Source organism: Dokdonella sp., assembly GCF_017744955.1.
Taxonomy (GTDB): Bacteria; Pseudomonadota; Gammaproteobacteria; order Xanthomonadales; family Rhodanobacteraceae; genus Dokdonella_A.
Window position 1 is genome coordinate 1 of the sequence record NZ_JAGIAG010000007.1, and the last position, 57671, is coordinate 57671.

General features: G+C 69.3%; 24 protein-coding genes and 1 pseudogene (1 of these 25 running past the window's edge). 16 read left to right on the forward strand and 9 right to left on the reverse strand.

Annotated elements, in window-relative coordinates:
* Positions 1-1511 precede the first annotated feature (1511 nt).
* A pseudogene (locus tag J7520_RS14735) lies at positions 1512-1670 on the forward strand (transposase); the annotation flags it as partial.
* 52 nt (positions 1671-1722) lie between these two features.
* Positions 1723-2313: a hypothetical protein gene (locus J7520_RS14740; RefSeq protein WP_291189590.1), complete on the forward strand. Its 591-nt coding sequence runs from the start codon at positions 1723-1725 to the stop codon at positions 2311-2313.
* 1354 nt (positions 2314-3667) lie between these two features.
* Here J7520_RS14740 and J7520_RS14745 read toward each other — a convergent pair.
* Positions 3668-5845 (reverse strand): right-handed parallel beta-helix repeat-containing protein, encoded by a 2178-nt coding sequence (locus tag J7520_RS14745; RefSeq protein WP_291189592.1) that lies wholly within the window; start codon positions 5843-5845, stop codon positions 3668-3670.
* Positions 5846-5957: 112 nt separating this feature from the next.
* On the opposite strand from J7520_RS14745, the gene J7520_RS14750 reads away from it, so the two are divergent.
* Both J7520_RS14750 and J7520_RS14755 read left to right on the forward strand, forming a co-directional pair.
* Complete coding sequence (locus tag J7520_RS14750; protein ID WP_291189594.1) at positions 5958-7220, forward strand: flavohemoglobin expression-modulating QEGLA motif protein; 1263 nt, start codon at positions 5958-5960, stop codon at positions 7218-7220.
* A 259-nt stretch (positions 7221-7479) separates the two neighbouring features.
* The gene (locus tag J7520_RS14755) at positions 7480-8787 is read left to right on the forward strand and encodes an amidohydrolase (RefSeq protein ID WP_291189596.1); all 1308 of its coding nucleotides are present in this window, start codon (positions 7480-7482) and stop codon (positions 8785-8787) included.
* 153 nt (positions 8788-8940) lie between these two features.
* On the opposite strand, the gene J7520_RS14760 is transcribed toward J7520_RS14755, so the two are convergent.
* Entirely contained in the window at positions 8941-10725 is a 1785-nt protein-coding gene (locus J7520_RS14760; RefSeq protein WP_291189598.1) for a patatin-like phospholipase family protein, read from the reverse strand.
* Between the two features lie 228 nt (positions 10726-10953).
* Between J7520_RS14760 and J7520_RS14765 the strand changes: the two genes are divergently transcribed.
* Complete coding sequence (locus J7520_RS14765; RefSeq protein ID WP_291189600.1) at positions 10954-15075, forward strand: choice-of-anchor Q domain-containing protein; 4122 nt, start codon at positions 10954-10956, stop codon at positions 15073-15075.
* Positions 15076-15273: 198 nt separating this feature from the next.
* On the opposite strand, the gene J7520_RS14770 is transcribed toward J7520_RS14765, so the two are convergent.
* Entirely contained in the window at positions 15274-18087 is a 2814-nt protein-coding gene (locus J7520_RS14770; RefSeq protein ID WP_291189603.1) for a serine/threonine-protein kinase, read from the reverse strand.
* A complete protein-coding gene (locus tag J7520_RS14775) occupies positions 18084-18644 on the reverse strand; it encodes an ECF-type sigma factor (protein WP_291189605.1) in 561 nt (186 codons plus the stop codon). Before J7520_RS14775 ends, J7520_RS14770 begins: the two co-directional genes overlap by 4 nt.
* An 87-nt stretch (positions 18645-18731) precedes the next feature.
* Here J7520_RS14775 and J7520_RS14780 point away from each other — a divergent pair, with 87 nt between their 5' ends.
* The 7 genes from J7520_RS14780 to J7520_RS14810 all read left to right on the forward strand — a co-directional run bounded on the left by J7520_RS14780 (position 18732) and on the right by J7520_RS14810 (position 30848).
* On the forward strand, positions 18732-19280 hold the full coding sequence (locus J7520_RS14780) for an ECF-type sigma factor (RefSeq protein ID WP_291189607.1): 549 nt from the start codon (positions 18732-18734) through the stop codon (positions 19278-19280).
* Between the two features lie 61 nt (positions 19281-19341).
* Positions 19342-22119: a serine/threonine-protein kinase gene (locus tag J7520_RS14785; protein WP_291189609.1), complete on the forward strand. Its 2778-nt coding sequence runs from the start codon at positions 19342-19344 to the stop codon at positions 22117-22119.
* Positions 22120-22307: 188 nt separating this feature from the next.
* Entirely contained in the window at positions 22308-22934 is a 627-nt protein-coding gene (locus J7520_RS14790; protein WP_291189611.1) for a hypothetical protein, read from the forward strand.
* 180 nt (positions 22935-23114) lie between these two features.
* A complete protein-coding gene (locus J7520_RS14795; RefSeq protein ID WP_291189613.1) occupies positions 23115-25385 on the forward strand; it encodes a hypothetical protein in 2271 nt (756 codons plus the stop codon).
* Positions 25386-25628: 243 nt separating this feature from the next.
* Positions 25629-27929: an NADP-dependent malic enzyme gene (locus tag J7520_RS14800; RefSeq protein ID WP_291189615.1), complete on the forward strand. Its 2301-nt coding sequence runs from the start codon at positions 25629-25631 to the stop codon at positions 27927-27929.
* Entirely contained in the window at positions 27926-29119 is a 1194-nt protein-coding gene (locus tag J7520_RS14805) for a hypothetical protein (RefSeq protein WP_291189617.1), read from the forward strand. The genes J7520_RS14800 and J7520_RS14805 overlap by 4 nt, the downstream gene beginning before the upstream one ends.
* Positions 29120-29423: 304 nt before the next feature.
* A complete protein-coding gene (locus tag J7520_RS14810; protein WP_291189619.1) occupies positions 29424-30848 on the forward strand; it encodes an ATP-binding protein in 1425 nt (474 codons plus the stop codon).
* Between the two features lie 49 nt (positions 30849-30897).
* Here the strand turns inward: J7520_RS14810 and J7520_RS14815 are convergent, their stop codons facing one another.
* A complete protein-coding gene (locus tag J7520_RS14815; RefSeq protein ID WP_291189621.1) occupies positions 30898-32946 on the reverse strand; it encodes a hypothetical protein in 2049 nt (682 codons plus the stop codon).
* Between the two features lie 234 nt (positions 32947-33180).
* A complete protein-coding gene (locus tag J7520_RS14820; protein WP_291189623.1) occupies positions 33181-34314 on the reverse strand; it encodes a glycoside hydrolase family 18 protein in 1134 nt (377 codons plus the stop codon).
* 483 nt (positions 34315-34797) lie between these two features.
* On the opposite strand from J7520_RS14820, the gene aceE reads away from it, so the two are divergent.
* On the forward strand, positions 34798-37497 hold the full coding sequence (gene aceE / locus J7520_RS14825) for a pyruvate dehydrogenase (acetyl-transferring), homodimeric type (protein WP_291189625.1): 2700 nt from the start codon (positions 34798-34800) through the stop codon (positions 37495-37497).
* A gap of 260 nt (positions 37498-37757) precedes the next feature.
* A complete protein-coding gene (locus J7520_RS14830; protein WP_291189627.1) occupies positions 37758-40094 on the forward strand; it encodes a DUF3772 domain-containing protein in 2337 nt (778 codons plus the stop codon).
* A gap of 428 nt (positions 40095-40522) precedes the next feature.
* Here the strand turns inward: J7520_RS14830 and J7520_RS14835 are convergent, their stop codons facing one another.
* Genes J7520_RS14835 through cysD form a run of 3 tightly spaced genes read right to left on the reverse strand, consistent with a single transcriptional unit; the run spans position 40523 to position 44065 of the window.
* On the reverse strand, positions 40523-41224 hold the full coding sequence (locus tag J7520_RS14835) for an SDR family NAD(P)-dependent oxidoreductase (RefSeq protein ID WP_291189630.1): 702 nt from the start codon (positions 41222-41224) through the stop codon (positions 40523-40525).
* Positions 41225-41238: 14 nt separating this feature from the next.
* Positions 41239-43149 carry a sulfate adenylyltransferase subunit CysN gene (cysN, locus tag J7520_RS14840; RefSeq protein WP_291189633.1) on the reverse strand — a complete coding sequence of 637 codons (1911 nt, stop codon included), beginning with the start codon at positions 43147-43149 and terminating at the stop codon, positions 41239-41241.
* Between the two features lie 13 nt (positions 43150-43162).
* Positions 43163-44065 (reverse strand): sulfate adenylyltransferase subunit CysD, encoded by a 903-nt coding sequence (gene cysD / locus J7520_RS14845; RefSeq protein ID WP_291189636.1) that lies wholly within the window; start codon positions 44063-44065, stop codon positions 43163-43165.
* 369 nt (positions 44066-44434) lie between these two features.
* Between cysD and J7520_RS14850 the strand changes: the two genes are divergently transcribed.
* Both J7520_RS14850 and J7520_RS14855 read left to right on the forward strand, forming a co-directional pair.
* Positions 44435-44746: a hypothetical protein gene (locus J7520_RS14850; RefSeq protein WP_291189639.1), complete on the forward strand. Its 312-nt coding sequence runs from the start codon at positions 44435-44437 to the stop codon at positions 44744-44746.
* Between the two features lie 39 nt (positions 44747-44785).
* Positions 44786-57671, forward strand: partial view of a CARDB domain-containing protein gene (locus J7520_RS14855; protein ID WP_291189643.1) — the 5' portion only. It continues 4814 nt past the right edge of the window; the window shows 12886 of its 17700 coding nt (coding positions 1-12886); its start codon is at positions 44786-44788; its stop codon lies beyond the right edge, outside the window.

Below are 57671 nucleotides of genomic sequence, written 5' to 3' on the forward strand. Positions count from 1 at the left end.
CGGCAGGTGTTCGATCCGGCGACCAACACGGCGAAGTGGGCGTGGCGCTTCTCAGGCAATGCGTTCGGGGTGGATGGGCCCAACGAAAGCCCGGCAGGAGGGGCGGCGTATGCGCTGAACCTGCGGTTTCCGGGACAGCACTTCGACAGTGAAACAGGACTCAACTACAACTACTTTCGCGACTATGAGTCCACTGCTGGCCGCTATGTCCAAAGCGATCCAATTGGACTCCGAAGTGATCTAAATACATATAGATATGCATATTCCAATCCACTGATTGTATTTGACAGGAATGGATTGGAGTCTTGGTTCTGCAGGAGGCCTATGCGAGGGCTCTCGATCGTTCCGCATCACTACATTTGCGTTACTCGGCCGGATGGAACAAGCGAGTGCGGAGGGCAAGCACCAAAGCCTTCATGTGGGCTTATTGGTGGAATGGCTGGCTGTGAGGGGAGTGATAGCAATGAGAAATTCACCCCTTCTCAATGCACTTCGGTTGGAGATAACAGATGTCAAGATAGTTGCTTTGTTGAAGCGATGTCTCAGCCGAGGCCAAAATACGGAATAGGCCCTCAAGGCACTGATTGTCAAGAATGGGTCGATGAGATAAGAAGAGATTGTGCATTTAGATGCAATATGCCAGTTCCTCTTAATTAATCATGAAGATTGTATTTTGCAATAAGAAATATTTATTTCTATTGATTTATATCGTCGTCTGTATGTCAGTTTTCTCCATTGGGGAATTTTTCCCGAGCTTGCTAAGTGGTAGTGAGGCCCGTGATGGGATTAGAATTATTCTTGCCGTGGTGACATTTCCCTCTGGATGGCTAGGGGTGGTTTTGTGGGATACATTTGCGGCTCTGCTTGGTGTAAGAGGAGCTCCCTACGAGGTGATGGGGGCTTTTATAATTTCACTATTTGGTGGGATTCAATGGATTTTTATCCTACCGCATATATTAAATAAGTTTATAAGATTTTGGACGTCGAATGCTAGAATTTAATTGAGGAGAGCGTGATAGTCTTCAGGTTTGTAGTAACTAGGCATGCGTCGTGCAGTGTTTTTTGAGCTTCAGTGAAAATAAAGGATGTGTTTCTGCCCCGGGGGAATTGCGAGGCGAGAAATTGCATGGCCAATTTTTACGACGAGGACTGCAAGAAATGAATGGGGCGGCGAAGGTTGGTCTTTCTTTGCTCGTTGGATCTATTTTGGCTATTGCCGATAGAGCCCTAAGGGAAAAAATTCTATTTAATGCAGAGTGGCCAAATTTCGTCTTTGCAACAAACTTGACCGTGTTTATATATATAGCATCCGGTGTTGTTGGACTTGCCATGGTTGTGTACGGTCTCTTAGGGAATGATAGAGACTAGGCATGGCCATAGATAAGGCTTAAGAGTGTCTTCGAGTTCGATGATGATGCGCCGAGCGCGCAGCTGAGGAGCCGTAGCCTTCCCCAAGGAAGTCGTCGTTTAGGGGGAGAGCTTTTGGCAGGACTCTCTGCAGGAGGTTCTCCGTGCGCAAGAGTCGCTTCACCGAGTCACAGATCGTGTCGATCCTGAAGGAGGACGACGGCGGCATTCCGGTCAAGGATGTGACACGCAATCACGGCATCAGCGTGCCGGCGTATTACACGTGGAAGAGCCGTTACGGCGGCATGGACGTGGCGGAGCTCCCGTGTGCGCGAGCTGGAGACGGAGATAGGTAATAATATTCGAGATTGTTCCATGAAGATCGCTTCCGCCATGATTTGCAAGGAGCCTAGGCTTGTATCTGGACACATAGCCTTGTCCGCATATGATGGAATCTGGGAGCCGGTCGATTGTCTTCCTAAAGAGCTCAGGGCGTTCGTAACGGACGACCTGGGAAATGACGACGTCGAGTACGGTGGTTTTCTCCAAATTCTGCATTGGAAAGTATTTGAGATGCTTGCTGATCTTGGTCTGTATTGTTGCTTTCGAGCGGTTGAGGAGGAGGTGCTCTCTAGTCTGAACGTCAGTCCCCCTGTGGAGTTCTACCAGTCCATCACTGGATTTCTCGAACTCGCGGGATTCGATATTTTCACCGGAAACGGATGGAGATCCGCGGCGACAGACGGAATATTTCCGATTCGGCCTCTTGATGGCGAGGTGGGAAGTATTGACGGGATTATTACAAATAAATTCGGTCTAATTGAAATTGAAAATGATTGTTCGAGATTAATCTCGCTAAATGATGAGAAAATTCCAGCGTGGAGACCATGGCATCCAGTTGGTGTTCTTCTAGACAAATACTCTTTGGAGAGGATTTCAAGGCTCTATGGTGATCGAGGTGCATAGGGTTTCAGGGAGGCGGTATCTGCAGTTACGTGAGAGCTAAACTTCTCAATTGATCTAATCCAGTCGGATCAGTATTAGGCGTTTCCGGGCCGGCACTACGATTCCGAGGCTGGGCTCAATTGCAACCTGGTATGAGACTACGAGCCGAGAGCGGGATAATGCGCTTTAGTGTATACATGATGGTTGAAGGGCGAGCTTTCGACCCTGAGGCGTTCAATCACAATCTTCCTCAAAATCTTCGAGGCGAAGTCAGAGAGCGCAGCAGAATGCGCGTTCGCCCAGGAGGGGCCGAGCGGTTTTATTGGCAGTCAAAGCAAGTAGATACAGAACGGAATCCTGAAGACGCGCTTGCTGCGCTTCTCTCTGATCTCATCGTTCCGCTGAGAGGGATTGCTAGTGTCGATTCTGTGAAGATTTCAGCTCAGATCGTTACTCGGATAACCGAGCGCGACGACACGCGTGGATATTATGTTTCCCCCGACCTCATGAACATACTTGCTGGACTTCGCGCGGACTTGGACATCGACGTCGTTCACCACCTATAGCAACATCACTTTTCTCAGAGCTGCTTTCTTTCCGAAATTAGGGCGCGTGAGGCGGAAAGTCGTGTTGATTTTGAGCGTTTGGCAATGTATTTGTGTCGAGATTTCTGCTTTGATTAATTCGGAAAATATGCTAGGGTCTTGATCATTCAAGAGAATTTATGTACGTTATCTTATCGATGCTATCACTGGCGTCCAGCGCGATGGAGCCAGTGCAGTTGTCGGATATAGTTTCAAGGCTTGCGGGAGTCGGCGCTCGTGCGTGTGGGCTTACTCCTCTCGGAAGCGATGCCGTTGTGTCGATAGATTGTGCAAGGAAATCCCTTTCATCTGGGCATTCATTCTGGGTCGCAGTGCAGTTGCAGGGCGAGGATTCTTACGTCTGGCGTGCTGCCGCGCAGTCCAATGACGGAAAGCGATGGGTTGTGCAGTTTGACTCGGATATTGGCGGCGGGGCATCTCCTGCACCGAAGCCATTATTTGAAGTAATTCCGTGTGATTACATAAGAATTTCTTCACGAGATCGGACAGGTATTACATGTGTAACTGACTGGCGGGCCCGGTCTTCTCGCTAATTTGAAGGGCAAGAGTCTATCTCGCTGCTCCGCGACGAGCCTTCACCGGAAATAGGGTCAGAGTGCGTTCTCCAGCGTCGGCGACCGTTGCTTATCGCCACAATGAACTGCTTGGGTTCGTCGAGAAAGTAATGCGCACGGCACCGGTCTCGTTTGTATGCGCGATCGGTTTTTCCGCGCCCTTCCGCACGAGAAACCACCGACGACCCGCCTTGCACGGGCCGTCGGTGCGAAGTTCTACGGCGCCGATGTCCCCGTCGCACGCACCATGAACGCCCCCGGCAACACCACGTACTGCGGATTGTCGTTGCGCGTACCGAACGGGGCGGCGGCGAGGTCGTCGATCGTCGCGGCGATGTCGGGCGCATAGAAGAACCACGACTTGTCGCCGCTGGCGTCGCGGTCGACGCGGGCGGGCTTGTCCGCGCCGCCGTCGAGCTTGGCGCTGGCGCCGACGAAGAAGCCGCCGTGCACCCAGGTCGGCGGAATGTCGACGCTGAAGAACTCGTCGTTGAACACCTTCGGCGTGCCCTGCACGCTGGCGATCGCGTAGGCGTTGCGCGGATCGAAATCCTCGTCCGGGTCCTGCAGCAGCCAGAACGTGACCGGACCGTTCGCCAGCGAGGGGAAGGTCGGGCCGAACGCGATCGAGATCCTGGTGATGACCTCGCCGCCGGGCTGCGCCAGGTAGTAGTTGCCCCACAGCATGTCCGGATCGAAGCTGCTCGGCGGTCCCTGGTTGGTGTCGCCGTCTCCGTCGTCGTAGGCGTAGTCGAACGTGGCCGGTGCGGCGCCGTCGAAACCGTCCTTGAAGATCACGTCGTCATTCGGCGGTGGCTGCTGCCGTTCGAAGGCGCCGATGTCGGCCGCGGTGCCGGAGACGCGCGCGAAGTGTTCGCCGCGCTGGTCGAACTCCAGTCCGGCCGCGTTGTTGCCGGCGTCGACCGCCGGGCTGCCGGTGCCGAGCGCGTGCGTGCGGGTCGGGCCGCCGTTCCAGGCCAGCGGCAACAGCAGCGGATCGGCGTCGAGCGTGCCGTCGGGCAGCGTGATCGTCGCGCCGGCCTGCTGCACCAGCGAGTTCGCGCCGGTCACTTCCAGCGTCGCGTCGGTGTCGATGCCAGCGGCGAACGTGGCGCCGTCGCCGGCGCGGTTGCCGGCCACGATGGTGCTGCCGAGAGCCAGCGGTCCGGAGGCGTCATCGACGCCGTCGAGCAGGAACTGCACGCCGCCGCCGCCGAGCGCGGCCTCGTTGTCGGTGATGGTGGTGTTGTCCAGGGTCAGCGGCCGCGAACTGGCGATGCCGCCGCCTCGCCCGCCCGAGGCGTTGCCGGACAGCGTGCTGTTGGTGACGGTCAGCGAGGTCGTCGGATTGCTGCCGCCGGGTTCGCCGTAGATGCTGTAGATCGCCTTGAACACGCCGCCGCCGTCGCCGTCGGCGCGGTTGCCGTCGATCGTCGAGCCGCTGATCGTGGCGATGCCGCGCACGTAGACGCCGCCGCCGCGCGCCTGCTGGTCCGTGCCGGTCGCTTCGATCGAGTTGCCGGAGATCGTGCTGTTGGTCAGCGTCAAGTCGCCTTGCGCGTACAGCCCGCCGCCGACGCTGAAGTAGCCGTCGCGCACCGCGATCGGCGCGGTGGTCGTGCTGCCGCTGATCTTGCTGTTCACCAGGATGGTGTCGCCGGCGTAGGCGCCGCCGCCGGCGGCGGTGCTGTTGGCGCCGGTGCCGGTGGCGCTGGAGGAGGTGATCGTGCTGTCGTCCATGCGCAGGATGTTGACGTCGACCGCGCCGCCGAAGATCAGCTGGTAGGTACCGCTGGAATGGCAGTTGGTGACGTCGACGCGATTCAGGTGCAGCGCGCCGCCGAAACCCTGCACGCAGGCAGCGAGGCTGCCGGAATAGGTGCCGTTGGCGATGGTCAGGTCGTTCACGGTGAACGTGCCCTGGTCGCTCGAGAAGCCGCCGATCACGAACACCTGCGACTGGCCGCCGGCCTCGATCGTCAGCGCGCCGCGGCCCGGTCCCTGCAACGTCACGTCGTAGAGATGGTGATCGCCGAGCACGCTGGTGTCGATCGGGCCCTGCGTCAGGGTGATCGTGCTGCAGGTCAGCTGGCTGAGGTCGACCGTGTCGCCCTCGACCGCGTTGGCGAGCACGTTGCGCAAGGTGCCCGGATCGGCGTCGTCGGCGCAGCTGGTGACCGCCAGCGTGCCCGCGGGCCGCAACGGCGTGACCTGGCGCGGGGCGACGGCGAGCGGGAAGCCGGTCTTCGCGGTCTGGTGCTGCTGCAGCCGCAGCGCGTAGCGATCGGACGCGGCGTGCACGTCGTGCGCCGCCGTCGCGGCCAGCAGGACCGCGAGCGAAGCGGCCAGCGGCTTCAGTCGCGGAACGGAACGGAGCGTTCGAGTTTTCCTCATCATGGGTCCTCTTTGCTGGAAGTGCGCCTTCCCGAAGGCGGCGGTCGATCCTAGCAACTGGTCTGTTATCTTCCTGTCCGATAAGTCATGCGCAGCGCGAGGGGAATCCCGCTTGGCCACTCTGCCCACCCATGCGGAGTTCTACGGCGAACTCGACCAGCGTCTCGTCGCGGCGACGCGCGGCATCCGCCTGCTCGCCTCGGTGAGCTGGCCGGCCTCGGCCGAGAGGGAATTCATCACGGCGTGGAAGCGCGGACAGGCCCGGCTGCCGCAGATCGCCTATCCGGCCGGCGATTTCGTCGAGACGCGCGCGGCGCTGGCCGGGATCGCGCAAGCGGCCGATCCGGCGCATCCGCTCGGCGACTACATCCGCCGCACCGCCGACTCCTGGCGCGTCGCGACCGAACTGCTCGACGCGATGGGCACCCCGCGCATCACCGAGCACTCCGCCGCGCTGTACGGGCGGCCGGACGACCGCGTGCCGGGCGCGACGCTGACCAACGTCGACGCCGCGCGGCACTTCATCGAGATCGCCGACGAGTATTCGAGCGATGCGCCGCTGGAAGAGGTCTCCAGCGAGGTTCCGGCCGAGGTGCTGCAAGTCGATCTGCAACAGCGGCTCGACGCGTTCTTCGGCGCCGGCGTGGTCAAGGTCGAGACCGATCCCGAGCTGATCGCCAAGGCGGCGGCCGGCGCGACACGCATCCGCCTGCGCTCGGCCACCAGCTTCAGCGACTACGACCGCGATCAGCTGCTCAACCACGAGGCCTTCGTGCATTCGCTGACCGCGCTGAACGGGCGCGCGCAGCCGTACCTGAAATCGCTGGCGCGCTCCTCCCCGCGCATCACCGCGACGCAGGAAGGCCTGGCCGTGTTCGCCGAACTGATGTCCGGCTCGATCGACATCGCGCGCATGAAGCGCATCTCCCTGCGCATCCTCGGCATCGACATGGCGCTGCGCGGCGCCGACTTCATCGAGGTGTTCCGCTTCTTTCTCGGTGCGGGGCAGAACGAGGTCGACAGCTTCACCTCGGCGCAGCGCGTGTTCCGCGGCGCGCCGCTGACCGGCGGCGCCGCGTTCACCAAGGACGCGGTCTATCTGCACGGGCTGCTCTCGGTGCATACCTTCTTCCGCTGGGCGCTCAAGCACCAGCGCATGGCGCTGTGCCGCAACCTGTTCGCCGGCAAGCTCGCGCTGCGCGACGTGCTCGCGCTGGAGCCGTACTTCGACGACGGCACCATCGCGCCGCCGCACTGGCTGCCGCCGTGGGTGCAGCACGCGCACGGCCTCGCCGGCATGCTCGCGTTCTCGCTGTTCGCCAATCGCATCCGCGTCGATCGGGTGGAGGCGGAGGATCTGGTGTTGGGGTTGTGAGTCGAGTCCGCAGATGTGTGAATGGCGCGCTTGCGAACACCATCCCCTCCTAAATCCTCCCCTTGAAGGGGAGGACTTCAGAGCGAGCGCCTTGGGCGCTTCCCTCAAAGCGAGCGCCTCGGCCCTCCCCTCAAAGCGAGCGCTTCAGCCCTTCCCTTCAAGGGGAGGGTTGGGTGGGGATGGTGTTGATCGCCACCACCGCTTGCATCCCCCCGCCCGATGTTTTCCCATGCGCCTTTCCCCCGAACGGACGATCGCCATGCATCGACCCCTGATCGCCGCGGCTCTCGCGCTCGCCGGCACGGCCGCCGGCGCCGCCGACACCGCTGCGCAGCGCATCCAGCCGCTGCTGCCCGAGATCACCGCCTGGCGGCGCGACCTGCACGAGCATCCGGAGCTGTCCAACCGCGAGACGCGCACGTCGACATTCGTCGCCGCGGAATTGAAGAAGCTCGGCTACGACGTGCGCACCGGCATCGCCAAGACCGGCGTCGTCGGCGTGCTGAAGGGCGGCAAGCCGGGCCCTAAGCTGGCGATCCGCGCCGACATGGACGGCCTGCCGGTGACCGAGGAAGTCGACCTGCCGTTCGCCTCGAAGGCGAAAGGCGAATACCTCGGCAAGCAGGTCGGCGTGATGCACGCCTGCGGCCACGACGCGCACGTCGCGATGACGCTCGGTGTCGCCGCGGCGCTGGCGAAGCTGCGCAAGGATCTGCCGGGCGAGGTCATGCTGGTGTTCCAGCCGGCCGAGGAAGGCGCGCCGCCGGGCGAGGAAGGCGGCGCGACGCTGATGGTCAAGGACGGCGTGTTCAAGGACTTCAAGCCGGACGCCGTATTCGGCATGCACGTGGTCAGCGCGCTGCCGGTCGGCACGGTCGCGCTGCGCCCGGGCGGCGCGATGGCCAGTTCCGACACCTTCCGCATCACCGTGCGCGGGCGCCAGAGCCACGGCGCGACGCCGTGGAAGGGCATCGATCCGATCGTCACCGCGGCCGAGATCGTTACCGCCGCGCAGACCATCGTCAGCCGTCAGCTCGACATCAACAAGGAGCCGGCGGTGGTCACCTTCGGCATCTTCGACGGCGGCCAGCGCTTCAACATCGTGCCCGACAAGGCCGAGCTTCAAGGCACCGTGCGCGCCTTCGACGACGGCATGCGCCAGCAGGCGCTGGCGAGCCTGAAGAACATCGCCGAGCACGTCGCCGCCGCGCACGGCGCGACGGTGGAGACGCAGATCCCGCTGTCGGCCGACAGCAGCAATCCGGTCAACTACAACGATCCGGCGCTGACCGCGCGCGTGCGCGCCAGTCTCGAGACCGCGCTCGGCAAGGACCATGTGCAGGAGGCCCAGCGCTGGACCGCGTCGGAGGATTTCCCGCACCTCGGCCGCTCGATCGAGGTGCCGAGCGTGTATTTCTTTGTCGGGGCGACGCCGGCCGGGCAGGATCCCGCCACGGCGCCGTCGAACCATTCGCCGAAGTTCTTCCTCGACGAAGGCGCGCTGCCGGTCGGCAGCGCGGCGATGCTGCAGGCGGCGCTGGACTATCTCGGCTACGCGCCGGGTTGAGACGAGCCTGCCGGACGGGGATCCCGAACACTTTCGCGTGGCGTCATTTCGCCGAAAGCGGGAATCCACGGGCGGTCGATCGCGCTGGAGAAGAATCCGAACGGATCCCCGCTTCCGCGGGGATGACGGCCTGCGGGATTTCCGAGGTTCCCATCAAGCCGCCGACAAGCCGCGCGCGAACGCCTCCAGCCGCGGCAGCGCGTACTCGCAGCAGCGATCGACGATCGTATCGAGCTGCTTCCAGTCGAACAGGCCGACGCCGCTGACCGGCATGCGCAGATAGAGGTCTGCGCGCGCGGCGCGGGCGCGCACGCCGCTCTCGCTGGTCAGCACGGCGCTGGCGAACAGGATGTCGATCAGCGTGACCGGCGGGCGTACCGCCTGGTTCAGCAGCGCCTCCTGGTCCGGGCCTTCGATGCCGGGCGCGAGCAGGCTGCCGTCGGTGCTGACGTCGGAGGCGACGATCGGGCCGCGGCCGAGCTGCAGCATCACGTCGGTCGGCAGGCTGTTGGTGACGGCGCCGTCGACCAGCAGCTCACCGCGATAGGCGACCGGCGGCGAGAAGCCGGGCACCGACATGCTGGTGCCGACCCAGACCGCGAGCGGGCCGCTGTCGTGCACCATCGTGGTCGCGCGCGAGAGGTTCGTGCTGACCGCGAAGTACGGCAGGCGCAGTTCCTCGATGCGGCGCTCACCGAAGATCGCGCGCAGGTGCGCGAGGAACTTGCGTCCGCGGATCAGCGACACGCGCGGCAGCACGTAGTCGTTGAGATAGTTGTGCTCGATGAAGGTCTCGCGCGCGACGCGCTGCATCTCGTAGCTGTCCGCGCCGCAGGCACGCAGCGCGGCGAAGAACGCGCCCATGCTGGTGCCGCCGGCGAGGTCGACCGGAATGCGCAGTTGTTCCAGCGCGCGCATCAGGCCGATGTGCGCGAACGCACGCGCGCCGCCGCCGCCGAGCACCAGGCCGAGCCCGCGTCCGCTGAGCTGGCGCGCGACGCTGGCGTAGTCGGCGGTGCTGGTCGGTTCCGGCTGCGGGCGCACGAAGTAGTGCGCCCGCGCGCCGCCGAGCCGGCGCCAGCCCTGCACGTCGCCCGCGGCGGCGTCGTCGGCACGCAGGATCAGCAGCTCCACCGGCGTGCGCAGCGCGAGTTCGCGCAAGCGGGCGAGCAGCGCCGTGTCGCGCGCCGGTTCGGTGCTGTCGACCGCGATCAGGATGCGGTCGGCCTGGCGCAGGCAGCGTTCGGCCCAGACCGGATCGTCCTCGCGCGCGTACAGCAGCAAGGTATGGCCGGAATTCTCGATGCGGCCGATCCAGGCCATGCGCTGCGCGTCGAACTCGATCTCGCGCAGCGGCGCGTGCGCGGCGCCGGCGCCGAACACCGCGTCGATGGTGTTGGCGCCGATCAGCTCGATCGGCGCGCCCGATTCGCTCAGCGCGCTTTGCAGGCGCTGCGCCAGGGCGGCGACGTCGAGGCTGCCGCCGCCGATCAGCGCCAAGGTCTGCCCGCCGCGCGCGGTGTCCTTGACCGCCTCGCGCTGGTTGCGGCGCATGCGCTGCACGATCGTGCGCGTCAGCGCCAGCAGCGCCGCCGGATAGGTTTGCAGGAATTCGATCAGCGGCACCCGCGGCAGGCGCAGCAGCAGGCTGTCGCGCAGCGCCTGCACCTCGGCGGAGTGCGGTTCGCCGGAGAGCAGGCTGATCTCGCCGGCCGGCTCCAGCCGGCCGATGTCGCCGGCGATGCTGCCGTCCGGCAGGCGCGCGCGCAGCCGGCCGAGCGCGACCAGGTACAGGTGCTCGGCTGGCTGGCCGACGCCGAACAGAGTATCGCCGCCGCGCAGCTCCAGCGGTTCGCACAGCGCCGCCAGCTGTTGCAGCGCCTGCGGCGGCAGGCCCGCGAACAGACGGCATTGGGCAAGGATGGCACCGGCGTCCATTCGCGCTCCGCGTCGTGTCGCGGCGACGGCGCCGGAGTCCGGCGCTTGCCGCGTTGCGTTGCAGATTCGGTCTCGCGGCGGCGGGTTTCAAGGGGTGGCGTGCGCCGGCCGCTCGCGATGGCGCGAACGCGATGATCCTCGGCGCCGCCGTCCTGCGCGTTACGGGATGACCGAGGGCTCCGGTCCGGAGCCTTCGGCGCAACACCCGTATCGATCGCAGGGGAAGACATGAATACCGTCGCAACCATCCTTTGGCGCTGTGGCGCCGCCGCAGCGGCACTCGCGTGGAGCGCTTCCGCGCAGGCGGCCTGTCACGTCAAGGCCGACGCGGCCGGCGCGAACAGCGGCGCCAACTGGGCCGACGCCTACGTCGACCTGCAATCGGCGCTGCGCAATGCAGCGTGCGCCGAGGTCTGGGTCGCCGCCGGCATCTACGTGCCGGGCACCGCGCGCGGCGACAGTTTCGCGGTGCGTCCCGGCAGCGCCGTCTACGGCGGCTTCGTCGGCAGCGAGACCGCGCGCACGCAGGCCGATCCGCGCGCGCAAGCGACCGTGCTGTCCGGCGACATCGGCACGCCCGGCGACGCCGCCGACAACAGCTACCACGTGGTGAAGCTGGACGGCACGACCAGCGCCGGACCGATCACCGCGACCACCGTGCTCGACGGCTTCACCATCCAGGGCGGCAACGCCAATGCGGGGTTTCCCGACAGCATGGGCGCGGGCCTGTACTGCACGGGCGCGGCGAGCGGCCGCCGCTGCGATCCGACGCTCGCGCGCCTGCGCTTTCTCGCCAACGCGGCGACCTACGGCGGCGCGCTCGCGCTGCGCGCCGACGGGGCAGGCAGCGCCAGTCCGGCGCTCTTCGACGTCGTGTTCGACGGCAACCGCGCGGCCCGGCTCGGCGGCGCCGTCTACGTCTGGGCGGAACTGAACGGCGTCGCCAGTCCGCGCATCGAGCGCGCGACGTTCAGCGGCAACCAGGCCGACCAGGGCGGCGCGATCTACAACACCAGCGGCAACCAGGGCGGCACCGCCAACGCGACGATCCTCAACGCGACGTTCCAGGGCAACGACGCCAGCATCGGCACCAGCATCGGCAACGGCGGCGCGATCTACAACGCCGGCGTCGGCGGCACCTCCGTGATGACGCTGACCAACGTGACCTTCAGCGGCAACACCGCCAGCGGCACCAACCATTTCGGCGGCGCGATGGTCAACCAGGGGACGGGCGCCAAGCCGGTCGTCACCAATGCGATCTTCCACGGCGACGTGGCGCCCAGCTTCCCGGAGATCATGAACATCAACGGCGCGCAGCCGCGGTTCTCGCACAGCGTGGTCGCCGGTTCCGGCGGCAGCGCGGCATGGAACGCCGCCTTCGGCACCGACGACGGCGGCAATCTCGACGTCGACCCGCAGCTCGGCGCGCTCGCCGACCACGGCGGCTTCGGCCGCACGATGCTGCCGGCGGACGACAGCCCGGCGATCGACGCCGGCGACACCGCGGCTTGCCCCGCCGTCGACCAGCGCGGCGTGCCGCGCCCGCAAGGCGCGGGCTGCGACATTGGCGCGGTCGAGATCGTGCCGCCGCACGTGTGCTACGTGAACCGGTTCGCCGGCGGCGCGGGCAGCGGCCTCGATTGGGCGAACGCCTACGTCGACCTGCAATCGGCCCTCGGCGAACCGGCCTGCAGCGAAGTGTGGGTCGCGCGCGGCGTGTATCGACCGACGACCGGCACGGACCGCTCGATCAGCTTCCGGATTCGTCCCGGCCTGGCCGTGTACGGCGGCTTCGCCGGCGGCGAGACCGCGCGCGAGCAGGCCGCTCCCGGTGCGAACCGCACGGTGCTGTCGGGCGACATCGACGGCAACGACACGGTCGACGCGAACGGCGTGGTGCGCGATGCCGACCAGATCGTCGGCGGCAACACCTACAACGTCGTGATCATGGACGGCACCACGGCCGCAGGTCCGATCGGGGCCGACACCGTGCTCGACGGCTTCGCGATCACCGCCGGCACCGGCTGGCAGTTCCCGATCTACAACGGCTCGGTTGCCGGCGGCCTGTACTGCAACGGTATCGGGCACGACGACGGACACGCCTGCAGTCCGACCCTGACGCGGCTGTGGTTCAGCGGCAACCGCGCGGATTGGGGCGCCGCCTTGCTCGCGGACGGCAGCAACGGCACCGGTGGCACCGGCGGCGCCGCAGCACTGGTCCTGAGCCGCAGCACGTTCAGCGGCAACCGCAGCCAGTACGGCGGCGGCGCGGCTTATCTCGCGCGCGGCGCCGTGCGCATGGCGCAGGTGACCTTCGCCGGGAATCGCACCACCAGCGGCGCTGCCGGAGCGATCCGGCTGGACGGCGGCAGCATCGAGCTGGATCAGGTGACCTTCAACGGCAATACGACGTCCAGCTTCGGCGGCGCGATGTACGCCAGCTCAGCCGCGATGAGCCTGCGCCACGTGATTGCGTGGGGCGACAGCGGCGGCATCCAGCCGGAGATCTTCTACAGCGCAGGCAGCCTTTCGCTGTCCGACAGCCTCGTGCAAGGCGGTTGCCCGGTCGGCGCCACGTGCAGCGGTGTCGTCGCCAGCGATCCGCAGCTCGGCCCGCTGCAAGACAACGGCGGCGCCGCGCCGACTCTGCTGCCCGGCGTGGGCGGCGCGGCGCTCGACCGCGGCGACCCGGCTGCCTGCGGCATCGCGCCGTACGACGCCGACCAGCGCGGTGTCGCGCGCCCGCAAGGCCCGGCCTGCGACCTCGGCGCGGTCGAGCTGCGCCAGACGCAGCTCGCGGTCGGCGTGGCCGGCCCCGGTTCGGTCACGGCCGATGCCGCGGCCGGCGCGGCGCCGGCCAGCGGCGGCATCGCCGACTGCGCCGAGAACGGCGGCGACTGCGTCGCGGGCTACGCGGCCGAGTCCGCCGCCGCGACCGTCGTGCTGAACCTGGAACCCGCGCCGCGCGCGCATCTCGCTCTCGTCACCGACACCTGCGGCGCGAACGGTGCGCCGGCCGGCGTGCTGGACGGCAACGACTACACCATCGCTCCGCTCGATGCGGACTGCGTCGTCGTGGCGGAATTCGCGCTCGACGTCCATCACGTCGGCGGCACGCTCGGCGGTCTCGCCGGCAGCGGCTTGTCGCTGCAGATCAACGGCGGCGAAACGGTCGCCCCGGGGAACGCGGATACGACGTTCCAGTTCCCGACCGCGCTGCCGTGGGGCACGCACTACGACGTCGTCGTGCTGACCCAGCCGACGCAGCCGTGGCAGACCTGCGCGGTCACCGGCGGCAGCGGCGAGGTCGGCGATGCGGATGTCACCGACGTCGCCGTCACCTGCACGACGAACGCGTACTCGGTCGGCGGCGTCGTCGACGGACTCGCCGGCGACGGCCTGGTGCTGCGGCTCAACGGCGAGGAAACGCTGCCGATCGCCGCCGACGGCGCGTTCGCGTTCGCCGGCTTGCTGGCGAGCGGCAGCGCCTACGCGGTCACCGTCGAGCAATCGCCGTCAGGACAGTCCTGCACGCTCGAGCACGCAAGCGGCACGGTCGACGGCGCGGACGTCGCCGACGTCGCCGTGCATTGCGCCATGCTGCCGGCGCGGCTCGTGCTGACGATCGACGACGGCCGCGCGTTCGCGCGCTACGGGCAGGTCGTCGACTACACGGTCACGCTGCGCAACGACGGCTTCAGCACCGCCGCCGCGGTATCGCTCGACGCCGCGCTGTCGCCGGCGTTCGATGCTCCGTATGCGTCGTGGCAATGCTTCGGCGGCGAAGCCGGCGCGGCGTGCACGGCGAGCGGCGCAGGGCCGCTGCACGATCGGGCGACGCTGCCGCCGGGGCGCAGCCTGACCTGGCGCGTCAGCGTGCCGGTGCGCTTCGACAGCGGCGAATCCACGGCCACGTTCGCGCTCGCGCTCGGCGGCGCCGAAGCGCAGGAGGTGTCGGACACGAACATGCTGGTGCTGCTGCGCGACGGCTTCGACGTGCCTTACGGCGCGGGCACGCATCTGGTCGGCGAGGCGGCCGAGGCGGTGCTCGACGGCGAGTCGATCCGCAGCTTCGCGCTGCCGCCGCCGAGCGGGGAACGGCTCGACGACGTCGTGATCGTGCGCGGCAAGTCCGGCGAGCTGCGCGTGCAGCGCACGCCGCTCGACGCGACGACCTCGCTGCTGCGCCTGCTGCATCGCGATGCGCGGGGTCGCGAGCGCGTCACCTCGTGGATCGTCTCTGCCGACGGCGCCGCCTGCGCGCTCGCACACATGCGCACGCAGGGCGTGGACGCCTGGCTGCTCGAAACCGCGCAGGCGAGCGCGACCCTGCAGCGCGACGATGGGTAGGGGGGTGCCGCCCCGCAGCGGCGCGACCGCTGCGGGGCGGATTTTTCTCCACGCGAGAGCGCGGCGACGGTGGCGGCGTCTGCAAGAATGGTTTCTCGCAGAGACGCAGAGAACGCAGAGAAAGACGAAAAAGAAGAACGGATTTTTCTCTGCGTACTCTGCGTCTCCGCGAGCAATTCTTCTTCGCCTTGTTTTCCTTCAGCGCCGCACAGGCAGCAGGCGCCGGAACGCCGAGTCCGCCGGATAGGCGCGTTCGAGCCGTTCGCCGAACTCGCGCTGCAGCGCCTCGGCGCGATCGTGCTCGCCGGCGGCGCGCAGCGCGTTCGCATACGCCAGCGCGTAGCGCGCGGTGCGCGGATGCTGGGCACCGACGTCGTGCAAGGTCAGTTCGTAGGCGGTCTGTTCGAAGCGCAGCGCGTCGGCCGCGTTTCCGCGCGCGCGCTGGATCGCCGCGCGCGTGGCGGCGGCGCGCGCATGCATTTCCGATTCGATGCGGCCTCCGACCGCCTCGACCTGGTCGAGCAGGGATTCCGCCTCCGGATACTGCTGATGCGCCACGTGCCAGCGCGCGAGCGGCAGGCGCGCATAGGCCAGTCCGACGGCGTCCTCGTGCGGCGTGCTGCGCGCAGCGACGACCGCTTCCAGCAGCGTGCGCGCCTCGGCATCGGCCCGGCCCGACTCGATCAAGGCCATCGCCAGGTCCACGCGCAGCACGGGCAGGCGATCGTTGTCTTTCCCGCCCACGGCCGCCTCGTAGAGGGTCAGCGCCTTGCGCAGCGACAGCACGGCGGCGTCGAACTCGCCGAGCAGGTACTTCAACCAGCCGGCATTGAACATCGCCAGCGCGTACTGCGTGCTCTGCGCGCCGTTGCGGCGCAGGATCACCGGCGTTCCCTCGTCCAGCGCGGCGGCGGCTTCGTCGAACAGGCCGCGCTCGGCCAGCGTCTCGGCGGAGGTGACGAGGTCCATCGCGAACGCGGCGCTGTCCGGACCGAACAGTTCGCGCGTGAGCGCGACGCGCTCGCGATTGGTCGCCATGCCCATGATGTAGTCGCCGCGGTAGAACAGCACGTTCTCGTACTGCCTGAGCGCGAGGCGGTAGTCGTTCGTGCGCGTCGCGCCCGCGCCGGCGTACAACGACAGGGCGCGCTCGCAGAACGGCAGCGCCTCGGCCTGCTTGCCGCTGCTGGACGTGACGCCGCAAATGTCGAGCAGGCTCTGCGCGATCGCCAATGGGGAGTCGTGCGTGGCTTCGCGCATGGCCAGCGCCTGCCGCGCCGCGGTCATCGCCTGCGGCCCTTTGCCGGCGGCGTCGAGCGCCTGCGCGAGCGTGCCGTAGGCGTCGGCCAGCAGCGGCGTAGCGCCGTCGGCGTGCGCCAGGACCAGGTCGAGCGCGCGCTGCGCGGCATGTTCGGCTTCGTCGGACGAACCTCTCACCGCCAGGATGCCGCGGGCCTTCGCCCGCAGGCTGCGCGCGGCCGCCAGCGGGTCGGCGACGGCCGGGTCGAGCGCGAGCTGCGCCGCTTCCTCGAGCAGCGGGGCGCCGGCGTTGCCTTCGTTGATGCCGCGATAGGCATTGCCGAGCGCGTCGAGCAGGCGCGCGCGCACGCGTGGCTGGCCGGCGAGTTCCTCGTTGACGCGCGCGCGGCCCTGATCGAGCACCTCCCTCGCGCTGAAATCGTGCCGGCCGGACCGGGTCGGATCGGACAGGGCGAAGGTCGAGATCAGGAATTCGGTCACCCGATCGGAGACCGCGGCCTGCATGCGCGCCTCGCGTTCGGCAAGCCAGGTGCGCCAGGTGAAGCCGCTGGCCAGCGCGACGAACAAGGCCGCCGCGGCGAGCGGCCAGCGGTTGCGCTGCACGAAGCGTTGCGCGCGATACATCCACTCGCCGCGGCGCGCGAGCACCGGGCGCGCGTCGAGGAAGCGCTGCAGGTCCTCGGCGAACTCGCGCACCGAGGCGTAGCGCTGAACGGGCTCGCGGCGCAGCGCCTTCAGCACGATCGCGTCGACGTCGGCCGGGATGCGCCGCGCGCCGGCGCGCGGCGCGGGCGCGTGCGGCGCCGCTTCGGCGACGCGCTGGAGCTGCTGGCTCGGCGGCGCGATCTCGCCGGAGACGATCGCGTTCGAGCGCGCGTGGTCGGAAGCGAGATGCTCGAACGGCCGCACGCCGGCGACCAGCTCGTACAGCACCACGCCGAGCGAGTAGACGTCGGTGGCGGTGCCGAGCGCTGCGCCTTCGACCTGTTCCGGGCTGGCGTAGGCCAAGGTCATCGCGCGTGTCGCCAGCGTCGCGGTGGCGTCGGCGTCGATCAGCCGCGCGATGCCGAAGTCGAGCAGCTTCGGCTCGCCGTCGGCGCCGACCAGGATGTTGGCCGGCTTGAGGTCGCGATGGATGACCAGGCGCTCGTGCGCATGGGACACCGCGGCGCAGACCTTCAGGAACAAGCCGATGCGCGCGCGCAGGTCGAGTCCGCGCGTGCCGCACCAGCGGTCGATGCGCTCGCCGTCGACGTACTCCATCGCCAGGAACGGTTCGCCGTCGGCGTCGTCGCCGGCGTCGACGAGGTGCGCGATGTTGGGATGGTTGAGCGAGGCGAGGATGCGCTGCTCCTCGAGGAAGCGTGCCTGCTGCGAGGTCGCGCCGGCGCGCAGGCGCTTCAGCGCGACGCGCTGCACGGCGCTGCCGAGGCGGCGCTCGGCCAGCCACACCGCGCCCATGCCGCCTTCGCCGATGCGTTCGAGCAGACGATAGCTGCCCGGCGTGCCGGACTGGATGCGCAGGTCGGCGGCGAAGCGGCCGGCGACTTCGGCGACGCGCTGGTCGAGGCCGTCGTCGGGCGCGATGTCCTCGGCGGTGCGGATCAGCCATTCGGTTTCGCGGCGCAGCGCCGTGTCGCCGCCGCAGAGCACATCCAGCCGTGCCGCACGTTCCGCGTCCGGCAGTTCCAGCACCCCATGCGCGATCGTCAGGGCCTGCGCGTAGCGTCGGTCCTCGGCGGACGCGCTCAAGCGAGCTCCCGCTGCAGCCAGGCGCGCGCCATGCGCCAGTCGCGCACGACGGTGGGGCGGGCGACGTCGAGCAGATCGGCGATCTGTTCCAGTTCGAGACCGGCGAAGAACTTCATGTCGACCACCTTCGCCTGTCGCGGACTGACCGTGGCGAGGCGGTCGAGCAGCAGGTCGAGGCCGATCAGGTCGACGCCGGCGGCGCCTTCGAGGTCGATCTCCTCGATCGACACGCGCTCTTCCGAGGTCGGGCGCTTCTTCGCCAGATGCCGGCGCGCGTGGTCGACCAGCACGCGCCGCATCGCGCGCGCGGCGATCGCGGCGAAGTGCGCACGATTCTCGAACCGCGTGTCGCCGTGGCCGATCAGGCGTGCGAAGGCCTCGTTGACCAGCGCGGTCGTCTGCAAGGTGTGCCCGGCGCGCTCGCGCGCCAGTTCGCGCGAGGCGATCGACTTCAGTTCCTCGTAGACCAGAGGGGTCAGGCGGTCGAGCGCGGCGTCGTCGCCCTGCGACCAGCGCAGGAGCAGGCGCGTCACGTCGCTGTCGGCGGAGGCGGTCATCGAGGTTCCCTGTTCCGCCGCGAGCATAGCAAGGTTTGCCGCGCGATCCGGCATGGCTACACTGCCGCGTCGAGAGGGAGGATCGACGTGTCCGAATCATCCGTACCCGTCCGTGCCGAGCCGCCGACGTCGTCGTCGGCCGCGAACGAGCTGTTCGAGACCCTGTACGGGCGGTTGAAGCGGCTCGCCAGCCGCCAGCTCGCCGCCGGCGGGCACGCCACGCTCGATCCGACCGTGTTGGTGCACGATCTTTATCTGCGCATCGGCGCGAAATCCGAGCTCGCGTTCGCGCATCCCGCGCAGTTCTTCACCTACGCCGCGCAGGCGATGCGCCACCTGCTGTGCGACCGCGCGCGCGTGCGGATGAGCCAGCGCGCCGGCGGCGACTGGGTGCGCGTCACGCTGACCGCCAGCGACGAGCGTCTCGTGCTCGACAGCGCGGCGCAGGCGCTGGCGCTCGATCGAGGCTTGCGCCGGCTCGCCGAAGAAGACGCGCGCGCGGCGCAGGTGGTCGAACTGATCTACTTCGGCGGCCTGACGCTGGAGCAGGTCGCGCAGATGCTCGGCCTCGCGCGCCGCACGATCGACCGCGACTGGCAGTTCGCGCGCGCGTTCCTGCGCACCGATCTGGAGTAGGCGCCGGCGCGTACGTCGCAACCGGCCGCGCGCGGCCGTTTCCCGGGTCATGGAGCCTGCCGTGCCTTCGATTCGCGACCTCTACGAATCCGCTCTCGTCCTGCCCGTCGCCGAGCGCGATGCCTGGCTCGCTGCGCACTGCGCGGACGAGACGTTGCGCCGGCGCGTGGGCGCGATGCTCGAAGCGTCCGCGTCGACCGATCCGCTGGCGCGGCCGCTCGACCAGTTGGCAGCCGCGCTCGACGCGGACGAGGCGCCGGTCGCGCTGCCGTCCGGCGGGCGCATCGGCCCGTTCGAACTGCTCGACGTGCTCGGCCACGGCGGCTTCTCGACCGTGTACCGCGGCGTGCGAGGCGTCGAGGGCGTGGCGCAGGAGGTTGCGATCAAGCTGCTGCACCGCGGCTTGCAGACGGCCGCCTCGCGGCGCCAGTTCCGTCGCGAACAGCGCGCGCTGGCGCAGCTGCGCCATCCCAACATCGCGCGCCTGATCGAAGGCGGCGTGACCGACGCGGGATTGCCGTACATCGCGCTCGAGCTGGTCGGCGGCGAACGCATCACCGAGCACGTGCGTCGGCTGCGGCTCGACCTGCGCGAGCGGCTGGAATTGTTCCTGGTCGTGTGCGCCGCGGTCGAGGCCGCGCATCGCTCGCTGATCGTGCATCGCGATCTCAAGCCCGCCAACGTGCTGGTCACCGGCGAAGGCCACGTCAAGCTGCTCGACTTCGGCATCGCCAAGCTGCTCGACGAGGTCGACGAAGACGACGCCACGCGCACCGGCCACCAGCCGTTCACGCCGGCGTACGCCGCGCCGGAACAGCGCGCGGGCGCGCCGGTGACCACCGCGACCGACGTCTACGCGCTCGGCGTGCTGCTCGGCGAACTGATCAGCGGCCAGCGGCTCAACGACGGCAAGGGCGCGACGCCGGCTTCGTACATCTCCGGCGACGAACCGGACGGCATGCTGCCCGAGCCGGCGGCGATCCTGCGCCGCCGCCTGCGCGGCGACCTCGGCGCGATCGTGCAGAAGGCGCTCGCCGATTCTCCCGAGCGTCGCTACGCCTCGGCGGCGGGCCTCGCCGACGACGTGCGGCGCCTGCTCGAGGAGCGGCCCGTGTCGGCGCAGAAGCCGACGCGCTGGTACCGCGCGCGGCGTTTCGTGCAGCGGCATCGCGCTGGCGTCGGCATGGCGGCGGCGTTCGTGCTGGCGCTGCTCGGCGCGTTCGCGGCGGTGGTATGGCAGGGGAACGTGGCGCGGCGGGAGGCCGAACGCGCCGGAAGTATGCGCGACTTGCTGCTGGACGTGTTCCGTGCCGCCGAGCCGGCGGGCCCACGCCTGGCGCCGCCGAGCGTGGCCGACGTCGTCGAGGCGGCCGTCGGCCGCCTGCGCAAAGCCGACGGATTGCGGCCCGACGTGCGCATCGAATTGGTAGCTGCCCTCGGTGGCGTGCTCGGCAAGCAGGGGCGGTTGCAGCAGGCGGAGGAATTGCTCGAGGCGAACCAGCGCGAAGCCGCCACGCTCCTGCCGGCCGCGCATCCGATCCGTGCCGAAGCCGGCCTTGCCCATGCTGCGGTGTTGGTCGATGCCGGTCGCCGCGGCGAGGCGCGGGCTACGATGGACGCCTTGCTCGCCGAATGGCCGCGTGCGAACGGCGCCGATCTGCGCGCGCGTGCACTGACCGCCTCGGTCATGCTGCGCACACACGAGCTGGAGCGTGAGCGCGCCCTGGTGGAATCCGCCGAAGCGCTCGATACCTGTGCCGGCGGAGCTTGCCGCGTGCCGACGCACATTGCCGCGCTGATCGCACGCGGCGAGGCGTTCTCCGCGAACTACGACGATGCGTCGGCGATTGCGCCTCTCGAAGCGGCACTGGCCTCGCAGCGCAGCCTGTACGAAGGGCCGCACGTCGAAACGGCGAACATCCAGCGCCTGCTCGGGTTGGCGCTCGGGCGACTCGGGCAGGGCGATCGCGCCGAGGTGGCCGCCCGCGAGGCGCTGGCGATCGTGGAGGCGAGCTTCCCCGATCCGCACTATCGGCGGGTCGAGGCGCTGTCTTCTCTCAATCTGGTCCTGATGGATCGTTACAAGATGGACGAGGTTCTGCAGTTGTCGCAGCGACTGGTCGCGATGCGCTCGGCGACCCTCGGGCCGGACCATCCGAAGGTAGCCTTCGACTACAACAACCTCGGCGCCCTGCGTGCGCGCGTCGGCGACTACGCGGCGGCGGAGCGGGAATTCCGCGCGGCGCTGGACATCGTCGAGGCACGCCATCCCGGCTCGATGCAGGCGACGATCTACCGCGGCAACCTTGCCGGCCTGCTCGCCTTGCGCGGCGATCCCGCGGGCATGCCGATGCTGCGCGACGTGATCGCCGCACTGCGCGCCCAGCCCGAGCCAAGCTCCGACATGATCTGCGCGATGCTGGAGAAGCTCGGTCGCGCCGCCTTCGTGCATGGCGATGCGGCGGGTGCCCTGGCGGCGTATGGTGACGCCGACGCGATCTATCGCGATTCAGCCGTGAACGAGAAGCATCGCGTGTATACCCGCGTCGGGCTCGGGCGTGCGTTGGCCCTGGCCGGCCGCCGCCATGAAGCGGTCGAGCAGCTCGAACTCGCGCTCGCACGCATGAGCTATCCACCCGACGGCCAGGTGCCGGTGCGCGTGGAAGCGCGCGCGGCACTCGCCGATCTGCTGCGGGAAGCGGGGCGCGCCGAAGAAGCTCGGCCGCTGGCTTTGCAGGCGACGGAGGAGGCGCGGCGCATCGGACGCCTCCCGTCCTACGTGCAGGACGCGGTCGATCGCGTCGGAGCGCCGCAGCGACCGGCCGGCCAATCGGAGTAGCGAGTCCTTCCCGGCGCCGTCGCCGGTACCGTCGAAGGGTTCTTCGCCCACGCCGACGATTCGACGCACGATGGCTTCGACGGCGAGCCGCGCCTCCGCACGCCGGGCATTCGCCTGTCGCAAAGCCCATCGTTCCTTCGTTGTTCCTCGATGCCGGCGCCGTGTCCGGCATCACGAGGAAATCCATCATGCGTCCATCGCTGCGCACTCGCGCGCTTCGTCTTTCAGCCCTGCTGGCGGCCTTCGCCGGCGTCGCTCTTGCTGAGCCGCCCAACCTCGTCGCCAACGGCGATTTCGATCGCAGCCTCGAGGACTGGGAACGTCTCGGCGCAGTCGCCGATTCGCTCTGGTCGGGCGAGGACGTCGATCTCGATCCGGCATCCGGCTCGATCTGGGTCAGGAACCGGTTGCTCCAGCCGGAGTTCCTGGTGGTGCGGCGCCAATGCATCGCGCTCGCCGAGCCGTCGCATGCTTATCTCGTCGGCGCGAGCCTGCAGATCGACTTGAAATCGGTGCCCGGAAGCGGCGTGTTCGCCGATTTCCGCTTCTACGAGAACGCCGATTGCAGCGGTTCGAGCAACGGCGATGCCGTCGTCGCGGAGGCGCCGGGCTGGAGCTTGCGGACGATGACGTTTCGGCCGGAAGACTTGTGGTTCGACGCCGGATCGCTGGAAGTGACGCTCGGCGCCTTCAAGAACGAGCGGAGCGAAGGCCAGGCCAGCGGCTACGTCGACGCGGTCTTCGCGTATGCCGACGGCCTGATGCGCGACGGTTTCGACGGCGGCCGGGAACCGGACCGGTCGGATCAGCCGTGACGCGGGCGGGTGCCGTCGCGACACGCGGTCCGTCCGTCACCTCGGCGGCGGATTCGCGTCGGTGCTTCGCGCGACTGCCTTCCCGTTTCGCCGACGACGAGAGCGCGTGTCGCAATCTGCGCCCTGCGTCCGTTATCCGGGCAAGACGGCATTCGGCCGCTTGCATCGAGGAACGAAGACATGAGCGTGAAGGATCGGCTGCCGCGCATCGCCGCGGCAATGGTATTGGCGGCGGGCTTCGTCACGCATCGAACCGATGCGGCGACACTCACCGTCGGCAACGACACCAATTGCCAGTACGGCAACGTGCAGAGCGCGGTCGACGCACTGACGGCCGGCGGCACGCACGAGATCCGCATCAAGAGCAACCTGTACGAAGGTCAGGCAGTGAGAATCGACAACCGCTCGGTGCGGCTGGTCGGCGGCTACGCCAACTGCTCGGCGGCGGCACCGACCGGCGTCAGCACCTTGAGCGGCGTCGGCGGCGGCCACGACAGCGTGGTCACGATCACCGGCAACAGCAACGACGTGATCCTGGAGAACCTGTCGATCATCAAGGGCGATGAAGTCTCCGACGGCGTCGGCGGCGGCGTGGACTTCCGCGGCGGCGGCACGTTGCGCGTGCGCGCGAGCTCCATCAGCAACAACTACGCCGGCTACGGCGGCGGCATCAGCTTCACCGGCACCGCCGCCACGCGCGCGCAACTGCGCCTCGAGGCCGGCACGCTGATCCTCAACAACGTCGCGCAGTATTCCGGCGGCGGCATCCGCGTGGAGGGCAATGCGCGCCTGCAGATCACCGACGACAACGTGCTGATCAGCGGCAACGAGGCGAAGGGTGTCAACCCGGCCACCAACACGCCCACCTACGGCTACGGCGGCGGCATCCTCGTGTTGATGCCGGCGGACGCCGACATCGGCTCGCCCGGCCTCGGCAATGGCGGTCTGATCACCGAGAACACGGCGCGCTACGGCGGCGGCATAGCGATGTCCTCGGAACTCGACGTCTTTTCGGGCGTCGTGCGCCTGTTCACGACCGATGCCTCGCGCCCCTTGCGCATTCGTGGCAATCGCGCCACGAACACGGGGGGCGGCCTATATCTGCGCGGTCCCAATCTGTTGCGCGGATTCGACTTTCGTATCGACGGAAACCGCGCGCAGGAGGGCAGCGCGATCTACGCAGATACGGCAGATACGCCGGGTGTGGCGAATGTCGCTCTGAATGGAGGTCTGGAGCGCAACATCACCAGGCCGACCGATCTCGGCGCCGTGCCTTGCAGCGCTGCCGTCGCGTGCAATCTGATCGACGGCAACATTGCCGAGACGGTGGCGGGGCAGGCGACGACGGGCGCTGCGGTGTTGACGCAGACGCAAGGCATCGTCGAGATCAATCGAACGACTTTCAGCAAGAATCGCGGCGGCCAGGTGGCGCGCAATTTCGGCTTTACCGTGCTGCTCAATGCTTTGATCGCCGACAATGTCGTGACCGGCTACCTGCTGCGTCAGGAATCCAATGGGGCGACGTGGGACCTTCACGTCGAAAACAGCACCATCGCCGGCAATTCGATCGGCGCGGCGCACGTGATCTCCGCCAGCGGCGACATCGTGCTGAGCCGCTCGATCTCGTGGCAGCCGGGCCGGAACACGCTCATCCAGCCCGATGGTTCCAAGCGCGTCGGCAACGTGCTCGCCAACGAGACCATTTCCATCGGCGGACCCACCGGCACGATCGTGAATGGCGATCCGCTGTTCGTGGACGCCGCTCGCGGCGACTACCGGCCGCACGCGGCTTCGCCCGCCGTGGACTTCGCTTCCAGCGGCGGCGGCCCCGATCTCGCCGGCAATACGCGCGGCTTCGATCTGCCGATCAGGCCGAACTGGCAAGGAACCGGCGACCTCGGCGCCTACGAGCGCGTGGACGTGGCGCCGCTGGTGCGCAACGGCCAGTTCGACGGTGACCTGCGGCTCTGGTCCACCGATGCCCACGCGACGTGGGACGCGATCAATCACGTCGGACCGGGCGGCTCCGGCTCGCTGCGCATCGGCGGCACGCTCGCCACCGACGAGCAGGCGGTGGCCACCCAATGCGTGCGCGTGCCGGGGCCGGGGCTCTACCGCCTCGAGGGCTGGGGGCGCTCGGTGCCGTTCAGCGTCTTTGCCGGCGACCGCGTGTCGATCGGCTGGAGTTACGCAGCGAGCGACGGCGCCGGCGATTGCAGTTCCGTGCCGATCGCCTTCGGCGAGCGGCTGGTCACGACGACGGAAAACTGGACCGCCGTGGAACCGATGCTCATCGATGCGACCTCGTGGACGCGCAGCGCGTACGTGCTGATCCGGTTGATCGTCCAGAACCGCACGCTCGCGAGCCGCTCGGCGCGCGGCTACTTCGACGGCATCACGCTCGCACCCGCCGGCGACGACACGATCTTCAGGAACGGCTTCGACGGTTGAGTTTTCCCAGGCGGGCCCGTGGCATCTCCCCCTCGGCATGCCGAGGCCACGGGCTCGTTTTTTCCTTTCCTTACGCGGCGTCGAGCCGGAAGATGCCGGGCGGCGGCTCGCGCGGGCGCGCTGCGCGATCTTGCCGCACGGCACGGATGCTCCCGTGGCAGGGAGCCGCGAGGCGCGGTGCTATAGTCCGGCGCTGATCCCCCAACGCAGCACGCGCCTCTGCCGCGTGCGTCCACGGACGCCATGTCGACGATCGAAGAACTCAAGAAGGCCGCTCTCGACTACCACCGCAAAGAACCCGCCGGAAAGATCAAGGTCACCTCGACCAAGCCGGTCGTGACCCAGCGCGAACTCTCGCTCGCCTACTCGCCCGGCGTCGCCGCCGCGTGCGAGGAGATCGTGCGCGATCCGGGCGAGGTCGCCACGCTGACCGCGCGCAGCAACCTGGTCGCGGTCATCACCAACGGCACCGCCGTGCTCGGCCTGGGCAACATCGGCCCGCTGGCCGCCAAGCCGGTGATGGAAGGCAAGGGCGTCTTGTTCCAGAAGTTCGCCGGCATCGACGTGTTCGACCTGGAGATCGCCGAGAACGATCCGGACAAGCTGGTCGACATCATCGCCAGCCTCGAACCGAGCTTCGGCGGCATCAACCTCGAGGACATCAAGGCGCCGGAGTGCTTCGAGGTCGAGAAGAAGCTGCGCGAGCGCATGAAGATCCCGGTCTTCCACGACGACCAGCACGGCACCGCGATCATCGTCGGCGCCGCGGTCATCAACGCGCTGCGCGTGGCCGGCAAGGACATCGGCGAGATCAAGCTGGTCTCCACCGGCGCCGGAGCGGCCGGCATCGCCTGCCTGGACATGCTGGTGGGGCTCGGCGTCAAGCCCGAGAACATCTGGGTCGCCGACCGTCTCGGCGTGGTCTACAAAGGCCGCGTGGAGGAAATGGACCCGAACAAGTGCCGCTACGCGCGCGACACCGACGCGCGCACGCTCGATCAGATCATCGACGGCGCCGACGTGTTCCTCGGCCTCTCCGCGCCGGGCGTGCTCAAGGCCTCCATGGTCGAGCGCATGGCCGAGCGGCCGATCATCCTCGCGCTGGCCAACCCGACGCCGGAGATCCTGCCCGAGGAAGCGCGCGCGGTGCGCCCCGACGCGATCATCGCCACCGGCCGTTCGGACTATCCGAACCAGGTCAACAACGCGCTGTGCTTCCCGTACATCTTCCGCGGCGCGCTCGACGTCGGCGCGACGGTGATCAACGAGGCGATGAAGATCGCCTGCGTCCACGCGATCGCCGAACTGGCGCGGCGCGAGTCGAGCGACGTCGCCGCGCGCGCCTACGGCGGACGCACGCTGACGTTCGGGCCGGACTACCTGATTCCGCAGCCGTTCGATCCGCGCCTGATCGTGCAGCTGGCGCCGGCGGTGGCGAAGGCGGCGATGGATTCGGGCGTCGCCACGCGACCGATCGAGGACCTGCGCGCGTACTGGGAGAAGCTCAACCAGTTCGTGTTCCGCACCACCTTGCTGATGAAGCCGGTGTTCGCGCGCGCCAAGTCCGACCCCAAGCGCGTCGTCTACGCCGAGGGCGAGGAGGAGACCGTGCTGCGCGCGGTGCAGGCGGTGGTCGACGAGGGCATCGCCAGGCCGATCCTGATCGGCCGGCCGTCGGTGATCGAGTCGCGCATCCAGCGCCTGTCGCTGCGGCTCAAGCCCGGCGTCGACTTCGAGCTGTGCAACATCGAGAGCGATCCGCGCTTCAAGGACTACTGGTCGCTGTATCACGAGCTGATGGAGCGCCGCGGCGTCACGCCGGACAGCGCCAAGGCGATCGTGCGCTCGCGCGCGACGGTGATCGCCGCGCTGATGCTCCGTCGCGGCGAGGCCGACGCGCTGATCTGCGGCATGGTCGGCCGCTACCACAAGAAGCTCGGCTATCTGCGCGGCATCGTTCCTCTCGATCCCGGCGTCGAGAACGTCTCGGCGATGAGCGCGGTGTTCAACGATCGCGGCGTGTTCTTCTTCCTCGACACGCACGTCGCGCTCGATCCGGACGCCGAGCGCATCGCCGCGTCGGCCGCGCAGGCCTCGCTGCGGCTGAAGCTGTTCGGCATCACGCCGAAGGTGGCGATCCTGTCGCATTCCAATTTCGGCAGCCACGACGACGTCAGCGCGCAGAAGATGCGCCGCGTGGTCGAATTGCTGCGCGAGCGCCTGCCCAAGGTCGAGATCGAGGGCGAGATGCACGCCGACACCGCGCTCAATCCGGAGGTGCGCGAGCGCCTGTTCCCGAATTCGCGCCTGTCCGGTTCGGCCAACGTGTTCGTCTGCCCGAACATGGATTCGGCCAACATCGCCTTCAACATGACGCGCGTGATGACCGACGGCGTGGTGCTCGGGCCGATCCTGATGGGCTTCTCCAAGCCGGCCCACGTGCTGACGCCGGCCGCGACCGTGCGCCGCGTGTTCAACATGACCGCGCTGGCGGTGGTGGAGGCGCAGATCCGCGAGCAAGTGGCGGCGAAACCCGGGTCGTGAGGCGGCGCGCGCTGCTGCACGTCGGCGCAGGCCTGGCCGGCGCGGCCTTGCTGGCGCCGCTCCTGCCTGCGCGCCGCGCGCGGGCCGAAGCGTCCGCGTATCGGAAGGTCGACGCCGCGCCGTTGCGCCGCGCGTTCGCGCCGCCGGCGCAGGCGCCGGAACTGCTGCTCGCCTTCGCGCGCTGGTTGAACGCCGAAGCGCCGCCCGGCTTGCCGCTGGCGGACGGCCTCAGCGGCGACGACGGCGAATGGACGGCGCGCTTCAACGACTACTGGATCGAGGAAGGCGCGGACCTGTCCGAGACGTTCGCGATTTTCCTCGCGATCGGCGACGGCGGCGACGTCGCGCTGTGGAATCGCGACGGCGGGCCGAGCGCGCAATGGCCGGTGGTGCTGATCGGCGGCGAAGGCGAGGCGGTGGTGCTGGCTGATTCCTTCGCCGGCTTCCTCGCGCGCCTCGCGACGGCGCAGTTCGACGAGCCCGACGCCGGCGAGGCGGGCTGGTTCTCGTGGAGCGAGTTCCAGACCGGCATCGAGAACGACGCCGAGGACACGAGCGCGGAAGCGCGCGCCGATCTCGCCGCCGCACGCCGCGCGCGCCAGGCGCTCGGCGAATGGCTGCGCCGGCAGACCGGCCAGGACGACCTCGCCGCATTGGCGCGGCGCCGAGTGCCGCGCGACGCGCTGCGCCAGCGCTTCGACACGCATATGAAAGCCGTGCACGAGCGCCAGCGCGCCAGCGCCGACTGGCGCGCCTTGCGCGCGCTGGTGCAGCCGGACCGGCCGAAGGGATACCGCGGCAGCTACGACGATCTGCACGTGGTCTGCGCCGACGACTTCTTCCGCGTCGGCACGATGTCCCGGCGCGGCCGCCGCTTCGTCCCCTACGCGCGCAGCGCCGAGATCGAGCCGCTGATCCGCGCGCTGCGCGAGGATCGCGCGCGCCGCTTTCCCGCGCACGGGCTGTGGTTCCACGCGCGCTTGCGTGTCTACACCGCCGACACCGCATCCGACCCGCAGCAACCCGGCCTCGTCGATCTGATTGCGCAGTATCTCGACGACGCCTCGGACATGTCCTGGCTGCCACGCCCGCCCGCGGCGGCGATCCGCGCCGATTGCGCGCGCCGTCCGCGCAGCGAATGGTGGACGCCGGGCTGGCTGAAGGCGGTGCTGGCGAAGCCGCCCTCCTGACGCGCTTGCGCGCAGCCGGCGCGGAGCGCCTTCGCGGCATCGGCCGCTTCGGTTATCTTGTTCGGCACATTTTCCTGTTCCGAATCCTTTCCACAATTTCCAACGCCGGGGCGATGCCGGAGCCTCGCGAAGCTTCGTCATTCCCGCCGAAACGGGAACCCGTGGCGCTCTCCATCGAGCCGGGAACCAGAATTGGATTCCCGCATTGGCGGGGACGACGGCGAGCGAAGCCTTTCGTCGACGTTTCCGGATCGTGCGCCGCGGCCGGACGAGACGGCGCCACGCCGCCAGAGAGGCCAGCCGCATGTCAGACCTTCCCTCCCCGCCGTCGATCGAAGGCGCGCCGTCCCCGAACGCGGCCACCGCGCCGCCGAGCGGCCCCGCCGGCTGGCTTTGGCGCGCGCCGATCGCCGATCCGGTCGATCGGCGCAACGCGCCGATGCTGCAGGTCGTGCTGCTGATCCTCGGCTCGCTGCCGCCGCTGCTGTGGGCGTATCGGATTCTGCTGTCGGGGATTCCCTGGCGCGCGGAGGAGACAGCGAGCGTGATCATGAGCCTGTCGGTGAGCGCGTTCGCGCTGTTCGGCGTGGCGCTGATCCGGCGCGGCCGCTTCCAGTGGGCGATCCGCCAGACGCTGGCGCTGCTCGCGCTGGTGATGATCCTGAGCTACGCGCTCGAAGGTACCAGCCGGCAAGGCTACGAACAGCCGCTCGCGGTGGTCTGGATGGTGCTGGCCGGACTGATGGTGGGCCGCCGCGCGCTGTGGCTGATGTACGCCTGCGTGCTCGCCGCCTTCGTCGCCGGCGGCTTCGTCGACGCCGGTCGCGGCAATCCGATCGACACGCCGATGAACGTCACCATCAGCATCGTCATCAGCGCGACGATCTTCCTCCTGATCGCGATCGTCATCGACCGCAGCGTGCGCGCGCTGCGCGAGAGCCTGGCCGACGCGAATCGTCGCGGCGACGCCCTGGCGTCGGCAAATCGGCGCCTCGAAGCGGAGATGGCCGAACGCGAGAAGGTGCAGCAGCAACTGGTGCATGCGCAGAAGGTCGAGGCGGTCGGCCGCCTCGCCAGCGGCGTCGCGCACGACTTCAATCACCTGCTCAGCCTGATCCTCGGCTACGCGGCGAAAGGGCGCCGGCTCGAGGATGCGGCCGAGCTGAAGAAGGCGCTCGAAGGCGTCGAAGCCGCCGGCCGCCGCGCCACCGCGGTGACGCAGAAGCTGCTCAGCTTCGGCCGCCGTGAGGCGGCGCGCAGCGAGCGCTTCGATCTCGGCGAGGCCATGCGCGACCTGCAGCCGATGCTGCGCCAGCTGTTCGATCCGGACGTGCGCATCGTCTACGACGTGCCCGCGACGGTGCTGCCGATCCAATTCGATCGCGCGCAGTTCGATCTGGTCGTGATCAGCCTGGCGGCGAACGCGAACGACGCGATGCCCGACGGCGGCCGCTTCGAGGTGACGCTGCGTGCCAGCGCCGACGGCGCGCACGCCGAGCTGAGCTTGCGCGACAGCGGCCACGGTTTCGGCGAGGACGTGCGTGCGCGCCTGTTCGAGCCGTTCTTCACCACCAAGCCGGCCGGTCGCGGCACCGGGCTCGGCCTGTCGGTCGCGCACGATCTGGTGCGCGCCGCCGGCGGCTGCATCGCGGTCGACGCCGCGCCCGGTCAGGGCGCCCTGTTCCGCATCGTGCTGCCGCTGGCGGAACGCGCGCTGGCCGAAGCCTGAGCGCACGACGCCGGCGGGCGTAGTGCGATCCAAGCGGGGCGCGCTCGATTCAGGGCGCGATCTCGATGCGGTTGCCGCCACCGGCGAGATCGCGATTCAACGTGATCCACAATTCGTTCGCGCCGCTGCGGATCGACGGGAAATAGTCGACGTCGCGCGTCAGCGCGGCGCCGTTCCACTTCAGCGACGACGGCAGCGCGCCGGTGTAGCCGCGCACGATCAGCAGCGGGTGGCGCAACGTGCCGGCGCCGACGCCGATGTTCGCGTCGAGGCGGTTGCCGCTGGCCTGGAAGGTCAGCGCGCCGTAGACCGGGTCGTAGCCGGCCGGCTGGTAGGTCACCAGGCTCGCGTCCGCGATGCCGGCCGCGCCTTGCGCGATCACGCTGCCGACGCTGGCGCCGAGGGTGAGGCTCTGGATCGTCTCGATCTGGCGCACTTGCGCGCCGACCGGGTCGGCGCTGTGCGCGCCGAGCACGATGTAGACCGAATAGCTCTTCTTCGGCCAGCCCGGCGCGCGCGGGTCGCCGGGCAGGGCGGTACCGTTGCCGCCGCCGCCATAGGCCGCGTTGCCGCGGACCTGATAGCTCTGCTGGCCGAGGAAGCCGAAGTTGGTGCCCCAGGCGAGGCGCGCGTTGCGCGTCGGTCCGCCGTACAGCTCGTAGTTGATCGACTGGTACGGCCAGTTGTAGTCGCACGGCATCGCGTAGACGGAGCCGGGATCGGTGCAGCCGTTGCCCTGCGCGCTGGTGCGGTTCCACAGGTCCTGGCCCCAGTAGCCGCCGGCGTCCTGCTGGCGGATCGTCTGCGTCTGCACCAGGCCCATCGTCGCGTCGACGCCGCTGGTCCACAGCGTCACGAACGGAATCGTATTCGGCTGGTTCCAGCTCCAGCTGCTGGCGAAACTGACCGGATCGGTGCTGCTGGCGAAGCGGTAGTAGTCGCCCCAGGCGACGCCGCCGATCGTCGCGCGTGCCGCGTCGTTGGCGGCGCCGTCGATGCGCAGCTGGCCGTAGGGTGCGCGCGAATCGTCTTCGAGCCGGTTCACCGGCACGCCGGACAGATCCCAGGTCACCGCCCACAGCGGATCGTCGCGGCCGGTCGAGAATACCCAGTCGATCGTCACCGGCACGTCGTACTGCTGCGCCGGCGCCGCGGTGGTGCAGTAGCGCGGGTAGGCCAGGGTGAAGCGGAAGATCGCGTGATGGCGTCCTTCGAATACGCGCTGGAACTGGCCAGGCGTGAAGTGGCCCAGGCTGGAAGAGTCGCCGCCGCCGGTGCAGGTGTCCTCGTGCGCCGTGTGCGAGACGACGTAGCCGAAGCCGCCGAAGCTGTCGTCGGTCGGCCGCACCACGCGCGTGGCCGCGCCGGCCTGGTAGCGGAATTCGCGCAGCTCGCCGCCGCGCGAGCCGTTCGGCGTGCTGCCGGCGTCGTTGTGCGCGAGCACCGCCGCGCGCGGCCGGTTGGCGCTGTCGCGCCAGCCGAAGCGGTCGCCGGAGAGGCCGTCGATCGGCGCGTCGCGCGCGATCGTCAGCAGCGCGCCGCCGTCGAAGCCGTCGGCGAAGATCGGATCGGCGGTGGCGGCGGGCGAGGTCAGGACGACGTCGTCGACGTAGACGGTCGGCTGCGTGCCGGCCGATTCGCTCTGGATGTCGATGCGGTCGAACTGGCCGAGCGCGGCCAGGGCCGGGATCGAGGCCAGCGGCACGCTCACCTCGCGCCAGGCGTTCGCCGCCGGCGCACCACCGGCGATGTAGCCGTTCAACGGCACGTCGGCCGAGGTGCCGGCACCGCTGTTCTGCAGGAACAATTGCAGTTGCTGGCCGCCGGCGCTGCCGCCGTGGATCCAGAAGTGCAGGCCCGCATACTGGGCGAAGCCGAACGCGCCGCCGTCGTGGAAGAACGAGAGCGCGTTGTAATTGCTGCCGGCCAGGCTGATCGAGCGCGTGCCCGAGTGCACCGGCGCGGCATTGGCGAAATTGCTGCCGCCGCCGTAGGAGTAGTCCTGGAACGCGTTGCGCAGCGCGTCGTCGTAGACGACCAGGTCGGCGCTCGCCTCGGCCGCATGGGCGAGGACGATGCCGAGAACGAGTACGGCCAAGCATTTGCCAGGATTCATGCGTTTCCCCCGGTGAAGGACCCGCAGCGGCGCATCCCGTACCGCTGCGGGCAGGCCGCTGCGCTTGCGCGGCGCGGCCGTGCCGGGATCGACGAGCGATGTCGTGGCTCCATTGCCCGATCCGGCCTTGGATCGGGCGGCGGCCTGCTCCCCAGCCGTCCGCCTGGAGTCGTCCCGCCGGCTATATACGCCGTTTCGCTCGCGCAAAGGACATGGTCAGGGCAGAAAGCTGGTGCGGATCGCCTCCAGCAGCGGATCGCGCTGTCCGGCGGGCGCATCCGGCAGGTGGCCCTGGCCGATCGTCCAGATGATCAGGCTGCCCAGTCCCTGTTCCTTCGCCCAGGCGCCCTTGTCGGCGAGCGACTGCGCGTCTTCGTAGCTGAGGAAGTTGCAGCCCTGCGGACCGAGGCCGCCGGCCGAGGACAGGTACGGCACGTGCGCCGTCGCGTCCCATCGTCGCGCGGCCGGCGTCAGGTACTGCTGCGCGATGACGGAATAGGAGAACTCGCCGTCGCTGCCGACGATCCAGCCCGGGGTCTGGTGCGGCTCGGTCACGTCGCGCCAGCACACGCCGTAGAAGCCGCTGCCGACGCCGAGCTTCGCCGCCGGAACGCCGGAGGCGAGGTAGTAGGCGACGCTGCCGGAAATCGACGACGGCGTCTCTCCCGTCTGGCCGTGCAGCGCGGAGCTGTGCCAGCTCTGCCAGCCGTCGGCCGGCCATTCCATGTCGTAGCTCATGACGTTGAGGCGATCGAACAGCGGCGCGATCTGACCCCACCACGGATCGGGCGTGGCGAAATTGGTGTTGATCCAGCCGACCGGCACGGTGAGGATCGCGCCCGGCACGCGTGCGCGGATCGTGTGCACGAGCGCCACGAAGTCGTCGCGGTCGCTGTCGGCGAGCGGCTCCCAGTCGAGGTCGAAGCCGTCCACGTTCCAGGACGCGAAGACGTCGTGCAGCGCATCGGCAAGCCGGTCGCGGCCCTGCTGCGTGCGCGCGGCGCCGCGCCAGCCGTCGATCTCGCCGGCGCCGCCGATCATGATGATCGCCTTGCGGTTCGCGGCGTGCGCCGCGGCGACGGCGGAGGCCGCCCACTGCGGGCCTTCCACGTCGTCGATGTCGAAGTCGCGCGTCAGGCTGCCGTCGGCCAGCGGGCGCATGCGGCCGATCATCAGGTGCGTGACCGCGCGGAAATCGATGTCCTCCGGCGCCAGCAGCGAGCGCTCGTAGCCGACGAAGTAGCCCTGCACCCAGCGCGACGGATCGAAGCCGTCGGCGAAGATCGCATCGCCCGCGTGGACGGACGGGGCGGCGAGGCAGAACAGGCAGGCGAGGCGGGCGGCATGCATCGAGTTGGCTCCGGAATGGCATTGTCGATTTCAGCAGAACGGAAAAACCGCCTCGAAGCACTCATTCCCTTGCGGGTCCCCCGCGGTGGTCGGGCGCGACGCGGCGGGCAAGGCACTTCGGGGCGCCGCGACGGTCGTCATTCCCGGCAGCGGGAATCGATCTTGCTCTTGATTGCACTGGAAAAGATCGAAATGGATCCCCGCTTTCGCGGGGATGACGAAAGGAGAGAGGGATGGCGAAAGGACGAAGGGGACGACGAAGGAGGCAAGGTGACGCGCGGCGGCCTTCCGCCGTTCCGCAGGATCGGACTCGTGCGTCACGCGCATGCGCGCAGCACATACGCAGGCGCACGCGGCTATGCGGCATGCGAATGCCGCACCGTCTCGGTACACTCACCGCTTCGCCACGCGCGCGCGTGATCCGCTTCGTCCGACGCGGTCCGCGCGCGGCGCAGTGCGCGCTCGCACACGGAGAATCCCGCAATGAATCAGCTCAACGACATCCTCGACCAGGACCTCGACCCGACCGAAACGCAGGAGTGGACCGATGCGTTGAAGGGGGTCATCAACGCCGACGGCACCGACCGCGCGCACTACCTGCTCGAGCGGATGGTCGACGAGACGCGTCGCGCCGGCGGCTACCTGCCGTTCGAGATGACGACCGAGTACGTCAACACGATCCCGCCGCACCTGGAAGCGCGCTCGCCCGGCGACGCGGCGATGGAATGGCGCATCCGCTCGCTGATCCGCTGGAACGCGATGGCGATGGTGGTGCGCGCGAACCGTAAGCCGGGCGATCTCGGCGGCCACATCGCCAGCTTCGCCTCCTCGGCGACGCTGTACGACGTCGGCTTCAACCACTTCTGGCGCGCGCCGAGCGACAGCCATCCGGGCGACCTGATCTTCCACCAGGGCCATTCCAGCCCGGGCGTGTACGCGCGCTCGTTCCTCGAGGGCCGCATCAGCGAGGAGCAGCTCGACTACTTCCGCATGGAAGTCGCCGGCCACGGCAAGGGCCTGTCCTCCTATCCGCATCCGTGGCTGATGCCGGAATACTGGCAGGTGCCGACGGTGTCGATGGGCCTGGGTCCGCTGCAGGCGATCTACCAGGCGCACTTCATGAAGTACCTGGAGAACCGCGGCCTGATCGCGCCGAGTGATCGCAAGGTGTGGTGCTTCCTCGGCGACGGCGAGACCGACGAGCCCGAGTCGCTCGGTGCGATCTCGCTGGCCGGGCGCGAGGGACTGGACAACCTGATCTTCGTCATCAACTGCAACCTGCAGCGCCTCGACGGTCCGGTGCGCGGCAACGGCAAGATCATCCAGGAGCTGGAAGGCAACTTCCGCGGCGCCGGCTGGAACGTGATCAAGCTGATCTGGGGCAGCTACTGGGATCCGCTGCTCGCGCGCGACACCAGCGGCAACCTGCGCAAGATCATGATGGAGACCGTCGACGGCGAGTACCAGAACTGCAAGGCCTTCGGCGGCGCGTACACGCGCGAGCACTTCTTCGGCAAGACGCCGGAGACGCGCGAGCTGGTCGCCAGCCTGTCCGACGACGACATCTGGCGCCTGAACCGCGGCGGCCACGATCCGCACAAGGTCTACGCGGCCTATCACCAGGCGAGCCAGACCAAGGGCATGCCGACGGTGATCCTGGCCAAGACGGTCAAGGGCTACGGCATGGGCGCGGCGGGCGAGTCGCAGAACCCGACGCACCAGCAGAAGAAGCTCGACAACGAGGCCGTGCGCGCGTTCCGCGACCGCTTCAACATCCCGGTCGCCGACGACAAGGTCGACGAGGTGCCGTACTACCACCCGGGCAAGGACTCGCCGGAAGTGCAGTACCTGCTCGAGCGGCGCAGGGCGCTCGGCGGCTTCCTGCCGCAGCGGCGCACCAAGAGCGCCTCGATCGCGGTGCCGGACCTGTCGGCGTTCGAGCAGATCACCAAGGGCAGCGGCGAGCGCGAGATCTCCACCACGATGGCGTTCGTGCGCGGCATCAACCTGCTGCTGCGCGACAAGCAGGTCGGCCCGCGCATCGTGCCGATCGTCGCCGACGAAGCGCGCACGTTCGGCATGGAAGGCATGTTCCGCCAGATTGGCATCTACGCGCCGTTCGGCCAGAAGTACAAGCCGGTCGATGCCGACCAGCTGATGTACTACCGCGAGGACCAGAAGGGCCAGGTGCTGCAGGAAGGCATCAGCGAGCCCGGCGCGATGAGCGCGTGGATGGCGGCGGCGACGAGCTATTCCAACAGCAACGTGCCGATGCTGCCGTTCTACATCTACTACTCGATGTTCGGCTTCCAGCGCATCGGCGACCTCGCCTGGGCCGCCGGCGACATGCGCGCGCGCGGCTTCCTGGTCGGCGGCACCTCCGGCCGCACCACGCTGAACGGCGAAGGCCTGCAGCACGAGGACGGCCACTCGCACCTGCTCGCAGGCGCGATCCCGAACTGCCGCGCCTACGACCCGACCTTCTCCTACGAAGTCGCGGTGATCGTGCAGGACGGCGCGCGCCGCATGCTGCAGGAACAGGAAGACGTCTACTACTACGTCACCGTGATGAACGAGAACTACGCGCATCCGGACCTTCCGGCCGGCGCGGAAGCCGACATCGTCAAGGGCATGTATTTGTTCCGCGACTCGGGCAAGGGCAAAGGCAAGAGCAAGGTGCCGGTGGTGCAGCTGCTCGGCTGCGGCACGATCCTGCGCGAGGTGATCGCGGCGGCGGAACTGCTCGAGAAGGAGTTCGGCGTCGCCAGCGACATCTGGTCCTGTCCGAGCTTCACGGAACTGCGCCGCGACGGCTTCGCCGTCGAGCGCTGGAACCGCCTGCATCCGATGGAGAAGAAGCCGCGCACGGCGCATGTCACGGCGTGCCTGGAAGACCGCGCCGGCCCGGTGATCGTCGCGACCGACTACGTGCGCGAGTACGCCGACCAGATCCGCGCGTTCATGCCGGACGGCAAGCGCTACACCGTGCTCGGCACCGACGGCTTCGGCCGCAGCGACACGCGCGCGAACCTGCGTGCGTTCTTCGAAGTCGACCGCTACTGGGTCGCGCACGCCGCGATCGCCGCACTCGCCGCCGAGGGCAAGATGAATCCCGAGGACGTCGCGCGCGCGATCAAGCTGTGGAAGCTCGATCCGGAAAAGCCCAATCCCGTGACGGTCTGAGATCCCGACGCGGGGCATTTCTCCCGCGGGAGCGGTTTTCCTCCGACTTCCCTCACCACAACCCTCTCCCGCAAGCGGGAGAGGTCGCGCCGCAGGCGCGGGTGAGGGATGCGCCGGCGAAACCGTTCGGCGAATGCGCGCTCTTTCCGCCGCACTGCGCACGCTCGTCCCGCCGCGCGCCGCCATCGGCCCTGAAGCCCCGCCGAATCGCCGTATCGCGTTCGATTGACGCCCCAGGCAGGCGCTTCGATGATGCGCGGATGCCTTCGATCCAGCGTCTTCTTTTCCTGTGCCTCCTGCTGCTCGCGGCGCCGTGCTTCGCGCAGGCGCCCGACGCGGCGAAAGTCGTCGACGATGCGCGCCAGCAGACCGCCGACATCCGCAAGCAGCTCGCCGCGGGCGACGTCGACGACGCCAAGCTCGGCCAGTTCCGCGAAGCGGCCGTCGCCTTCGGCGCGCAGGCGGAAGCGCTCGTCGCCGACCGCGCGCCGAAGCTCGCCGCGATCCAGGCGCGCCTGACCGAACTCGGCCCCGCGCCGCCGAAGGGCAGCAGCGAGGCGCCGGACATCGCCGCCCAGCGCAACGACCTCACCAAGCAGGCCGCGGCGCTCGACGCGGAGATCAAGCGCGCCAAGGTGATGGCGCTGGACAGCGAGCAGCTGACCGGCGAGATCGCCGAAGCGCGCCGCGCGAACTTCCAGGCGCAGCTGTCGCAGCGCACGGCCTTTCCGTTGACGCCGTCGTTCTGGAGCGACGGCGCCGGCGCCCGCCTGGCGTCGCTGCGCGACGGCTTCCTGGTCGCCCTGGGCGATGCGTTCGCGCCGGACAACCGCGGCTTCGCCGTCGCCGGCCTGCTGCTCGGCCTGGCGCTGTTCGGGCTCGGCCGCTGGTGGGCGGTGCGCGCGCTGATGCGCCTGACCGCCGGCCGCGTTCCGCAGGGCCGGCTGCGCCGCTCGGCGTTCGCGCTGGCGATCGTGGCCGTCACCACCGTGTTCACCGGCTTCGGCGTGCAGGTGGTGATGCTCGGGCTCGACTGGCACGGCGCGTTCTCCGGCGCGGAACGCGCGTTGGCCGACGTCATCGTCGGTGCCGCGTACTTCGGCAGTTTCGTCTCCGGCCTGGGCTACGCCCTGCTGTCGCCGGCGCGTCCGTCGTGGCGCCTGCCGGCGATTCCCGACGTGATCGCGCGCCGCCTGCGCTTCGCGCCGCCGCTGTTCGGCGTCGCGGTGGCGCTCAGCATCCTGTCCAACCGGATCGCCAAGCTCATCGTCGGCGGCAGCCTGACGGCGACCATCACGGTGAGCTTCGTGGTGGCGATCCTCTACGGCGTGCTGATCGCCTGGGTGCTCGCGCGCTGCGGCGTCGTGCGGCCGCAGGAGGGCGAGGCCGAGGCCGCGCCGCGCCCGGCGTGGCTCGGCATCGCCATCGCCGTGTACTGGCTCGGCGCGATCGTCACCGTGGCGGCGGCCCTGCTCGGCTACGTCGCGTTCGCCATCCTGCTGGCGCGGCAGATGATGTGGCTGCTGATCGTGGTGGCGGCGCTGTACCTGCTGGTGCGGCTGGTCGAGGACTTCTGCGCGACGGCGCTGTCCTCGCGCGCGGCGTGGGCGCAGCGCACGCTCGGCCTCGAGCCGCGCACGCTCGACCAGTTCGCCGTGGTGCTGTCGGGCGCGTTCCGCGTCTTCGTGTTCCTGTTCGCGCTGGTGATCGCGTTCGTGCCGTTCACCGAGCCTTCCGATCTGGTCGCGCGCGGCAGCCGCCTCGGCGGCGGCATCCAGCTCGGCCAGATGGAAGTCACGCCGACCGCGGTGTTCGGCGCGCTGCTGGTGTTCGCGCTCGGCTGGCTGGTCGTGCGCATGCTGCAGCGCTGGCTCGGCGAACGCTTCCTGCCGACCACGCGCATGGATCCGGGCATGCGCAATTCCGTCACGACCCTGCTCGGCTACGTCGGCATCGTCGTCGTCGTCGCGCTGGCGCTGTCGGCGCTCGGCCTGTCGCTCGAACGCATCGCCTGGGTCGCCAGCGCGCTGTCGGTCGGCATCGGTTTCGGCCTGCAAGCGATCGTGCAGAACTTCGTCTCCGGCCTGATCCTGCTCGCCGAGCGGCCGGTCAAGGTCGGCGACTGGGTCGTGCTCGGCGACACCGAGGGCGACATCCGCCGCATCAACGTGCGCGCGACCGAGATCCAGATGGCCGATCGCTCGACCGTGATCGTGCCGAACTCCGAACTGATCACCAAGAGCGTGCGCAACGTGACGCTGGCGAACGCCGAGGGGCGCGTGCAGTTCCGTCTGCCGCTGCCGCTCGACACCGACGCCGAGCAGGTGCGCGAACTGGTGTTCGTGTCGATCCGCGCGCATCCGGGCGTGTTCGAGAAGCCGGCGCCGTCGGTGTTGCTCGAGGGCATCCAGAACGGCAGTCTGGTGCTGCTGGTCACCGCCTACATCGCCAGCCCGCGCCAGTCCGGCTCGGTGCGCAGCGACCTCCTGTTCGACCTGCTGGCGCGCCTGCGCGCGGCCGGCATCGCGCTGTCGACGCCGTACGACGTGAAGCTGCGCGGCGCCGATGCGGCGTCGGTGGAATCGGTTCGGGATTGAGGGCAGAAGCGATTGGACGCGGATTGACGCGGATGAGCGCGGATTTTTCTTGAAGTTCTATCCGCTCGATCCGTGTCGATCCGCGTCCAAAGCTTTTCGACGTCCGACCGGAAAATGGGCGTCATGGGCGCTTTCCTTCCCCGGGTCACGGGCGAAGGTGCCGAAGGCGGATGGGGGCGAAGTGGAGCGCCACGCTCCGATTGCCCCTCACCCTGCCATCTCCCGCAAGCGGGAGAGGGGAAAAACGGATGCGGATCGAACGTCGCGGCTGCCGTCGGCAGCCGAGGCCCCCGGCACTGAGGAACGCAGTTCCTCGAACGCCCTTATCGGCTCCTATCCGCGTCGATCCGCGTCAAAGCTCTATCCGCTTCACCCGCGTCGATCTGCGTCCGACGCTCCTGTCGGCTCCTGCCCGCGTCCAAGGCCGTTCAAACGCGCCCGACGACGGGAATCGACGCGCCGGTGATCGCGCTGGCGCGATCGGACAGCAGGAACACGATGACGTCGGCGAGCTGCTCGGGCTTCACCCAGCGGTCGAAGTCGGCCTTCGGCATGTCGGCGCGGTTCGGCGGCGTGTCGATGATGCTCGGCAGCAGCGCGTTGACCGTGATGCGACGGTCCTTGAGTTCCTCGGCCAGCGCCTCGGTCAGGCGCGCGACGCCGGACTTCGACGCCGCGTAGGCGCCCATGCCGGCGCCGGCCTTCACCGCGCCGTTGGCGCCGATGTTGACGATGCGCCCGCTCGCGTTCTTCGCCAGATGCGCGATCGCCGCCTTGCTCGCCGCGACCGCGCTGCGCAGGTTCACTGTGTAGAGCAGGTCCCAGGTGTCGAGCCTGCCGTCGGCGACGGTCTCCCAGCGGAAGGTACCGGCGATGTTGACCAGCGCGTCGAGTCCGCCGAGCGCGTCGGCCGCGCGGTCCAGCGTCGCGGTGGCGGCGTCCGCCTCGGCGAGGTCGGCGCCGCCGAACAGGCGCGCTTCGCCGAGTTCGGCCTCGGCGTGCGGCCGCTCGGCGCGGTCGATCGCCGCGACGCGCGCGCCGGCCGCCTGCAGCGCGCGCACCACCGCGACGCCGAGCGATCCGAACGCGCCGGTGACGGCGATGCGCTTGCCTTCGAGTTCTCCAGCCATGCTCGCGTTCCTCATCAATGCGTGGCGCTGATGATGCCACGCTGCGCGAGGTACTCGACGATCGCGTCCGCCGCCTGCTCGGCGTCGATGCGCGTCGTGTCGACGTGCAGTTCCGGCGCCTCGGGCCGCTCGTACGGCGAATCGATGCCGGTGAAGTTCTTCAGCTCGCCCTGGCGCGCCTTCTTGTACAGGCCCTTCGGATCGCGCCGCTCGACTTCGGCCAGCGGCGTGTCGACGAAGATCTCGACGAACTCCCCGGCCTCGACCATGCCGCGCGCGAGTTCGCGCTCGGAGCGGAACGGCGAGATGAACGCGGTCAGCACGACCAGGCCGGCGTCGACCATGAGCCGCGCGACCTCGCCGATGCGGCGGATGTTCTCGACGCGGTCGGCGGCGGTGAAGCCGAGGTCCTTGCTGAGGCCGTGGCGGACGTTGTCGCCGTCGAGCAGATACGTGCGCGTGCCGAGCGCGTGCAGCCGGCGCTCGACCAGGTTGGCGATGGTCGACTTGCCGCTGCCGGAAAGGCCGGTGAACCACAGCACGCACGGCGCGTGGCCGTTCATCCGCCGGCGCGCCGGCTTGTCGACTTCCAGCGCCTGCCAGTGGATGTTCTGCGAGCGGCGCAGCGCGAAGTGCAGCATGCCGGCGCCGACGGTCTGGTGGCTCAGGCGGTCGATGACGATGAAGCCGCCCATGTCGCGGCTCTGCGCGTACGGATCGAACGCGATCGCGCGATCCAGGGTCAGCGTGCACACGCCGGTCTCGTTGAGCTGCAGCGTCTTCGCGGCGAGGTGTTCGAGCGTATTGACGTCGATCAGATATTTCGGCGGCCCGATCGAGGCGCCGACCGTGCTCGCGCCGAGCTTGACCAGGTAGGAACGCCCCGGCAGCAGCGGCTGCTCGGCCATCCACACCAGGTGCGCCTCGAACTGGTCGGCGAGGCCGGCCGGATCGTCGGCGGCGCAGATCACGTCGCCACGGCTGACGTCGATCTCGTCGGTCAGGGTCAGCGTGACCGACTGGCCGCTGACCGCCTCGGCGAGGTCGCCGTCCTGCGTGACGATGCGCGCGACGTGCGACTGCCGTCCCGACGGCAGCACGCGCACCGCGTCGCCGGGCTTCACGCGGCCGCCGAGCAGGCGCCCGGAGAAGCCGCGGAAGTTGTGATCGGGGCGGTTGACCCACTGCACCGGCAGGCGCAGCGGACCGGCCTCGGCGTGCGCGTCGACGTCGACCTGTTCCAGGTGCTGCAGCAGACTCGGGCCGTGGTACCACGGCGTGTTCCCGCTCGGCTCGACGATGTTGTCGCCGCGCAGCGCCGACAGCGGGATCGCGACGACGTGCGCGATGCCGAGCCGTGCGGCGAACTCGCGATAAGCACGTTCGATGCCGGCGAACACGCCGTGCGACCAATCGACCAGGTCGAGCTTGTTCACCGCCAGCACGACGCGGCGGATGCCGACCAGCGACGCGAGGTAGGTGTGCCGGCGCGTCTGCGTCAGGATGCCCTTGCGCGCGTCGACCAGGATCACGGCGAGGTCGGCGGTCGACGCGCCGGTGACCATGTTGCGCGTGTACTGCTCGTGCCCCGGCGTGTCGGCGACGATGAACTTGCGCTTCTCGGTGCTGAAGAAGCGGTAGGCGACGTCGATCGTGATGCCCTGCTCGCGCTCGGCGGAGAGGCCGTCGACGAGCAGGGCGAAGTCGAGCGCGTCGCCTTGCGTGCCGTAGCGTTTGGAGTCGGCGTCGAGCGCGCCGAGCTGGTCGTCGAGCAGGGACTTCGATTCGTACAGCAGGCGTCCGATCAGCGTGCTCTTGCCGTCGTCGACGCTGCCGCAGGTGATGAAGCGCAGCAGGCTCTTGTTCTGGTGCAGCTCGAGATAGCGCTCGATGTCGCTTTCGATCAGGGCGGTCTGCGCGTCCATCAGGGCATGTCCATCAGAAATAGCCTTCCGTCTTCTTCTTCTCCATCGAGCCGCTGACGTCGCGGTCGATCAGGCGGCCCTGGCGTTCGGTGGTGCGCGCGAGCAGCATCTCCTGGATGATCTTCGGCAGCGTGTCCGCGCGCGACTCGATCGCGCCGGTCAGCGGATAGCAGCCGAGCGTGCGGAAGCGCACGCTGCGCAGCGCCGGCGTCTCGCCGTCGCGCAGCGGGAAGCGCTCGTCGTCGACCATCAGCAGAAGCCCGTCGCGCATCACCACCGGCCGCTCGGCGGCGAAGTACAGGTCGACGATCGGGATTTCCTCCTGGCGGATGTACTGCCAGACGTCGAGCTCGGTCCAGTTCGACAGCGGGAACACGCGGATGCTCTCGCCCGGATCGTGGCGCGTGTTGTACAGCCGCCAGAGTTCGGGGCGCTGATTCTTCGGATCCCAGCGGTGCTGCGCGGTGCGGAACGAGAACACGCGCTCCTTCGCGCGCGATTTCTCCTCGTCGCGCCGCGCGCCGCCGAAGGCGAGGTCGAAACCGTAGTGGTCGAGCGCCTGCTTCAGGCCCTGCGTCTTCCACACGTCGGTGTGCGTGGCCGAGCCGTGCGTGAACGGATTGATGCCCAGGCGCTCGGCTTCCGGATTCCTGTACACCAAGAGTTCCATGCCCGACTCGCGCGCCATGCGCTCGCGCAACGCGTACATCGCGCGGAACTTCCAGGTGGTGTCCACGTGCAGCAGCGGGAACGGCGGCCGCGACGGGAAGAACGCCTTGCGCGCAAGGTGCAACATGACCGCGCTGTCCTTGCCGATCGAATACAGCATCACCGGTCGTTCGGCCTCGGCGACCGCCTCGCGCAGGATGTCGATGCTTTCCGATTCGAGGCGCTGCAGGTGGTTCAGTGCGGACATGCGGATGGGAGGCCGGACGGCGGGGCGCGCGAAAACGGCAACGATAGCGTGTCCGCGGGCAGGGCGCTCGACAGCGCTGGGCATACGCGCATGACGCGCGGGAATGATGCCTTCCGCCGTCGCGTGCGGAGCCGGTAGAGCCCAGGGCGGAACATTCGCTCGTCCGTTCGTCGGAGCGGTCGTCGCGGCCGCGTTCCACGGCCACGTCGCGATTGCGGCCGTCGCCGCTCCCGTGCTACATCTGCAAATCTGGAAACAGGGGAAGTGTACGAAGTCATGAGGCTGGTCGCGTGCCCGGTGTGGGCAGCGGCGGCTGTGCTCTGTCTTGGAGTTACGGCGCGTGCCGCAGGGGACAACGCAGGGAATGCCGTGGAGCTGCTGGCACATGCCGCGGACGCGCGCGCGGCCGTCTTCCGCACGCCGCAGGGCGAGCGCGTGCGCGTCAAGGAAGGCGAGGTCGTCCCCGGCACCGAATTGACCTTGCGCGCGGTCGGGTCCGACGGCGTGGAGCTGCGCGCCAAGCAGTCGCTCAACGGGCATGCGCTGGCGGTGCATCTGCGCGACGGCGATTCGACCGACCCGCAGCGCCTGGCCGAGTCGAGTCGCGCGATCCAGTCGCGCGAGCCCCATCCGGTCAATCCGCGCCCGGTGCGCGTGCCGGCCGCGGGCGGAAAGCGCTGAATGGACATCCGGCGCGTTTTTCCGTCGCGTGGCAGGTTCTTGTCCGGACTGGCGGCGGCCGCGCTGTCGTTGACGCTGGCGACCGGCGCCAGCGCGCTCGACTGGGAGAACTGCATCCAGGCCGTGCAGCCGTCCGACGCGGGTGGCTGGCCGCACGTCAGCGAGATCGAGGACCGCGGCAATCTCACCGTGATGTCGCTCGCCGGCGCCTACGAGCGCGGCAGCACTGCGCCGCGGCAGGAAGTGGCGCAGGCGTTCTACGCCACCCATCCGGACCGCTACGACTTCCTGTTCGTCTTCACCACGTTCGAGTTCCCCACCGGCGGGGCGCTGGCGTTCTACAACGGCATCGCCAACGACACCGCCGGTACCGGCAATCCGATCTACAGCCACTCGGCGCAGTTCGGCAGCGCCAGCGGCAAGCTGCAGGGCTACATCGACATGGCGGCGCTCGGCCGCTACTCGTTCGCCCCGGACGCGCCGGAGTACAAGGCGCTGCTGGACACGGCGGCGCACGAGCTGATGCATCGCTGGGTCGCCTCGGTGCGCTACAGGAAGGGCGACGGCACCCTCAGCGGCGACCTGCTCGGCCAGGAAAACGCGCACTGGAGCTACTTCCTCGATACCGACGCGTCGGTGATGTACGGCGCGGACTGGAGGGACCGCGGCGACGGTACCTTCGAGGCGATCGACACCCGCCACCGCTACGGCCCGCTCGATCTGTATCTCGCCGGCTTCGCCGGCGCCGGCGAAGTGGCGCCGTTCGGGCTGATCCGCGGCGGCGAAGGCGCCGCCGTCGACCTGCCGCGCCAGGGCGCCGTGACGCACGGCACGCTCGAGACCGTCAGCGTCGACCAGATCGTCGCCGCGGAAGGGCCGCGCGTGCCCGACGCCGCGCATGCGCCGAAGGAGTTCCGCGCCGCGCTGGTCCTGCTGCGCCGGCCGGGCGAGACGGTGTCGGCGGAAACCTACGTCGGCATCGAGCAGTTCCGCTCGCGCTTCCAGCAGCGCTTCGCGCAGATGACCGATGGCCGCGCGACTTTGCGCGTGGTGACCGAAAACCGCTCGACCGCGCAGACCGGCCTGCCGGAGATCCTGCACGGCAGCGGCACCACCGGCACGCCGCCGGGCCGCGCGGCGGCGGTCGCCTGGCTGGAAGCGGCGCAACAGGCCGACGGCCACTGGGAAGACCGTCCCGGCACGGCCGTGCGCGACACCGTCGCCGCCTACGCCGCGTTGACCGAGCTGCATCCGGAATTCCCCGGCCTCGCCGCGGCGCGGGCCTGGCTTGCCGCGCACGCCGCGGTCGACGTCGAGCAGCGCAGCGCGCGGCTGTCCTCCGGACAGGGTGGCGCCGACCTTCCGGTACTCCTCGCGGCGCGTAGCGAGGGCGGCTGGGGCCTGCTCGACGCCTGGCCGGCCACGCCGCTGGACAGCGCCGTCGCCGTGCGCGGCCTGGTCGCCGCCGGGCGCACCGGCGACGTGCCGCTGGAAGCGCTGCAGTATCTGGTCGGCCAGCAGGACGCCGACGGCGGCTTCGGTTTCGTCGCGGACGGCCGCGCGCGCGTGCTCGCGACCTTGCGCGTCGCCGACGCGCTCGGCGCGGGCGGCGCGGCCTTCGCCGACGCGCGGCAGCGCGCGGGTAACTGGCTGGCATTGCGCCAGCATACCGACGGATCGTTCGGCGACGGCGCGGCCGCCTCGGTCGCCGACACGGTGGAGGTGTTCGCCGCCGGCGAGCGCGCCGCGCTCGGCAGCTCGGCGCTCGAGGGCGCGCGCATTTTCGTCGCCGCCGCGCAGCAGCTCCGCGGCGACTGGGGCGGCAGCGTCTACACCACCGCGCTGGCGGCGCTGGCGACCGCGCGCGACGGATCGGCGAACCTCGCCGTGGCCGGCCGCTTGTCGATCGCACCGGCCGCGCCCCGCGACGGCGACCGTGTGGCGCTCGGCGCGACGATCGTCAACAGCGGCCGCAGCTCGGTTCCGGCGACCACCGCGCAGTGGTACCTCGGCGATCCGCGCGCCGGCGGCACCCCGATCGGTGCCCCGCTCGCGGTGCCCGCGCTCGCCGGCTACGGGCAGACCGCGCTGACGCAGCGCTGGGACACCACCGGCCTCGCTGGCGCGCGCACCGTCTGGCTCGCGCTCGACACCGGATCGGTGGTGACCGAAACCAGCGAGGACGACAACTTCGCCAGCGTCGCCGTCGACGTGGCGCCGCCCGACGCGCGTGCCGACCTGATGCTCGACGCATCGGAGATCCGCTTCGACCCGGCCGTGATCGGCGCGTTGCCGGCGACGATCCGTGTGAGCGGCACGCTGCACAACCTCGGTCTGACGGCGGTGCCGGGCGCGACGCTGCGCCTGCTCGCGGTGCGCGGCAGCGGCGACACGCCGCTCGGCGAGGCGACCATCGCCGTCGCCGGCCGTTCCAGTGCTCCGTTCGAACTGTCCTTCACGCAGACTGCGCCGGGCGCCGTGCATCTGGCCGTGGTGGCCGATCCCGACGGCACGGTGACCGAGGCCAACGAGGACAACAACCGCGCCGACGCGACCCTCGGCGCGCAGGCGTCGATCGACCCGGCGGTCGCCGACGCCGATCTCACGGTCGGGCCCGCCACTGTCGGCCACGACGTGCCGATCCGCGTCGTCGTGCGCAACTTCGGCACACTGGACACGCCGCTGACGCCGCTGCGCATCGAGGTGGTGCAGGGCGCCACACGCGTCACCCTGTTCGACGGCGGCGTGCAGATTCCGGGCGGCGGCTCGATCACGCGCGATCTCTCCTGGCGGCCGGCCGCGCCGGGCGCGGCGACGCTGAGCGTCGACGTCGACCCGGCCAACGTCGTCGTCGAGGCCGACGAGAGCAACAACCACGCCTCACACGATTTCGAAGTGCGGCTGACCGCGAGCACCGACCTAGCCATCGCCGACGACAGCCTCGCCTTCCTGCCGTCGCCGGCGCTCGAAGGCTCGCCGATGACCGCGAGCCTGCGCGTGCGCAACCTCGGCAACGCCGCGTCCGGTCCGTTCAGCGTGGCGCTGTTCGCGCGCGATCCGGCGCTCGGCGGCGCGCCGCTCGCCAAGACCGTGGTGACCGATCTCGCCGCCGGCGCCGAAACCACGGTGGCGATCCCCGTCGCCTCCACGCCGGGCAGTGGCGACGAGCATTTCTACGCCGTCGTCGACGCCGACGCGCAGGTGGCCGAGGACGACGAGAGCAACAACACCGCCGTCGCGCTGCTGCGCGTGCTGCCGCTGCCCGACGTCGCGGTGACCGTCGCCGACATCGCGCTCTCGCCCTCGCTGCCGGTGCCGGGCGAACCGGTGCGCGCGACGGTGCAGGTGCACAACCTCGGCGGGCAGCCGGCGCGGGACGTCGACGTGCGCTTCTACGAAGGCGCCGCCGGCACTGGTACCGAGATCGCGCCGGCGCAGCATCTCGCCGTGCTGGAGGCCGGCGCCAGCGCGCAGGTCGCGTGGAACTGGACCCTCGGTGCCGACGCGCGCCAGGTCACCGTGGTGGCGACCTCGGGCGGCGATGCGCCCGACGCCAATCCGGCCAACGACAGCGCGGCGCTGCCGTTCGACGTGCAGGATGGCGATTTCTACACCAGTGAGCGCTACATCTCGCCCGACGGCGACGGCGTGCGCGATGCCGCGGCGGTGGTGTTCCGGATTCCGTCCGGCACCGACGAGGTGAGCGTCGACGTGCGCAACGGCGTGCCGCGCGTCGTGCGCCGCTTCGGCGCCGTCTCGCGGCGCGACGACGGCCGCGTCCAGGTGCTGTGGGACGGCCGCGACGACCAGCAGCGCATCGTGCCCGACGGCGACTACCGGCTGGTCGTGCGCGACGCGGCGGGACGCGAGTTCGGCGAGGTGCTGGTCACCGTCGATCTGAACCGCTCCTCGCCGCTGGAAGCGGTGCACACGCGCTACGAAGTGATGGCGCGCCTGCCGTCGAGCGTCGAAGGTTGGCAGCGCGTGCCGCGCGAAGGCGGCTTCGGCAACGTGGTGATCGGCATCGGCAAGAACGGCACGATGCAGAACCCGGCCGGACTCTATCGCAGCGACGTCCTGCTGCCGCAGCTGCAGCCGATCGTCACGCCACGCTGGGTGGCCCAGTTCGTCGCCGCGCACGGCTCCTCGCAGTGGCCCGGCGTGGCCGGTGCGGGCATCGCGCCCGACGGTGCGACCGTGGTGTTCGTGATGCGCACGGACCGGCACATCGGCAGCGTCTACCGGACCCGCATCGACCAGACCGACGCGGTGCAATTGCTCGCCGACGACGTGCCGATCGGCTACGACACGATGGGCGTGTGGTTCTTCGACGAGGAGGAAGCGCTCGTCGGCGACTACCGCTACGACATCACGGCGGTGAACCTGCGCACGCGGGCGACGCGGCCGCTCCCGCATCCCGGCGACGCCCTCGTGCGGGTGACGCCGGAAGGCGTGCTGGGCGGCAACTGGAACAAGGTCGTGTCGCATTTCGTGCCGCGCGACGGCGGCGCGCCGGTGCAGATCGGCGATCCGGACTACTACGGCACCGGCTATGCCGTCTCGCCCGACGGCCGTCATCTCGCCGAACACCGCACCGTCGACGGCCGCGAACGGGTCTCGCTGATCCGCGTCACCGACGGCAGCCGGCGCGAGGTCTACGGCATCGACGCCTACACGATCGACTACGAGTCCCAGAGCCAGACCATCGACCGCCTGCAAATGGCGTGGCTGGAGATCGAGGGCCAGCTGCTGATCGGCGATTCCTCCAGCGGCCGCATCTTGCGCTACGACCTCGACGGCCGCGCGCTCGGCGAAAGCGCGATCCTGCCGATCGAGCGGCGCGGCGACTACGTCATCGACTTCAACGGCAACGGCGGCGAATCGTTCGCTCCGGCTGGTGGCGATGCGCAAGCCGGCGCGGAAGAGCCGTCCTCGCTCGTCCACATCGCGCAGACCTTCCGCGAGGCGGCCGGCAGCGGCTACAGCACCTGCGGCGATCCCTCGAACTGGGCGCGTGCGAGCACGCAGCGCAATTTCTACGATCCGGCGGGCGACCGGGTCTATTTCGGCACGCAGGAGTCCATCGCCTACGTGTCGACCTACAGCGGCGTGCGCATCTACGCGCAGCCCGGCATCGTCGACTACCAGTCCACGACGCTCGGCGCGCCGCTGCGCGAGCGCCTCGCCGCGGCCACGCTGACGCCATTGGTGTATCCGTCCGATCAGCGCGTCTATCCGCTGGTCGAGTGCGCGCAGACCCTGCCGGCCGCCTGGCCGAGATGGATGCTCGCCGACGGCGCGCGCATCCGCGCCGACCAGCGCATCGAGACGCTGGCGAGCGGGCTGAAGCCGGGGCCGTGGGCCTTCGCGACCAGTGTGGTCGACGTCTGGCCGGACGAGACGCACCTGGCGATCGGCAATCCCGACAGCCACGACACGTCGTTCGACCGCGTGTTCTCCTCGCTGCTCAACGAACCGGCGGTGCTGCGCCTCACGCCGCTCGGCCGCGGCATCCAGCTGTTCGGCAACGCCACCGATCGCAATTTCTCGACCTACCGCATCGACTGGACCGACGCCGACGCGCCCGGCACCTGGCACGTGGTCACGCCGCCGTCGCACGACCAGGTGTTCCTCGAGGAATTCCTGACCTGGGTGCCGCCGCAGCCCGGCAACTACCTCGTGCGCCTGACGCTGACGGATCTGGCCGGCAACGTCACTACCGCGAGCGCGACGGCGTCGTCGGAGGACAGCTCGCCGATCGAGTCGCTGCAGGTGGAGCCGCGCTACTTCTCGCCGAACGGCGACGGCGTACAGGACCAGGCGGTGGGAACGTTCGTCGTGCGCGAGCCGGTGTCGCTGGCGTTCGAGATCCGCGACGAGAACGGCGCCGTCGTCCGCCACGTCAGCCAGACCTACGGCGCCACCGAGCTCGGCGCGCACGAATTCCGCTGGGACGGCCGCGACGACCAGGGCGAGGTGGTGCCGGACGGGCGCTACCACTTCGAGGTCGAGGGGTTCGGTCTGTGGCTGACGGTGGACACGAAGTTGCCGGAGCTGTCGACCGAGTTCATTCCGGTGGTCGTCGAACAGCCGCCGGGTGCCCTACTGCCGCAGATCAAGACCGGGATCCGCTACCGCGCAGCGGATCGCAATCTGAGCTCGATCCAAGTCGACAGCGCGAGCGCGGGCGGAGCGGACTGGCGGAGCGGAACGCCGGGCGAGGTGCCGCCGGAATACCTGGAACTGCCCGAAGACCTGGATCGGAAGAAGCCCTCGGAGTTGCCGTTCGGGCTGGCCACCTACACCGGGCGCCAATTCCGCGCCGTCGCCATCGACCGCGCCGGCAATGCACACGCGGAATTCGCCGGCCAGGCGACCGACCAGCTGATTCCGTTCGGTTTCATCACGGAAGCCGATGCGCCGCTCCTGGACCCCTATCTCGGCGGCCCTCGCGACGGAAACCCCGGCGACGGCACGAGCGAGGTGATCGTCGGTCAGGAGGGAACCGATCGCATCCTGGTGGCCGATGCGGTCGGTGGGCTCGATCATCTCGTCGTCGAGACCGCGCCGCGTGGAGCGGGCGACCTTTCGGCGCCGACCAGCGGTTGGGTGACGCGTCTGCAGCGGCCTGCGGAATATCACTGCGTGAGTACCGCGTGCATCGCTGGCGCCGACGGCCGCGTGTTCAACCTGCCGCTCGGCTTGGCCGGAGTGCCGGGACAGACACTGCTGTGGGTCCGCGTGCGCGGCGTGCGTGCGGACGGCTATTCGATCACCTCGTTCGCGATTCCGATCCGGGTGGTCGGAATCGACGCGCCGACGAATCTCGACTATCCGAGGAGTTCCTTCGGCTGCTACGCCGTCGCCTACGAGTACGTGCCGGGAGTGATGACCGATGCGCACCTGAACGTCACGTTCCAAGGCAATACGCGCGTGTTCGGCAATGCGCAGCCGAAAGACGGCGAGATCCGATTCTTCATTCCCAACTACAGCACCTCTCCGGAAAGCGCCGACGCCTACGTCGATGCGATAGGCAGCGACGGCCGGCTCTATCGCTCGCCGCCCGGCTCGGTCGCGGTGTCCTGCGGGGGGAGTTCCGGTCCGGGCGGAGAGGGCGAAAACAACCCCAGGGCCGAAATCAAGGCCTACGTGCTCGGTCACGAGACCTGCGATGCCACGCCCACCAACCGCATCCAGCTCGATCTCGGCATCACCGGTGGCGAACAGTTCCGGCGTGCGCGCCTGTCCTATCAGGATCCGGTCGGCGGCGACTGGCGCAACCTGGCCGAATTCACCTCCGCCGGCGCCCAATCGACGGTGTTCGACACCAGCGGCGTGCCGGAAGGCACCGTGACCGTCCGTGCGGAAGGCGACTACGGCGACGGCTACGTCGCGATGACGGAGACCGACGTGCAGGTGCTGCACACCGCACCGGTGGCCCAGCTCGACGTGCCCGCGCCGGGCACGCGCGTGTGTCCGGTTCGCGACGGCCAGGGTCGTCTCGGCATCGTCACGGAGGGACGCGCTTCGGGCAAGAACGGAGTCGGCTACAAGTTCGAAATCGAGCTGGCCAGCGCCGCTGGTCGGAGCGACTGCTACTGGGATGTCGACATCCTCGAGAAGAACGAGTCGATCCTGAACGACAAATGCAGCTCGCTCGACAAGCCGTACACGCCGGGGAAGAAGAACTGGTTCGGCCCGCTGATGTTCATCAGCCGGCTGCCGACCGATCCGGACGAGCAGGTCACGTTGCGCCTGAAGGCCGTGAACTGGTCCGGTGCCACCGTCTGCTCGGCCAACACGGTGCAGGTGGATGCCGCCGTCGAACTGGTCGAGCGCCGCACGCCCACGCCGCGCCTGCCGGCGCAACCGCCGGGCTGGCTCGCGTTCAGCAGCACGGGCAAGTCGGAGTTCCGCGAGGCGCATCTCTACCTCAAGGCGCAGGAAACACTGACCGTCAGTTCGCATCTCGCGCATGCGCAGCAGCGGCAGGGCGTCTGGATCGCCACCGACGACGCGTTGCGCACGTTCCAGGATCAGGAAGAGGTCCATGGCGACTTCGACGTCGTCTGGGACGGCCGTGACGGCGGCGGCAACATGCTCGCCGACGGCGTCTACGCCCTCGTCGTCGAGGCGCAGGATCACTGCGGCACGCCCAAGCGGCTGACCTATTTCGTCGAGGTCGACGCCACGCCGCCGGACCTCGACATCGCCCGCCCCGCCGCGGCGGAGCTGGTGCAGGCTCCGGCGGTCGGCGTCAGCGGTCGCGTACTCGATCCGCACCTCGAACAGTGGAAGCTGAGTATCGACGCCGGGCAGCCGCCGCTGCGCCAGGACATCTCCGACGGTGCGTATCCAGTGGCGGACGGCGGTGCGCTCGGCAACTTCTCGCGCAGCGGCGCCTCCGGTCCCGCGACGTTGCATCTCGTCGCGGTCGATGCGCTCGGCAACGAGGCCCGATTCGACCGGCCGTTCGTGCTCGGCGATCCGACCGTGCTGATCTTCTCGGCCGCCGTGCAGCCGGATCTGTTCTCGCCGAATGGCGACGGTCGTCTCGACGCGACGCGCATTGCCACGACCCTGCTGCACGCCTCGCGCGTCGATCTCGACGTGCTCAACGCAGGCGGCGTCGCCGTGCGCGCGCTGCGTCACGACGAACCGCTCGCGTCCGGCAGCGCCGGCACCGCCTGGGACGGCCGCGGCAACGGCGGCACGCCGCTCGCCGACGGCGTCTACACGGTGCGCCTGACGGCGCGCAACGCCGACGATCTCGCCTATGCCGAGACCGCCGACCTGCCGGTCGAGATCGACACCCTCGCGCCGGCGATCGTCGTCGACAGTCCGACGGAGGCCGTGGTCGGCGCGTCCGCGGCGGTGGTCGCGAACGTGAGCGACCGCAACCTGCAGCACTACCGCGTCGCGCTGCTCGGTGCGGGCGGGCAGAGCATCGCCGCCGTGGAAGGCGCGCAAGGCGGCACGATCTACCTGACCGATCTCGCCGACGCTGCGGAAGGCGACTACACCGTGCGCGTCGAGGCCACCGATCGCGCCGGCAATCTGGCGCAGAAGGACCAGTCCTTCACGCTCGACCGCACGCCGCCGGAGGTGGCGCTGAGCGCGCCGATCGACGGTGCGGTGCTGCGCGGCGGCCGCGCGACGACGGTGCGCGGTCACGTCACCGACGCGCACCTGGCGCGTTACACGCTGGCGGTGGCACCGGCCGATTCGGAGACGTGGACGGACGTCGCCAGCGGCACCGAACCGGTGGCCGACGGCGACCTCGCCGCCTGGACGCCGAATCTGCCCGACGGTCGCTACCGCCTGCGCCTGCGCGGTGTCGATCGCGCCGGCAACGCGGGCGAGGCGGTCGTCGCGCTCGAGATCGACACCACGCCGCCTGTCGCGCGGATCACCGCGCCGGCCGACGACGGATTCGTGCAGCGCGGCGTCGACGTCCTCGGCACCGCCAGCGATGCACATTTCGCCGCCTACGGCCTCGCCATCGCCACGCCGGCGCAGGCGCAGGCCAACCAGTGGTCGGAACTGGTGCGCGGCGACAAGGCGGTGGTCGACGCCGCGCTCGCGCACCTCGATCTGGTGCAGCCGGACGGCGACTACGTGCTGCGCCTGACGGCGACCGACGCCGTCGCGCTGAGCGCGACCGCGCAGGCGCGCATCCATCTGGACACCGCGCCGCCGCCGGCGCCGCTCGCGCTCGTCGTGCAGCTCGAGAACAACCGCCACAGCCTGCTGCAATGGACCGCGGTGAGCGCGCCGGATCTCGCCGGCTACGTCGTGTATCGGGACGGTTCGCGCCTCAACGCCGAGCCGAACGTGCCGGCGAGCTATCGCGACCAGGACGTGCCGGAAGGTCGCCACGTCTACTTCGTGCGCGCGATCGACCGTGCCGGCAACGAGAGCGCGCCGAGCAACAGCGTCGAGGTGCTGATCGACCACACGCCGCCGACCGTCTCGCTGCTCGCGCCGCTCGCCGGCGCGCGCCTCGGCGGCCGCGTCGACGTCGTCGGCACCGCCTACAGCCGCGACGACTTCAAGGAATATCGCCTCAGCGTGGTGCCGCTGGCGCCGCCGGGGCCGGCGCAGGAGATCCGCCGTTCGCCGCTCGCGCAGCAGGTGCAGACGCTCGGCACCTGGGACACCCGCTCGCTCGCCGACGAGACGCGCGTGCGCGTGCGCCTGGAAGGCGAGGACCTGCGCGGCAACGTCGCCGTCGCCGACATCGAGGTGACGGTCGACAACGGACCGCCGGCGCCGCCGACCGGGCTCGTCGTCGCGCTGGCCGGCGTCGACGTCGACGCGCACTGGAACCCGAACGCCGAAGCGGACCTGCTCGGTTACCTGCTGTATCGCGACGGCCGCCTGGTGAACGCCGCCGACGACGCCGGCAGCGGCGACCTGCGCCCGTTCGCGCTGGTCGACACCCACTATCTCGACCAGCGCATCGCCGACGGCCAGCACAGCTACGTGGTCAGGGCGATCGACCAGGCCGGCAACGTCAGCGGCCCGTCCGATCCGGCTTCCTTGCCGCTGATCGACAACGGTCCGCCGCATCTCGCCTTCACGCAGCCGCAGGACGGCGCGCAGTTCGAGACCTCGATCGTCGCGCTGGCGATCAGCGCGGACCGCGACATCACCGACGTGCGCTTCGCCTACCGCCGCGTCGGCGACAGCGCCTGGACCGCGCTCGGCGAGCCGTTCGCGCTGCCGCCGTATCGGGTGACGTTCACGCCGGGCGCGTTGCCGCTCGGCGACTACGAGATCCGCGCGGTGGCGACCGACGCCAGCGGCCACGTCGACCCCGCGCCGCCGGTGGTGCGCGTGAAGTACGCCGACCTGACCGCGCCCGACGCGCCGCGCAGCCTGCAGGCCCGCGCGCAGGGCCGCGAGGTGCACCTGCACTGGAGCGCGAGCGCGGCCGCCGACACGGCGGGCTACAACCTCTGGCGCAAGACCTACAACGGCTACTTCTATCGCATCAACAGCGCGCTCGTGGCCGGCACCGACTACGTCGATGCCAATCCGGACGGCAGCGATCCGGTCTACTACGTCACCGCGACGGACGCTTCGAACAACGAGTCGCTGCCGAGCAACGAGGCGCTCGCGCACGTGTTCACGGTCACGCTGGAGCAGCCGTATTCGCCGGTGACCGACGCCGCGTTCGACCTGGCCGGCCGCTCGGGACGCGCCGGCACGCTGCGCCTGCACGTCGAAGCGCCGGGCGGCAGCAGCGACAGCGACCGCGGCCGGACCGGCGCCGACGGCACGCTGAGCGTGCCGACGCTCGCGCTCGCCATGGGCACCACGCGCGTGGTCGCCACCGTCACCGACGACGACGGCAACGTCAGTGTGCCCGGCGAGGTGTGGATGGACCGCGGCGCGGCGCCGAGCACGCCGACCGGCCTGCAGGTCGGCGTCGACGACCACCGCGTCACGGCGAGCTGGAACGCCAATCCCGAACCGGACGTCATCGGCTACCGCGTGTTCCGCGACGGCCGTGCCGTGGCGCCCGACGCGACCGGCGGCTTCCCGCTAACGGCCACGTCCGACGGCTGCTGCGACGTCGGGAACCTCGTCGACGGCGATCCGGCGACGGTCTGGAACAACTCGTGGTGGTCGCCGCAGGAGCCGGAGCGGGACCCGGCGGCGGTGATCGCGTTCGACGAGGTGCGTTACGTCGCCGGCGTCCAGCTCGCCTGGACGCGGCCGGCCAGCCACGTCGACCTGTACGCCTGGTCGGGCCACGCCTGGGTGCGCATCGCCAGCCGCGACGGCGATACGCCGCTCGACGAGGAGCTGCTCGTCGCCCGCGCCTACCGCACCGACCAGCTCAAGCTGGTCCTGCGCAATCTCCAGGGAACGGAAACCTACAACGACGCCGGGCTGGCCGAGCTGCGCGTGCTCGAGCGCGCGCTGCAGCCGGGCACGACGCTCGCCGAGGACGTCATCGACGGCCGCCATTCCTATCGCGTCAGCGCGGTGAACGCGCTCGGCTTCGAGAGCGCGCAGAGCGATCCGGCCGGCGTCGACGTCGGCGACGCCGAGGCGCCCGCGCCGGTGGTGCTGAGCGGCACGATGGACGGCGCCGACGCGCACCTGTCGTGGACCGCGAGCGCCTCGCCGGACGCCGCGCGCTACGTGGTGTTCCGCGACGGCGAATGGCTCGCCGAGATCCTCGCCGCCGATCCGCTCGAATACCTCGACGCCGGCCTCGCCAACGGCAGCTACGTCTACACGGTGCGCGTCTACGACCGCTTCGACAACGAAAGCGAGGCGTCGAACGAGGTGACGCTGAACGTGACGCAGACCCTGCCGGAGGCGCCGCGCATCCTCGCCGTCACCGCGCCGGCCGAGGGCGGCGCGCTCGAGCTCACCTGGGAGGCCGGCAGCGGCACCGCGCCGGACCACTTCGTGCTGCGGCGCGCGACGGCCCAAGGCGGGCCGTACGAGGTCGTCGACGAGGTGGAGGAACTCGCCTATCGCGACGAGCCGCTGCTCAACGGCACGCGCTACTACTACACCGTCGAGTCGATCGACGCGCTCGGCAACGCCAGCGGCCAGAGCGCGCCCGCCGACGGCGTGCCGCGCGATCGCACGGCGCCGGAGCCGCCGCAGCTCACCTTCCCGACCGTGCCGGACGTGCCGCTGACGATGCGCCTGTCCTCGACGTCGGTGTGCGGCTACGCCGAGCCCGGCGCCGCCGTCACCCTCGCGCTCGGCGGACTGGAAGTCGGCGGCGCGACCGCGGCGCTCGACACGCAGCTCGCGACCTACGTCTTCGAGCGCTCCTACTACGACCGCGTGCCGCTGCCGTCGCCGGACGGTTCGAGCCTGTTCGCCGCCGACTACCAGGGCGCCTCGCTGCTCGACAGCGCGAACGGCAGCGAGCTGCTGGCGCTCGACCGCA

What these genes read in the sequence shown, in the direction of transcription:
- J7520_RS14810 (WP_291189619.1), top strand. Translation starts at nt 29,424, where the DNA reads ATGTCAGACCTTCCCTCCCCGCCGTCGATCGAAGGCGCGCCGTCCCCG.
- aceE (WP_291189625.1), top strand. Translation starts at nt 34,798, where the DNA reads ATGAATCAGCTCAACGACATCCTCGACCAGGACCTCGACCCGACCGAA.
- J7520_RS14745 (WP_291189592.1), bottom strand. Translation starts at nt 5,845, where the DNA reads ATGAGGAAAACTCGAACGCTCCGTTCCGTTCCGCGACTGAAGCCGCTG.
- J7520_RS14790 (WP_291189611.1), top strand. Translation starts at nt 22,308, where the DNA reads ATGCGTCCATCGCTGCGCACTCGCGCGCTTCGTCTTTCAGCCCTGCTG.
- J7520_RS14740 (WP_291189590.1), top strand. Translation starts at nt 1,723, where the DNA reads ATGAAGATCGCTTCCGCCATGATTTGCAAGGAGCCTAGGCTTGTATCT.
- J7520_RS14820 (WP_291189623.1), bottom strand. Translation starts at nt 34,314, where the DNA reads ATGCATGCCGCCCGCCTCGCCTGCCTGTTCTGCCTCGCCGCCCCGTCC.
- cysN (WP_291189633.1), bottom strand. Translation starts at nt 43,149, where the DNA reads ATGGACGCGCAGACCGCCCTGATCGAAAGCGACATCGAGCGCTATCTC.
- J7520_RS14800 (WP_291189615.1), top strand. Translation starts at nt 25,629, where the DNA reads ATGTCGACGATCGAAGAACTCAAGAAGGCCGCTCTCGACTACCACCGC.
- J7520_RS14795 (WP_291189613.1), top strand. Translation starts at nt 23,115, where the DNA reads ATGAGCGTGAAGGATCGGCTGCCGCGCATCGCCGCGGCAATGGTATTG.
- J7520_RS14755 (WP_291189596.1), top strand. Translation starts at nt 7,480, where the DNA reads ATGCATCGACCCCTGATCGCCGCGGCTCTCGCGCTCGCCGGCACGGCC.
- J7520_RS14775 (WP_291189605.1), bottom strand. Translation starts at nt 18,644, where the DNA reads ATGACCGCCTCCGCCGACAGCGACGTGACGCGCCTGCTCCTGCGCTGG.
- J7520_RS14835 (WP_291189630.1), bottom strand. Translation starts at nt 41,224, where the DNA reads ATGGCTGGAGAACTCGAAGGCAAGCGCATCGCCGTCACCGGCGCGTTC.
- J7520_RS14760 (WP_291189598.1), bottom strand. Translation starts at nt 10,725, where the DNA reads ATGGACGCCGGTGCCATCCTTGCCCAATGCCGTCTGTTCGCGGGCCTG.
- cysD (WP_291189636.1), bottom strand. Translation starts at nt 44,065, where the DNA reads ATGTCCGCACTGAACCACCTGCAGCGCCTCGAATCGGAAAGCATCGAC.
- J7520_RS14830 (WP_291189627.1), top strand. Translation starts at nt 37,758, where the DNA reads ATGCCTTCGATCCAGCGTCTTCTTTTCCTGTGCCTCCTGCTGCTCGCG.
- J7520_RS14765 (WP_291189600.1), top strand. Translation starts at nt 10,954, where the DNA reads ATGAATACCGTCGCAACCATCCTTTGGCGCTGTGGCGCCGCCGCAGCG.